We start from the raw sequence: 54,830 nt of genomic DNA on the forward strand, positions 1-54,830 counted from the left end.
AGGGGATATTGTAACTGGCCGCGAGCTGGTAGAACTCCATGTGGTTGGAGACGATGGCCGGAATCTCCACCGGCAGCAGCCCGCTGCGGTAGCGGAACAGCAGGTCGTTCAGGCAGTGGCCGATCTTCGACACCATGATCAGCACGCGCGGCTTGCGCGCGGCGTCGTGCAGCTGGCCCGAGGCGTTCAAATGCACGCACAGGGCGTCGAAGCCGGCGCGCAGGGTGGCATCCGAGACGTCCGGCTCCTCCAGCGCGAAGTGGATGCGCATGAAAAACAGCTTCGATTCCGGATCGCCGAACTGGTCGGAATCGATGATATTGCAGCCATGCTCGGCCAGGAAGCCGGACACGCGCAGGACGATGCCGCGCTGGTCCAGGCAGGACAGGGTCAGGATGTATTCTGGGTGCGTCATGAGGGCGTTTCGATGATGGTTGGATGAGATGGCTTCTGGCATTGTCGCATGCGCTTGCAAAATAAGCAGGCACGCAACCAAGCCGTCGTTCCCGCGTAGGCGGGAACCCAAGTTTGCCAGCGTTCCGGTAACTCAAGCAGAACTTGGATCCCCGCCTTCGCGGGGACGACGTGCATAGCTTTCCGATATAGTTAGCAAGTCCACATCTCACACAGGGAACCCCATGTCCACCTCCACCCAGACCAACCAGCAACTCCGCCTCGCCTCCCGCCCGGTCGGCCTGCCGACGCAGGCCAACTGGCAGCTCGCCGAAGAACCCCTGCCGCCGCTGGAAGACGGCCAGGTCCGCGTCAAGGTGCTGTACCTGTCGCTCGACCCGGCGATGCGCGGCTGGATGAACGAAGGGAAATCGTATATCCGCCCGGTGGCGATCGGCGAGGTGATGCGCGCCGGCGCGGTGGGCGTGGTGGTGGAATCGCGTTCGCCGCGCTTCGCCGTGGGCGAGCACGTCAGCGGCACCTTCGGCGTGCAGCGTTTCTGGACCGGCCCGGCCGAGGACAAGGGCAGCCCGCTGGTGAAGATCGACCCCGCGCTGGCGCCCCTGCCCGCCTGGCTGAACGTGCTGGGCATGCCGGGCATGACGGCGTACTTCGGCCTGACCGAGATCGGCCAGCCCAAGGCCGGCGAGACGGTGGTGGTGTCGGCGGCGGCAGGCGCGGTCGGGATGACGGTCGGCCAGATCGCCAAACACCTGGGCTGCCGCGTAGTGGGCATCGCCGGCGGCGCGGACAAATGCCGTTTCGTGGTCGAGCAGCTCGGCTTCGACGCCTGCATCGACTACAAGGAAGGCCAGCTCGCCCAGGGCCTCAGGCAGCACTGCCCGGACGGCGTGGACGTCTACTTCGACAACGTCGGCGGCGAAATCCTGGACACCGTCCTCACACGGATTAACATGAAAGCACGGATCGTGATCTGCGGCGCGATCTCGCAGTACAACAACACCACGCCGGTCCGCGGCCCGGCCAACTACCTGTCGCTGCTGGTGAACCGCGCGCGCATGGAGGGCATGGTGGTGTTCGACTACGCGCCGCGCTATCCGGAAGCCGTGGCCCGCCTCGGGCAGTGGCTGCGCGAGGGGAGCTTCAGGAGCCGCGAGCACGTGGTCGAGGGCTTCGAGAATTTCGTGCCCGCCCTGCTGATGCTGTTCGAGGGGAAGAACTTCGGCAAACTGGTGCTGAAGATCGCCGACGCCTGAGCCGAGGACCGGTCTCGCGCTGTCGGCAACACTTCGGCAGGAACTATTGCCTCCTTCGCCTCTCTAATCGCACGAGCGCATCCATGGACGCTCTCGGGTTTGATTCTTCACCGACAGGCACAAGGAGATCGATATGGCGACAAGCAAGGAAGGCGGCAAGAGCGCGAGCTCGGGCGGCAACGAGCAGAAAAGCCAGCCTGCCAAGCGCGGTTTCGCTGCGATGGACCAGAATCAGCAGCGTCAAATCGCCAGCAAGGGCGGCCAGGCCGCCCACCAGAAAGGAACGGCGCACGAATTCGATTCGGAGGAAGCGCGCCGTGCAGGCCAGAAAGGCGGGGAAGTGGTCAGCCGCAACCGCGCCCACATGGCCGACATCGGCCGCAAAGGCGGGGAAAGCCGGCAATCGGCCAACCGCGCCGCGGCAGCCGCCAAGGGGGGCAACCGCCAGGGCGGCAAGACGGAGTAAGATAAGGAAAGCGGCATCGCCAGGCTCCTTACCTGACCAGGGATGATTCCATCGGCCGCGCCGCCATGACCGGGTGCGGCCAATCCCTTTACCGGCTGCGTTGCGCCGGATCCCTCACCTTTGCGCACTCTACCGGGCTGCATCCTGTGCTAGAGTGCGCATCCCATGTCCGACCCGAACCACCTCAAATACCTCAGCGCCTATCCGGCCCACCTGCTCGACCAGGTGCGCCGCCTGATCGACGGCGGCAAGCTGGCCGACCACCTGCGCAGCCGCTACCCGCAGGCCCACGCGGTCCGCACCGACAAGGCCCTGTACGGCTATGTGCAGGATCTGAAGGATGCCTACCTGCGCAACGCCGAACCGGTCGCCAAGGTCGCCTTCGACAGCAAGATCGGCATCGTCCAGCAGGCCCTCGGCCTGCACACCGCCATCTCGCGGGTCCAGGGCGGCAAGCTGAAAGCCAAGCACGAGATCCGCATCGGCACCGTGTTCCGCGACGCCCCGCCCGAATTCCTGCGGATGATCGTCGTGCACGAACTGGCCCACTTGAAGGAAAAGCAGCACGACAAGGCCTTCTACAAGCTGTGCTGCTGGATGGAGCCGGACTACCACCAGTTCGAGTTCGACCTGCGGCTCTACCTCACCCAGCTGGAGCTGGGCGGCGAGCGGCTGTGGGGCGCATGACGAACCGTCAAGGCGCCCGCGCAACAGATTTCACAGATCTATCCACACGGAAATAGTTTCCATGCGGCACGCATGGTAGGATGAACTCATCGGTCGCCCCCGCCCCCGGCACCGAGCCTCGACCCGGCCTTTACCCCGCCGTTTGTCCATCTGGATGACTGGAGTGGCCATGCACCATCCGAACCCTGCTTCCGAACACACCCGACTTGCCGCACTCGCTTCGCTGGACGTCCTCGACACGCCCGCGGAACACCGCTTCGACCGCTTCACGCGTCTGGCCGCGATGACCTTCGGGGTCCCGGTCGCGCTGGTGTCGCTGGTCGACGAACACCGCCAGTGGTTCAAGTCGCGCTGCGGCCTGGACGTCACCGAAACGCCGCGCTCGATCGCCTTCTGCAGCCATACGGTGGCGCAGGACGGGATGCTGGTGGTCGAGGATGCCACCCTGGATCCGCGCTTCGCCGCGAATCCGCTGGTGGCCCGTGCGCCCCACGTCCGCTTTTATGCCGGCCAGCCGCTGCACAGCGACGGCCAGCCGGTCGGCACCCTGTGCATCGTCGACTACGCGCCGCGCACCTTCTCCGATCAGCAGCGCCAGGCCCTGCGCGACCTGGCCGACCTGGTCGAGGCGGAGCTGAACCACGTGAAGGTCGCCACCGCCCGCCTGATGGCCGAGCAGGCCCTGAAGGCCCTGAACACGGAACTCGAGCAGCGCGTCGCCGAGCGCACCGCCGAACTCGAGCGCAAGGTCGGCGAGCTGTCGCACGAGATCGCGCGCCGCAAGGAAGTCGAAGTCACGCTGCAGCACAGCGTGGACTGGAACCGCACCATCGTCGCCTCGTCCTGGAGCGGCTTCATCGGCGCCGATGCCGGCGGCCGCATCGTCGAATGGAATGCCTCGGCCGAGCGCATCTTCGGCTGGCCGCGCGCGCAGGCGCTCGGACGCAGCCTGTCCGAACTGATCGTGCCGCCCGCCTACCGCGCGCTGCACGAGGCGGGCATGCGGCGCTGCATCGAGACCGGCGACGGCCCGGTGCTGGACCGCAAGATCGAACTGCCGGCGCTGACCGCGAGCGGCCGCCAGATCATGGTCGAAATGACCATCAGCAGCTACGAATGGCAGGGCAAGCGCTGCTTCGGCGCTTTCATGAACGACATCTCGGAGCGCATCCGCACCCGCCAGCAGCTCGAAGAAAAGCAGGAGCTGCTGGACGCCGTGCTCGAGTCGGTCGACGTCGGCGTGATCGCCTGCGACGCGGTCGGCAACCTGTCGCTGTTCAACCGCGCGGCCCGCACCATCGTCGGGCGCGAGATGAAAACCATCGTGCCGGCCGAGTGGTCGCAGTACTACGCGATGTACCACGTCGACGGCCGCACGCCGCTGGCGATGGACGAGGTCCCGCTGGTGCGCGCGCTGAAGGGCGAAACCATCCGCGACGAGGCGATCGTCATCGAGCAGGCCAGCGGCGCGGCGCACACCCTGCTGGTCAGCGGCCGGCCCCTGCGCAGCGCTTCCGGCCGTCCGCTCGGCGCGGTGGTGGCGATGAAGGACATCACCGAGATCAACGCCTCGCGCGCCGAGCTGGAAGTCAACGAACGGCGCCTGCGCGCCATCACCGAGAACCTGCCGGCGCTGATCGGCAAGGTGAACGCGGCCGGCAGGTACGTCTACCTCAACGGCCATGCGCTGCGGGTGTTCGACCGCAGCGCCGACCAGCTGCTCGGGCACGAATTGGCTTGCGCCTACCGTCCCGAGGATTATGCGGTCCTCAGCCCCTGGTTCGCGCAGGCGCTGGCGGGCGAGACCGCGGTCTTCGAATACGTCTCGCGCTCGAGCGGGAAGGAGCTGCATTACCAGTGCTGCTTCGTCCCGCAGCGCACCGCGGGCGGCCAGCCGGACGGCTTCTATGCGATGGCCTTCGACATTACCGAACGCAAGGTGAGCGAGCTGCGCCTGGCCGAGAGCGAGGAACGGCTGCGCACCATCACCGACAACGTGCCGGTGCTGATCGCCCACCTCGACAGCGAGCGCCGCTACGTGTTCGCCAACGCCGTCCACCAGTCCTGGCTGGGCAAGCCGGCCGGGCAGATCATCGGCAAGACCATGGAAGAAGCCTTCGGCGCCGACTACCTCGCGCCGCAGGCGGCGGCGCTGGAACAGGCATGGAGCGGCCAGGCCTCGCAATGCGAGCACGAGATCGTGCGCAAGAAGCACACCCGCATCGCGCACACGACCTTCCTGCCGCAGCTGCGCGACGGCGTTGTCGCCGGCGTCTACGTGCTGACCACCGACGCCACCGTCTCGCGCATGCACGAGCGCAGCCTGCACGCGCTGGCGCACACCGACACCCTGACCGGGCTGCCGAACCGGCGCCACTTCGAGGCCGCCCTGCAGGGCGCCGTCCGCGCAGGGCATGCCGGGCGCGGCTCCGCCCTGCTGTACCTGGACGTCGACCACTTCAAGCGGATCAACGACCGCTACGGGCATGCGGTCGGCGACGCCGTGCTGGTCGAGTTCGCACGCCGCCTGCGCGGCGCGGTGCGCGACTCCGACCTGGTCTCGCGCCTGGCCGGCGACGAATTCACGGTGCTGCTGCACGACGTCGCCGGCGAGGCCGACGTCGAGGCGGTGGCGCACAAGATCCTCGCCGCGATGCGCACGCCGTTCGAGCTCGATGCGCTGGTCCTGCAGGTCGGCACCTCGATCGGCGCCGCGCTGGCCGACCAGCCGGACCCGCCGCCGGCGCGCCTGCTGGACGCCGCCGACCGCGCCCTGTACGCCGCCAAGCAGGCCGGGCGCAACACCTTCGCCATGCTGCGCCTGGGCCGTGGCCACATGCACGGCCTGGCGATGGCGCACGGCTGACGCGGCTCAGGACAACTCAGGCCGTCACAGGTCCCACTTCAGCTCCGCCACCCAGGTACGCTGGGGGTAAGGGTGGAAGTTCCAGTAGCGGTAGTTGTTCAGGTTGTCGATCCCGACCGCCGCCGACCACTGCCGGTCGATCCGGAACACGACCCGCAGGTCGGCCGTGAAGTAGCGGCTCGCGCCCTGGTAGGCGAAGCCGTTCGTATCCGCGTTGTCCAGGGTCGAGTACTGGCGGCCGCTGTAGCGCGCCGCCAGCGTGGCCGACAGCCGGTCGTCGACGCGCCAGCTTGCCTGCCCGGTCGCGCGCCACCGCGGAATGCGCGGCTGCCATTTGCCGACGCTGGCCGGGAATCTGTCGTTGCGCACGATCGTCGAATCGGTCCAGGTCAGGCTGGCGTTCAGGTCCAGTCCGCGCAGCGCCACGTCGCTGGCGGCGTAGGCGAGTTCGAGTCCCCTGGTATCGATGCGGTCGACGTTCTGGACGTTCGTCACGTTCGGCAGCACCAGCACATTGGTCTGCGAATACAGGGCATCGCGGGTACGCTCGCCGAACGCCGTCAGGCGCAGCAGGCCGCGCATCGGGTCGCCCTCCAGCTTGCGCTCGGCCGTCAGTTCGCCGGTCCAGGACTTTTCCGGCCTGAGGTCCGGGTCGTTGTTGACCAGGGTGCCGGCCGCATTGATGCCGCCCTGGTACAGCTCGGACACGGTCGGCATCCGCACCGCGCGTCCCAGCGAGGCCTTGAACAGCCAGTCCTCGTTCGCCTGGAAGGCCAGCGCGGCTTTCGGGGAAAGATAATGCTCGCTGCGGCTGCCGTGGTTGACGGTGACGGCCGCGTTCGAGGTCCTTCCCTCGCGGGCTTCCCAGCGCTCGCCGCGCAGGCCGAGCACCGTCTTCCAGCGCGGCGCGAATCTCCAGCTGTCCTGCACGTACAGGGCGTCGATGCCGGTGCGGCCGCCGAAGGCCTGGTTGCGCGCGCCGGGTGCGCCGGCCAGCCAGTCGGTGGTCGCGTTCTCGATGCTGCGCAGTTTGTACGCTTCGCGCTGCCAGCCGAATTCCGCGACATGCGCGCCCGCCGCTCCCGCCGGCCGCCACACGCCCCTGGCCGCGAAGGTGCGCCAGCCGGTGCCGCCCTGGTCGACGATGCGCCCCGCCCCGCCGCCGCCTGCCGCCGGCAGTGCGGTGGTCGGCGCGCGCAGCAGGTCCTGGTCGTAGTCGTACAGGCTGGCCGCCAGCTGCCAGTCGAAGCTGCCGCGGGTGCTGCTCTTGAGCGTCAGTCCGTGCATGAAGTGGCGCAGGCTCTCGTTCGACTGGCTGAAGTCGGACGGCGTGAGCGCATAGGCGCGGCCGCCGATGTTCACCGTACCGCTGTAGACCGGCTGGCCGGCGCCATCGCGCAGGTAGCTTTGCGGCCTGCCCTGCGCATCGTTGTCCCACAGGCCGAACACGTACGTGGCGCGCAGTCCCGGCGAGAAATCGTAGGCCAGCTTGGCCTTCAGGTGCGCCTGCTGCGTGCGGTACTGGGTGGCGGCGCCGAGGATCAGCCAGTCGCGCCCGCTGCGGTCGCGGGCGGCAACGGCGCCGCTGACGGGCGTTCCCGCCGTCGAGGCGGCCGCCGCCGGATAGCGGGTCGGGAACGTCAGCGGCTGGCCGTCGCTCTCCAGCCGGGCGAGGTCCAGGTACCAGGACCAGGCGCCGGCCCGGTTGCCGAGCGAGAAGCTGCCCTGGCGGCCGCGGTAGTGGTCGTCGGTGCCGTACAGGGTGAACGGCTGGTACGAGGCCGACAGTTTCGCGTGCGCCTCGAAGCGCGAGGGCATGCGGGTGACGTAGTCGACCACGGCGCCGACCGAGTTGCCGCCGTAGGCCGCCGAGAACGGGCCGTACAGCACGTCGACGCGCTCGATTTCCTCCGGGCTGACCATGCCCCAGCGCGGCGCGAAAGCGGCGCCGTTGCCGAGGTAGTTGGACAGCAGGATGCCGTCGGCGTACACCGCCGAGCGGGCGCTGTTGCCGGTGCCGGAGGCGCGGGTCGACAGCACCGCGTGGTTGTAGTCGCCGTTGTAGCGCTTGCGCACCAGCAGGCTGGGCAGGTATTTCAGGGCGTCCTCGGCATCGCTGGCGTTGATGGCGCGTGCGATCTCTTCACCGGTGACGGTCTCGATCGTGGTCGGGATCCCGGTCGGCAGCGAGGTCGGGTGCTTGCCGGTGACGATGACGGTGCCGAGCTGGCGGGTCTGTGCGCCGGCTTCTTCCTGGCCGGACATGGTCTGCGCGGGTGCGGTCTGGGCGAACGCCGTCGAGAGGGCGGCAGCCAGCGCCGTCAGCGTACCGACGTGCGCCAGCGATGTGCTTGCATTCTTCATTCTTGTTCCTGTGATGTCCATGGACTCGGCGCGCGCCGGCGCAGGGCCTGGCGTGCGGACCGATGCTGGCGGCGTGACGCCGCGTGCTCAGGACAGGCGCGGCGGCGCGCGCGGCTGCGCCAGCGCCCACGCGAACAGCGGACGCGAAGAACGGTAGTAGAGCGGTGGCCAGGCATCCCGGCCGGCGGCCGGAACGAAGGCGACGCCCATCGGCGGCGGCACGCCGTGGGCGGTGGCGTGGAAGACGCAATAGCCGCAGTGGTTCAGGTTCTTCTGCGGCTTGCCGGAAGAGCCATCGTCGGCGGACAGGACCACCGGAACCATCTCCATGCCCATCGCCGTGCAGACCTCCATCTGCATCACGGCGGGCGCGGGTCCGGCCGCTTCCATCGCATGCGACACCAGCGGCGCGAGCGCATTGAACAGGATGGCCAGGCAGGCGATCCAGGCAATCCGTGCGCGCATGCGCCAATGCCGTGTCGGGGTAAGCATGCTTGCATTATAGTCCACGGTCCGACGCGCGCCGCCCGCGGCGTCACGTTGCCACTGCACAACGAAAGTAAGTATTCCTGAAAGCATTAGAAGTTAGCTATCGACTTTCACTACCCCTCCGTATAAAGTCAATCTCGCGCTTCCTGCGCCCTGTCTCGCCCTCTCTTCCGAATGCAAGTGATGCTGCAACACACCCCCGGCCGCCTCCTGTCTGTTCCCCTGTTCGCGTTCAGCCTGCTGATCGGCGGCGCTGCCTGCGCGCAGGACGGCAAAGAGCCGGGCTGGACCCTGTCCGGCTTCGGCACCATCGGCGCCGTGCACTCCAGCGAACGCAATGCCGACTACACAGCCAGCGTGCTGAAGGCCGACGGGGCCGGCGCCACGCACCGCTGGAGCGCCAACGTCGACAGCCGGCTCGGCGCCCAGCTCGACTACCGCCTCGACCGGCGCTGGTCGGCGGTGCTGCAGGTGGTGAGCGAACAGGGACTCGACAACAGCTACCGCCCGCGCATCGAGTGGGCCAACGTGACATTCCAGGCCACGCCCGAACTGGCGCTGCGCTTCGGCCGCATTGCGCTGCCGATGTTCCTGACCGCCGACTACCGCAAGGTCGGCTATGCCTATCCGTGGGTGCGCCCGCCGGTCGAAGGCTACGGCACCCTGCCGTTCACCAGCAGCGACGGCGTCGACGCCACCCTGCGCTGGAGCGCGGGCCGGGTGCGCAACGCTTCGCAGCTGTTCTATGGCCGCGACCACGTCGCGCTGGCCGCGCCGCTGCAGGCCTACGCGCGCGGCGTCGTCGGCATCTCGAATACCAGCGACTGGGGCGCGCTCAGCCTGCGCGCCAACGTCATCAGCGGCGAGGTGACGGCCGACGTCGGCTCGGCGCTGTTCGACGCCTTCGAAGCCGCGGGTCCGGCCGGCGCCGCCATCGCGCGGCGCTACGCGATCGACCACAAGCGGGCGCGCATCGCCAGCATCGGCATGAACTACGACCCTGGCGAATGGTTCCTGATGCTCGAAGCGAGCCGCAGCCGCACCGCGTCGCTGCTCGGCGCAACCCATAGCGCCTACGCCAGCGCCGGCGTGCGCCTGCGCGCCTTCACGCCTTACCTGGTCGTGTCGCGCGTGCGCGCCAGCGGCGCGACCCGCGACGACGGCCTGCCGACCGCCGGCCTGGCGCCGGCCGATGCGGCCCGGCTCGCCCAACTGAACGGCGGCCTGAACCTGCTGCTGGCCACCATCCCGCAGCAGGCCACGCAGGCCGCCGGCGTGCGCTGGGACCTGGCCGCGAACGCCGCCCTCAAGCTGCAATACGACCGCGTCACGCCGCACCACGGCTCGCGCGGCTCGATGATCAACCTGGCGCCCGCCTTCCGTTCCGGCCGGACGGCCCACGTGGCCAGCGTCGCCCTCGATTTCGTGTACTGATGCGGACCGGACCTTTCCGGCGCCTGTTCGCAGCCGCCCTCCTCGTCCTCGCCGGCATCGCGGCCGGCCCGGCCGGCGCGGCCGAGCTGGTGGTGATCGTCTCGGCCAGAAATCCGGTGAACGCGCTGCGCGCGGACCAGGTGGCCGCGATCTTCCTCGGCCAGAGCGTGCGCTTCCCCGACGGCGTCGAGGCGGTGCCGCTCGACCAGCCGCTCGGCTCGCAGCTGCGCGACGAATTCTACGAGCGCGTGGCCGGCAAGACCCCGGCCCTGCTGAAGGCGCACTGGTCGAAGATGGTGTTCACCGGCCGTGGCCAGCCGCCGCGCGAGGCCTCCGACAGCGCCGCGGTGCGGCGCCGGGTTGCCGGGAATCCCGAGCTGATCGGCTATATCGAACGCGGCGCGCTGGATGGCAGCGTACGCCCGGTGCTGGTGGTGCAATGATGGAACACGCCAAGCCCACCGCGAAGGCCGCAAAGCCGCAGCCAGCGCCGCGCCAGCAGGGCGTGAGCCGCCGGCTGGGGCGCGCGCTCGAAACCCATATCGCGCTGCCGCTGTTCGCGCTGCTGCCGCTGGTCGCGATCTGGATCGCCACCTTCCACTTCGTCGCCGCCGAGCGCGACGCCGCCATCGCGCAAGCGCGCGACGCCACCCGCGAGCAGGTCGACACCTACGAAGCGCAGATGGCGCGCAACCTGAACGCGATCGACCAGACCCTGAAGGTGATCAAGTACGCGGCCGAGCAGCACGGCCCGGAGACCGCGCTCGACAAGCTGCGCCGCCAGGGCCTGCTGCCGCCGTCGCTGGTGTTCACGGTCAGCATCGCCGACCGCGACGGCCGCATCGTGGCCAGCAACCCGGGCATGCCGCCGCTGGACGTCGGCCGCGAAGCCTACTTCACGGTACACCGCGAGGACGAGACCGGCACGGCCTTCGTCAGCCAGACCCAGCGCGATTCCGCCAGGCACGAACCGCACCTGCATTTCACGCGCCGCATCGACGACGACGCCGGCCGCTTCGCCGGAATCGCCATCGTCGAAGTCGATCCGGCCTACTTCACCAGCGCCTACGAGCGTTCGCGCGAGGGCGAGCTGGGGCTGATCGGCCTGATCGGCACCGACGGCGTGGCGCGCGCGCTGCGCATCGGCGACAAGGTCTCCTGGGGCCAGCAGATCGCGCTCGGCGGCCTGGCCGACGACGCCCTCGAACCGCACGCCATGCCGCCCGACGGCGTGGCGCGCTACGCCAGCGCGCGCCGCCTGCACGGCTTCCCGCTGTCGGCCGTGATCGGCCTGGCCGAGAGCGAACAGATGGCGCAGTACGAGCAGCACCGCGGCAACTACCTGGTGGCGGCCTTCGCCGCCAGCTTCCTGCTGCTGTCGGTGGTCGGCATGATCAGCGCCTGGTCGTGGCAGCTGGCCAAGGCGCGCGGGCGTGAACGGCGCGCCCAGGAAACCTACGCGGCGGCCTCGGAAGCCAGCCTGGACGCCTTCTTCGTGCTGCGCAGCGTGCACGACGACGACGGCCGCGTGATCGACTTCCTGGTCGAGGAAACCAATTCGCGCGCCGAGCAGGTCAGCGGCATCCCCAAGGAACAGCTGCGCGGCCGCCTGATGGGCGAGCTGATGCCCTTCTACCGGGTGAACGGCATGTTCGACGAACTGCTGCGCGTGGTCGGCACCGGCGAGCCGCTCGAGACCGAATGGCAGGCCGCGACCTCGCCGGCGGTCGGCCGCTGGCTGCAGCGCCAGATCGTGCCGGTCGAAGGCGGCGCGGTCGCCACCGTGCGCGACATCACCGAACGCAAGCTGGCCGAGGAGCGGATCCGCCACCTGGCCCACCACGACGAGCTGACCGGCCTGCCGAACCGCAGCCTGATCCGCGACCGCCTCGAACAGGCGGTGCTGAACGCCCAGCGCAACGGCAAGCACCTGGCGCTGGCCTTCGTCGACCTGGACGGTTTCAAGCTGGTCAACGACGGCCTCGGCCACAATGCCGGCGACGAGCTGCTGAAGGTGGTCGGCCGCCGCATGCAGGGTTGCCTGCGCCGCAACGACACCCTGGGCCGGCTGGGCGGCGACGAATTCGTGATCCTGCTGCCGGACGTCGCCGAAGACGCGCTGGCGCTGACGCCGGTGCTGGAAAAGATCCGCCAGGCGGTGACCGAGCCGGTGGCGATCGGCAACCAGGCGGTGCAGGTGAGCTGCAGCATGGGCGTGGTGATGTATCCGCGCGACGGCGAGGACCCGAAGACGCTGATGATGAACGCGGACGCGGCGATGTACCGCGCCAAGGACCTGGGCAGCAACAACTTCCAGTTCTATACCCGCGAGATGAACGCCAGCGTCGAGGAAAAGCTGATGCTGCTGGAAGGCCTGCGCAAGGCCTTCGACACGACCCAGGCCGGGGCCCCGGCCTCGGGCGCCGCGCCGGCCGGCCATTTCAGCCTGCTGTACCAGCCAAAGGTCGACCTGCGCACCGGCCGCATCTTCGGCGTCGAAGCCCTGATCCGCTGGCGCCATCCGGAGCATGGGATGGTGCCGCCGCCGCGCTTCATCGGCCTGGCCGAGGAATCCGGCATGATCGTCGCGATCGGCGAATGGGTGCTGCGCACCGCCTGCCGCCAGGCCCAGCTCTGGCGCAACGCCGGCCTCGACCCGGTGACGGTGTCGGTCAACGTGTCGGCCCGCCAGTTCGAGGAAAAGCACCTGGTCGAACGCATCGCGACGGCCCTGCGCGACGCCGGCCTGCCGCCCTCCGGCCTGGAACTGGAAGTGACCGAGAGCCTCCTGATGCGTGACCTGAACCAGGCGGTCGAGCGCATGCGCGCGCTGAAGGACATGGGCATCTCGCTGTCGATCGACGACTTCGGCACCGGCTACTCCAGCCTGTCGGCGCTGAAGTCCTTCCCGATCAGCACCCTGAAGATCGACAAGTCCTTCGTGCGCGACCTGGCCACCAGCGAGGACGACCAGGCCATCGCGCTGGCCGTGATCTCGCTCGGCCACCGCCTGCAGCTGCGGGTGATCGCCGAAGGCGTCGAGACCGCGGAGCAGCGCGACTTCCTGCTTGCTAACGAGTGCGACGAGATGCAGGGCTACCTGTTCTCGCCGCCGGTGCCGGCCGAGCGCATCGCCGAGATGCTGCTGGCGCAGGCGCGATCGGGAGGCCAGGCATGAAGCCGTCCGACCTGTCCCGCCTGCTGTTCGGCGCCGACCCCAAGCTGCGCCGGATGCTGGTCTACTGGGCCGCCACCGCGGCGCTGTATTCGATCTTCTTCATCCTGATCGTGCTGATCGCGACGCCGCACCTGATCGACCGCGGCGCGGCGCTCGACCTGGCGGCATATGCCATCGGCGGCAACGCCTCGGCCTACCTGCTGGTGCGTTTCGGCGGTCGCTTCGGACTGGCCCCGACCGCGCTGGCGACGCTGCAGGGCCTGTTCGCCATCAGCTGCAATATGTGGCTGTATGCGATCGCGGGGCCGCTGCGCAGCGCGACCCTGATGGCGCTGATCGTGGTGGTGGTGTTCTGCACCTTCGCGCTGCGCCCGCGCCAGACCCTGGCGCTGACCGGGGTCGGCCTGGTGGGCATGGGGGCGACCATGTGGTGGCTGCAGGCGCACGACCCGCTGCGCTATCCGCCCCAGGTGGAGGCGGTGACCTTCGCGATCATGGCGGCCTGCTCGCTGGCCGTGACCTTCCTGACCGGCGAGATGTCGAAGCTGCGCGCACGCCTGAAGGCGCAGAAGGAAGAGCTGGTCAAGGCGGTGGACACGATCCGCACCCTGGCCACGGTCGACGAGCTGACTGCGCTGGCCAACCGCCGCCACATGAACGAGGTGCTGGCGCTGGAGGAGCGGCGCCGCGGTCCGGCCGCCGGCGCGTCGGCCGCTGCGCCGCCGGACCGCAGCACGTGCATCGCGCTGCTCGACATCGACTTCTTCAAGCAGATCAACGACCGCCACGGCCATGCCGCGGGCGACGAGGTGCTGCGCCAGTTCGCGGTCGCCGCGCGCGCCGAACTGCGCGCGGGCGACGTGCTGGCGCGCTGGGGCGGCGAGGAATTCCTGCTGATGCTGCCCGATACCGGGGAGCCGGAAGCGCTGCTGGTGGTCGAGCGCATCCGCGCACGGATGGGCGGGCTGCGCATCGCAGGGGCGGACGGCAGCGACCTGCTGGACCGGCGCCGCGTCAGCTTCTCGGCCGGCCTGACGGCGCGGCGCGGCGACGAAGCGCTGGCCGACACCGTCAACCGCGCCGACAAGGCGCTCTACCAGGCCAAGTCTTCCGGCCGCGACCGCGTCGTGTCAGCCTGACCGGCGCGGCCCGGGGATCAGACCAGCGGCTCGGCGCGTGATGGCGAGGCCGCCTGCAGGCGCGCCACCAGCGCGTCCGGGTCGGCCTCGATCATCAGCAGGTCCGCATGCGCCGGGCGCACGAAGCCCTGCCCGACCATATGGCCGACGAAAGCGGACAAGCCGTTCCAGAAGCCGTTCGCGTTGAGGAGGCCGATCGGCTTGGCGTGGATGCCCAGCTGGGCCCAGGTCACCATTTCGAACAGCTCTTCCAGCGTGCCCATCCCGCCCGGCATCGCGATGAAACCGTCGGCCAGGTCGGACATCATGGCCTTCCGTTCGTGCATGTCCTTGACCACGAACTGGCGCGTCAGACCGGTGTGGCCGACTTCGCGCTCGAGCAGCGCGCGCGGGATCACGCCGGTGGCTTCGCCGCCGAGGCGCAGCACTTCGTCCGCGATCACGCCCATCATGCCGACCTTGCCGCCGCCGTAGACCAGGCCGATGTTGCGTTCGACCAGCACGCGCGCCAGGCCGCGCGCGGCGTCGGCATAGCAGGGATCGGCGCCCGGCGAGGCGCCACAGTAGACGGCGATGGCTTTCATGCTTGTCCTTCCGGCGGCAATTGTTTCAGGTAGTCTTCCGAGAGGCGCTGGAACAGCTCGCTGGTCTGGCCGCGCAGGTAGGGGCCGACCATCGACAGCACCTGGTAGCAGCCGCGCGCGAGGGCGTCGGCGATCGCCTGCTGCTCGCTGTATTTGCGCGGATTGCGCACGTATTCGTAGGACAGCCAGTAGGTCGCCACCACCACCATGTTCGTCGCCATCGCGCCGATCTGGCTGTCGCCGGCTTCCAGCGATCCCTCGCTGCGCAGGTCTTCGCACAGCTGGCGCGCGACCTTGATCTTGTGCGCCAGGATGGCCTTGAACTGCAGCTCCAGCTTGCGGTTGCGCGACAGCAGGTCGTTCAGGTCGCGGTAGAAGAAGCGGTAGCGCCAGATCAGCTCGAACATCATGCGCAGGTAGAGCCAGACGTCCTCGAGATTCGAGCGGCGCCCGGCCGGCACCGTCAGCATGCGCCCGATCTCGGCCTCGAACTGGGCGAAGATCGAGTTGACGATGTCGTCCTTGTTGCGGAAGTGGTAATACAGGTTCCCCGGAGAGATGTTCATCTCTTCGGCGATCACGGTGGTCGTGATGTTCGGCTCGCCGAATTCGTTGAACAGCCTGAGCGACAATTCGAGAATCCGTTCGCGGGTCCGGCGGGGAGCTTTCTGTTGCATGGAAGACGGCGTGGTTGAACTCACCCGCAAGGATAACACCGACCGCCGGCCGCGGCCATATTCGGCCGGGGTCCGGCTCCCCTGCTCAATTCCGTTCGCAGCGCAGTAAAAAGGCGGCCCGCAGTTCCTCGCGCAGCGCGCCCGCGGCCCAGGGCTTGTGCAGGTGGCGGTCGACCAGGCCGGCCGCGCAGGCGCGCTCGATCGGCTCCAGTTCCGACACGCCGGACAGGATCAGGCGCACGGTGTGCGGATGCGTGCGGCTGACGCGGGCCATCAGCTCGGTGCCCTGCATGCCGGGCATGCACTGGTCGGACAGGATCACGTCGACCGGTTCGCGCTCGAGCAGCGCCAGCGCCTCCGCCGCCGAGCCGGCGCTGAGGATGCGCCACGGCTCCCTTTCGAGGGCGTCGACCAGCACCTCGCGCATGAAGGCGTCGTCGTCGACCACCAGCAGGGTCGGCAGCGCCGGTGCGGCGCCGGCATTCGCCGGCAGCGGCAGGAAAGCCTCGACCTCGGCGACGAAGCTGGCCGCTTCGATCGGTTTGCAGACGTAGCCGTCGAAGCCGGCCGCCAGCACCCGTTCGCGGTCGCCGGCCTGCGCCAGCGCGCTCACGGCCAGCAGCGGAATGTGCGCGCAGCCGCGCTCGGCCCGCAGGGCGCGCGCCACCGCATGGCCGTCCATCGAAGGCAGGCGCAGGTCGCACAGCACCAGGTCCGGGCGCTGTGCAAGGGCGATCCGCAGGCCGGCCGCGCCGTCGTCGGCGCCGGTCACGGCATGTCCCGCTTCGCGCAGCAGCCAGGCCATCAGCTCGCGGGTAGCGGGGTCGTCTTCGACGATCAGGATGCGCGAAGGCATGGCCATCTCCAGGGCATAATTTGCACCGACTCTATCACCCCGGCGGCGAGGATGGCAACGCCGCAAGCTCCTGCATCACCGCTTTCAGGACGCGCGGATTGCTGCCGAGGGCGACGTGGCCGACGCCGCCGAATTCGAGGTTGCGCGCGCCCTCCAGGCGGCTCGATTCCTGCGGCGCGACGATGTTGTCGTGGTGGGTGTAAAGCGAGGTGACGAGGGCCCGCGCGGCGCCGTCCTCGCCGGCGGCCAGCGCGCGCAGCCAGGCGCTGCCGGGCCGCATCTGCACGGCGTTCAGGCCCGGGCCGAAGCGCGCCAGCGCGGTGCCGTGGTGCGGCGTGCCGAGCGTGATCACGCGCGCCACCCTGCCCGTGCCGTGGGCGCGCATCCAGGCGCGCGCCACCAGTCCGCCCATGCTGTGGGCGACGATCGCCACCTTGTCCGCGCCGGTCGCCGCGAGCAGGTCCCGCACCGCGCGCTCGACCAGCGGCACATAGCCGTCGATGTCGCCGGCCACCGGTTCCAGGTCCACGGTCGCGTGGCTGATTTTCGCCGCGTCCAGCAGGGGCGTCAGGTGGACCCAGTAGCCGCTGTTGCAGCCGTAGCCGTGCAGCAGCAGCACCGGGACCCGTCCGCTGTCCGGATGGATGCGTGTGGCGGCGCTGGCGCGCGGGATCAGCCAGGACGTCACCAGCATGCTGGCCAGGTACTCTTCGGCCAGCAGGCGCAGGCGCGCCGCGCCGTCCAGCCGGAAGGCTTCCGGCGTGGCGCTGGCGAAGTGCGAGGCCATCGCGAAGTTGTTCATGTTGATGAGCAGGCGGACCAGCACCACGCTGCCGACGCCGAGCAGCGCCGCCTGCCACGCCGCGATGCCGTAGTGCGCGCTCGCGACCCAGCCGATCAGGACGGCGGCCCCCAGCTGCACCAGCAGCAGTGCGCGCGACAGGCGGCGGGCGCTTTTCACGCTGCCCTCATGCGGCCGCCGTGGCGGCGCCCCGGGCGTCGTGCGGCGCCGGGCGCGCGGCCGGACGGCCCGTGAGCGACTGCGCCAGCTGGCTGGCCAGGCGCGCGGTGATGCCGTAGATCGACAGCTGCGGATTGGCGCCGATCGAGGTCGGGAACAGCGAGCCGTCGTGCACCGACAGGTTGGACAGGCCGTGGTAGCGCCCATCCGGCCCCGTCACGCCGGCGCGCGGATCGCCCGCCATCATGCATCCGCCCATCACGTGGGCCGAGGCCACCTTCGTCAAATGCGGACGGTAAGGCAGCGCCGCGATGCCCTCCTTCGCCTCGCGCCAGGAGGTGTAGCGCGGCGCGGTCTCGTGCGCCACCTGCACGGCGCCGGCGCCGGCCGCGAACTGGATCTCCGCCATCGTCAGCAGGCCGCGACGCGCGCCGTCCCACAGCGGATCGCCGAGCGGGTAGTCGAGCACCGGCGCGCCGCCGACGCCCAGCGACACCGTGCCGCCGCGCGACTCCGGATGGAAGCCGTCGCGCAGCAGCGCCAGCATGCCCTGCAGGTGCGGGAACTGGCGCATCATGTCGGCGTGCTGGAGGCCGAAGCCGGCCATGGTGGTCGACAGCAGCACCGGATGCAGCGGCGGCGCTTCCAGCTTGTAGCCGATCGGGCCGTCGATCGGCTGGGTGTGCAGGAAGTGGTCCGAGTACACGGTCTGCGGCGCGCCCGCATAACCTTCGACGCGCTGCGCGAACACCGCGGCCGAGATCAGGGTCGGGTGCAGGAAGGTGCGCTTGCCCAGCAGCCGGTTCGGATCGGGCGCGTTCGAGCGCATCAGCAGCGCCGGCGAGTTGATCGCGCCGCCCGCCAGCACATAGTGTTTCGCGCGCAGGCGCAGCTGGCGCAGCTGGCGGCCGTTCCGGCGGATGCCGTCCTCGCCCAGCAGCGTGCACTCGAGCGCCTCGATACGCTCGCCCTGGATCAGGAAGCGCTCGGCGCGCGCGTGCGTGACCAGGGTCGCGCCGTGGTCGAGCGCGGACGGAATCGTCGTCACCAGCATCGACTGCTTGGCGTTGGTCGGACAGCCCATGCCGCAATAGCCGAGGTTCCAGCAGCCGTTGACGTTGCGGCGGATGAAGCCGGTCGGGATGCCGAGCTTTTCCGCGCCGCGCCGCAGCAGGTCGTTGTTCTCGTTCGGCGCGGCCGGCCAGTCGGCGATGTGCAGGCGCGCTTCCATCAGCTCGAACCAGGGCGCGAGCTGCTCCTGGCTGTAGCCGGTCAAGCCGTAGCGCCGCTGCCAGAACGCGAGGGTGTCGGGCGGGGTGCGGAAGCTCGAGGTCCAGTTGACCGTGGTCGAGCCGCCCACCGTGCGCCCCTGCAGGATGTTGATCGCCTTGTCCTTCGTCTTGCGCGCGGCCGATTCCTGGTACAGCGTGGGATAGGCGTCGGCTTCGCGCATCCTGAAGTCGCGCGAAGACTTCAGCGCGCCCTCCTCGACGATGATGACGGACAGCCCGCTGAGCGCGAGGATCTCGGCGGTGACGCCGCCGCCGGCGCCGCTGCCGACGATCACGACGTCGGCGTCCATGGCGCCATCGCTGCCGGCGCGGGCGCCGTCGACGACCTTCCAGCCGCGCGCCAGGCCGGCTTCGAGCGGGTCGGGGATGATGGTGGAGTTGCTCATGCCAGTTCCCTGATCGGTCCCGGATAGCCGATCGCCGCCCAGTTGGCGGGATCGCTGTACCAGCTGCCCAGCACCAGGTCGTGCAGCGCCTGGTAGGCGGTGCGCAGCAGGCCCAGCCGGTGGGTGCGCCAGTCCTGCAGCCAGTGATTGATATCTGTGTCCGTGGCTTCGGCCCAGCCATGCGGGATGCCGGTGAGGAGGCGCCGCGCCGGCCCCAGTGCGAGCAGGCCGAACAGGTCCTGCACTTCCTGCTGGGCGGCCAGTGGCAGGCCGAGGATGGCCTGGTTCACGCGCTCGGTGCTCGCCTGGATCGCCCGGGCGCGCGCGGCCGCGTCGGTGGGCAGCACGCCGGCCAGGATCGCCGGCACGACCGCATGCAGGGCGCCGCGCGCCTCGCCGTCGATCACGAACCCCTTCGACGCCGGCGGATGGGTGTAACGGTAGATACCGCCGCCGGCGGCGAGCACGAGCGCGGCCAGGGCGCCGGCCTTGAGGAAGGATCTGCGGCTTGTCTCCATGCTGGACCTTTATCTTGCTTTTTTGCCTAGTGTAAGCGAAAGATGTGCATGGGAACGGCGGAAAACTAGAGCGCCACGTCTAGCTTTCCGTCGAGCTTTTTCCAAAAACCGGGGTCAGACTCCGGATTTTGGAAACAGCCAGTTGGCAAAATCGGGGCAGACTTCGATTTTGGGAAATTTCCAAAAACGGGAGTCTGACCCCGGTTTGAGGCAAGTCAGTCTTGCCGGTGCTTCACCATCTGGCGGGCGATGCCGCGCAGGATGTTGACTTCTTCCGTTTCGAGCTGGGTGCGGGAGAACAGGCGCTTCAGGCGGGGCATCAGTTTTTTCGGGTTGTCGGCGTTCAGGAAGCCGATCGCCACCAGCGCTTCTTCCAGATGGGCGTACATGCCTTCGATCTGGGCCATGCTGGCGGCCTCGCCCTGGAAGCCGATGCCGCCCTGGGTGCCGCTTTTGCCAGATTTTTCCCCTTCGGTGGCGATCCGGCATTCGTAGGCCAGCACCTGGGCCGCCTGCGACAGGTTCAGCGAGGAATACGATGGGTTCGCAGGGATGTTGATCAGCACGTTGCAGCCCTCGACGATGTCGTTCGGCAGGCCGAAGCGTTCGTTGCCGAAGATCAGGGCCGGGCGCAGGTCCGGCATCGAAGCCACGTGCGCGGAAAAAGCCCGCGGCGTCCACACCGGCGGCGAGAATTCGCGCAGCCGGGCCGATACCGCGGCGGCGAAATTGCAACCCTCCAGGGCCTCGGCCACGCTGCCGACGATGCGCGCGCCTTCCAGCACGTCGAGCGCGCCGCTGGCGAAGGCGACCGCCTCGGCGTCGTGCAGGGGATCGTCGCAGCGCGGCGTCACCAGTACCAGGTCGGAAAAGCCCATGGTCTTCATCGCCCGCGCCACCGAGCCGACATTGCCTGCGCGGCTGGTTTCCACTAGCACAAAGCGTAGGCGTTTGAAAAGAGATGTGTCAGTTTCGGTCGGGTTCATTGTAAAATAGCGCCATCGCGCGGTGACGAGCAGTCGAAATCCAGGTCCGGGTCCAGCAACCTGGCGGGATTTTAACGGTTTCGGCACCGCTTTGCTCTTTGTCATTCTCATTCATTCTCGATCGTTCACGGCGCCTTTGCGCGGTGGGCGTCAGCATTCATCAGGAAGCTATTCATGCACCCAATGCTCAATACGGCCATCAAGGCCGCCCGCCGCGCCGCCACGGTCATCAACCGCGCGTCTTTCGATCTCGACCGCATCACCATCAGCGAAAAAAGCCATAACAACTTCGTCACCGACGTCGACCAGGCGGCGGAACAGGCGATCGTCGAGACCCTGCTGAAAGCCTACCCCGACCACGCCATCCTGGGCGAAGAAAGCGGCGCGTCCGGCAACCTGAACGACGAGAGCGAATACGTCTGGATCATCGATCCGATCGACGGCACCACCAACTTCCTGCACGGCTACCCGAACTACTGCGTCTCGATCGCGCTGCAGCAGCGCGGCGTGATCACCCAGGCCGTGGTCTACGACCCGGTCCGCAACGACCTGTTCACCGCCACCAAGGGCGCCGGCGCCTACCTGAACGAAAAGCGCATCCGCGTGCGCAACCCGGAACGCATCAACAAGGCCCTGATCGGCTCCGGCCACGGCGCCGACCCGCGCGCGCTGGCCGAATACCTGCGCATGTACGAAGTGGTGGCCCAGCGCTGCCACGGCGTGCGTTCGAGCGGTTCGGCTGCGCTGGAACTGGCCAACGTGGCCGCCGGCCGCGTCGACGGCTTCTTCGAGAAGGGCCTGAAGATCTGGGACATCGCCGCAGGCTCCCTGCTGGTGACCGAAGCGGGCGGCATCGTCGGCGAATTCAGCGGCGAATCCGAATACCTGAACAAGGGCGACGTGATCGCCGCCGGTCCGAAAGTCTTCGCCGGCATGGTCGCAATCCTGAAACCGTTTGCCTGAATACGTCGCCTTCTTCTTTCGCGTACAATAGCAGGCTGTGATTCTGGTGCTCCATCGACTGTGCTCAGGCATGCGATGGGGCTGCAGGCCTGCTGACCCGCTTCCGGCGCCCCACCCCGGCGCCGCGCCTCCGCTTCACCGCTAAAATTTCCCTAGCGAAACATTTTTAAAATATAATTCGTGCAGTCGTTAACGTTCTTGTTGATGACTGCGTCACGGCGTCCCGGCACCAGTACCGGTCGCCCTGCCTTGTGTAATCCGATCGGCTGGACTGGCGCCCCAAACCATGGCGACGGGCCGATCCATACAGAAAATCTATGTCCTTCACTACTCTCGGTCTGACCGACGCCATCGTACGTGCCGTTACCGAAGCGGGCTATACCGCTCCGACTCCGATCCAGGCCCAGGCCATCCCGGCCGTACTGGGCGGTGGCGACCTGCTGGCCGGCGCCCAGACCGGCACCGGCAAGACCGCCGGCTTCACCCTGCCCGTGCTGCACCGCCTGTCGACCGACAGGAACGGCGCCGCGCTGACGAACAAAACCTCGAAGCGCCCGATCCGCGCCCTGGTGCTGGCCCCGACCCGCGAACTCGCGGCCCAGGTCGAGGAAAACATCCGCACCTACGCCAAGTACACCAACCTGAACTCCGCCGTGATCTTCGGCGGCGTCGGCATCCACCCGCAGATCAAGCTGCTGGCCAATGGCGTCGACATCCTGGTCGCCACCCCGGGCCGCCTGCTCGACCACGTCGGCCAGGGCACCATCAAGCTCGACAAGATCGAGATCCTGGTGCTGGACGAAGCCGACCGCATGCTCGACATGGGCTTCATCCACGACATCAAGAAAGTGCTGGCAGTGCTGCCGCCGAAGCGCCAGAACCTGCTGTTCTCGGCCACCTTCTCGGACGAGATCAAGGCCCTGGCCGACAAGCTGCTGAACAACCCGGCGTCGATCGAAGTCGCGCGCCGCAACTCGACCGTCGAGGTGATCGCCCAGACCATCCACCCGGTCGACCGCGACAAGAAGCACCCGATGCTGGCCCACCTGATCAAGTCCAACAACTGGAAGCAGGTGCTGGTGTTCACCCGCACCAAGCACGGCGCCAACAAGCTGGTCGAACAGCTCGGCAAGGACGGGATCGGCGCGATGGCGATCCACGGCAACAAGAGCCAGTCGGCGCGCACCAAGGCGCTGGCCGAGTTCAAGGACGGCAGCCTGACCGCGCTGGTCGCGACCGACATCGCCGCGCGCGGCATCGACATCGACCAGCTGCCGCACGTGGTCAACTACGACCTGCCGAACGTGCCGGAAGACTATGTGCACCGGATCGGCCGCACCGGCCGCGCCGGCGCCACCGGCGAAGCCGTGTCCCTGGTCTGCGTCGACGAACACCAGATGCTCAAGGACATCGAGAAGCTCATCAAGCAGACCCTGCCGCGCCAGGTGATCCCGGGCTTCGAACCGGATCCGAACGCCAAGCCGCAGCCGATCCAGCTGCGCAGCGGCGCGCCGGGCCATGGCAACCGCGGCGGCCGCCCGGGCGGCGGTCGTCCGGGTAACGCACCGCGCAGTGGCGCTCCGGCGGCGGGCCGCGGCCCTGCCCCGTCCGGCCAGCGCAGCGGTCCGGCAGGTGGCGCACCGCGCAGCGGCGCCAACGCCGGCGGCGGTCGTGGCAATGGCGGCGGCAACGGCGGACGCAGTGGCCAGAACCGCGGCCCGCGCCCGGCCTCGGCACGCAGCGGCGGCGGCGATCGCTGATCGATAGCCGTTCCAGCACCTGAGAACCGGCCGGGGCCGCGCAGCGTCGATTGCTTGCGCGGCCCCGGTTTTTTTGCGCCTTCCTCATATATTTGAGCACTCAAGTACTTGCCAACAGTCGTAATCGTCCATATACTTGATTACTCAAGTATATTTCAATCAAACGAGGCCCTTCATGAGCGACGCCCACACCGACACCCTGACCACCGAATTCTGCCTGCGCATGGGACGCGCCTGGGCCGCCCTTTCGCGCCGCCTGGACAGCGCCCTCGGCGGACACCACGGCATCAGCTTCGCCGACTACCAGTTGCTGCTGCACCTGCAGCGCGCCCCCGGCGGCCGCCTGCGCCGGGTCGACCTGGCCGAGAAGCTGGGCCTGACCGCGTCCGGCGTTACCCGCTCGCTGCTGCCGCTGGAAAAGATCGGCCTGGTCGACCGCCAGAGCGATCCGCGCGACGCCCGCGTCGGCTACGCCATCATCACGGCCGCCGGCAGCGAACTGGTCACGAACGCCACCACCGTGGTCGACAACGTCAGCCGCGCCATGCTGGGCGCACCGTCGCGGACGCAGATCGAGGCGAGCTCGCAGCTGCTGGCCCAGCTGGCCGGAACCGGCCAATAAGCAGGCCTGATCCAGATAATCCGGGCCAGGCCCGGCGGCGCCGACAGATCGACGAGCCGGGGTCCGACAAGCGGCCGCGCCGTGGCTCCCGACGGCGCATTGCCATTTCGGCTACAATTTTGTCCATGCCAAAATTTGCCGCCAACCTGAGCCTGATGTTCAACGAGCTCGGCTTCCTCGAGCGCTTCGCCGCGGCCCGCGCGGCCGGCTTCGACGCGGTCGAATTTTTATTCCCCTACGCCTTCGAGCCGGAACAGATCGTCGGCCGCCTGCAGCGCTACGGGCTGCAGCTGGTGCTGCACAATTTCCCGGCCGGCGACTGGGCCGCGGGCGAGCGCGGCTTTGCCTGTGATCCGCGCCGCGCCGGCGAGTTCCAGGACAGCGTCGAGCTGGCACTCGACTATGCGGTCGAGCTCGGCGTGCCGCGCCTGCACTGCCTGGCCGGCAAGCTGCCGCCGAACGTCGCCCCCGAGCGCGCCCACGCCACCTTCGTCGCCAACCTGCGCTTCGCCGCCGAGGCCTGCGCCCGCCACGGCATTGAGGTCCTGATCGAGCCGATCAACGACCGCGACATCCCCGGCTACTTCCTGACCCACAGCGCCCAGGCCGCCGGCATCATCGCCGAATGCGGCGCGCCGAACCTGTTCCTGCAGTACGACATCTACCACATGCAGCGCATGGAAGGCGACCTCGCCAATACCCTGCGCGAGCGCCTGCCCCTGATCCGCCACATCCAGCTGGCCGACGTGCCCGGCCGGCACGAACCCGGCACCGGCGAGATCAATTTCCCCTTCCTGTTCAAGCTGTTGGACGAGCTCGGCTACGATGGCTGGATCGGCTGCGAGTACGTGCCGCAAGGCGACACGGTGGCCGGACTGGGCTGGCGCGATGGCTGGATCTGAACCTGGCTATCCGCGTTTGACTTGATTGGAGGCAAGGTAGCCGTTGGGCAACCTTGAAAGAATGGGACTTTTCGAGCACGGCTTTCCGCCGACTGGAAAGGAGCCATGGACATTCGCCCGTACTGGCATCGCGCCCTGCTTATCCTGCTTGCCGCCCTGCTGCTGGGCGGCTGCGCCACCACCGGCCAGGTCAGCCTCGCGGAAGTGAGGCAATTCGCCGACGCCTCGGCCCGCCTCGGCGGCTATGCCGAGCTGTCGAAGCGCTACCGCGACACCTACGAACGCGAGCAGCCCTACCTGTCGCCGGCCGCCGACCGCATCGCGAAGGAAAACGACGCGCGCCGCAAGGCCGTCTACGACGACTTCATCAGCATCCAGAAAAGCCTGGTGCTCTACATGCAGACCCTGAGCGTGCTGGCCGGCGACGCCCGCTACGACCTGTCGACCCAGCTCGACGACCTCGGCAACGGCCTCAAGGCCAACGCCGAGTCCGGCCTGCAGCAGCGCCACGTCGCCGCCTACACCGGCCTGACCCGCCTGCTGACGCGGGTGATCGCTTCCGGCTACCAGAACCGCAGCGTCGAGACCATGGTGCGCGACGGCGACGCCGACCTGCAGGTGCTGCTGGAGGCGATGATCGCCCTGACCCGCTTGTACGCCAAGACCAACGAGAACGAGAAGAAGACCATCCTCGGCATCTTCGACGTGGAGATCCCGTTTTCGACCAGGAACTCGGACCGCATGCTGGTGACCCTGGCCAAGGTCCACTATCTGAGCAAGTCGACCGAATACAAGCTGATCGACAAGCGCTACGAACTGGCCCTGCAGGGCCTGACCAAGGTCGCGCTCGGGCACCAGAAGATGCGCGAGAACCTGCACAAGCTGTCCGGCGAGGAAATGCGCAAGCTCCTCGGCAACTATGCGCGCGAGCTGGTGACCCTGCGCGACGCGCTGTCCAATTGAACCCGAGGAGGGAAGATGGCAAGCGATACCCCCACCCCGCAGCCGGCGCCCGGCCAACCGCCGGCCCAGACTCCGGCCGAAGCGCTGTCCACCGCGATGCAGGTCGAGGAGCTGGCCGACCGCCTGTCCGCCTGCGCCGACAGCATCCACGAGCGGGTGATGCGCGATATCCACCACAGCCAGGAACAGCACCACGGCGAGGTGCCGGAGGCGGACCAGGCGGTCGCCCGCGCCCTGCTCGACGCCGAGATCGAGCTGCGCCAGCGCGCAAACCGCCTGTATGCCGAGGCCGCCGCTTGCATCGTCGGCCCGCTCGGCCAGTCGCAGCAGCACCTGGTCGCCCTCACGCATGATGCCGCCGAGAAGATCAAGCGCATCACCCGCATCGGCGACGGCATCACCCTGGTCGCCCGCCTGCTGGGCCTGGCAGCGGCGGCCGCCACCGGGCAGGCCATGCCGGTCCTGAGCGCGATCGACCAGCTGAAGACCCAGCTCGATACGATCGCCCTGCACGAGACGCCGCCCGCCAAGAGCGTCTAGCGGGGATTGTCCTAGGCGCTCCGAGTTTGCGCTACACTGGTCTTCCGCGAGCCAGCATCCAATCGGAGGGCCTTTCCATGACCGTCAATCCAACCGTCCAGCCAGGCGGCGCGGACCAGGACCGGCTCGCACTGCTGAAATCGATGCTGGAACAGCGCCTGCGCGCGCTGGAAAATGTGGAGGCGCCGCCAGCCCCCGACGAGGCCTTGCCGGTCGCGGAAGTCGAAAGCTCGCCGCTCGACCGCGCCACCGTGCGCCTGCTGAACGACCTCGAGCGCGAAGCCGCCGGGCACCATGCGGCCGAGGTGCAGGTATTGCGCCACGCGCTGGCCAAATTCGAGGATGGCAGCTATGGCCTGTGCGAAGTGTGCGGCCAGCCGATCGGCGAATCGCGCCTGCTGGCGCGGCCGGAAGCGCGCCTGTGCATTGCCTGCCAGACGCGGGCCGAAAAGGGACGCTAATTTAATACATGTGCTGGCCGCCGTTGATGGCCAGGTTGGCGCCCGTCATGAACGCCGCGTCCTCGGAGACAAGATAGGCCACCAGCCCCGCCACCTCGTCCGGCTCGCCCAGGCGGCCCATGGGGATCTGCGGCAGGATCCTGTCGTTCAGGACGTCCTGCGGCACCGCCTCCACCATCTTCGTGCGCAGGTAGCCCGGCGAGACCGTGTTGACGGTGATGCCGTGGCGCGCCATCTCCAGCGCCAGCGCCTTGGTGAAGCCGTGCATGCCGGCCTTGGCGGCGGCGTAGTTGACCTGGCCGAAGGCGCCCTGCTGGCCGTTGACCGACGAGATGTTCACGATGCGGCCCCAGCGCCGCGCCATCATCGGCTCGATCGCCTGCCTGCTCATGTTGAAGACGCTGTCGAGGTCGGCGCGCAGCACGGCCTGCCAGTCGGCCACGCCCATCTTGCGCAGGCTGCGGTCGCGCGTGATGCCGGCATTGTTGACGAGGACGTCCAGCCGGCCCATCTCGGCCAGCAGCTTCTGCATCATCCACTCGCAGTCGCCGTAATCGGTGACGTCGACCTTGTAGGCCTTGAAGCGGTAGTCGTCGTCGCGCTGGGCCGACAGCCAGGCTTCCGGCATGGGATTGCCCGGCGAATGCGTGGTCGCCACCCGGAAGCCTTCGTCGTGCAGGCGCCGGCAGATTGCCGTCCCCAGTCCACCCATTCCGCCCGTCACCAGGGCTACCTTCGGAGTTGCTTTGTCAACATGCATGGCTGTCGTCCTGTCGTCGGTAAGGCCGCGCGGTCTGCGCGGCGGGAAGTACCGAGTCTAGGAGCGCCATCAAGCCCAGCCTTGACAAAGCGCAATGGTGTAAAGGTTCAGCGCGCTTGAGGGTTCAGCGCAGGATGTCGGGGGCACTGCCCGGGTCGAAGTCGGCCCAGTCGCCGTCGACGATATTGCCGCGGGCGCGTTCGATCTGGGTCGCGCCGAGGCCGCGCAGCACATCGACCGCGCGCGCCTCCATGCCGGGGTCGTCGAAGGCGACCGCGACCAGCATGCCGGCATGGCGGTTCTCGAGCGGCGCGCGGCCGCCCTCCTCTTTCTCTCCGGCTTCCTTCATCTTGGAGAAGCTGAACAAGGAGCCGACGTGGGCGCCGACCAGGCCGCCGACCACCGGCCCGAGCGGCCCCGTCAGCGGCGAAGTCACCGCGCCCGCCACCACGCCGACCGCGGCGCCGGCGCCGGCGCCCTTGGCCACGCCCTCTGGCGTCTCCCTGGCGCCCGGCGACTGGATGTGGTCGCCGCCGATCGGGGTCTGGTCGTGCTGGCCCGGCTGGCTCAGGTAGAAGGCGCTGATGCGTTCGCCCGCGAAACCGGCGTCGAGCAGCGCACGGCGCGCCCGCGCGATCTCGTCCTGAAGCTGGAAGTGCCCTGCAATGATCATAGACATGGGAAATCCTCCTGGATTCGTCAGTACTGCAGAGCATGCGCGCCCGGCGCCCGCTTCTCTGTACGCAAACGCACGCAGTTTGCCGCCAGTCGCAGAGCCTGCCCCGCAGGCTCTACTGCCACTGGCCGTAGACCATCCCGTGCGGCTCCGGTTCCTCCCACTGCGGCTGCGGGAACCACGCGCGCGGATCGACGTGGAAGTAGCGCTGGAATTCGGCGTACAGCTCCGGATGGCGCGCCGCCAGCGCGTACGGCTGCTCGAAGAAGCTTTCGGTGGCGACCGCGAAGAACTCGGCCGGGCTGCTGGCGCCGTAGGGATCGAGCACGTCGCGGTGGCCCCAGTAGGTATCGCGGCGCAGCAGTTCGAAATCGCGCGACAGGGTCGCCGACCAGCGCCGGTAGCTGTCGGCGCTGCCGAGGATGGGCGCGCCGTTGGTGCTGCCCGATTCGCTGTCGAGCTGGTGCGCGAACTCGTGCAGCACCACGTTCTGCGCCCCTTCCGGCACATGGCCGGCGCGCTTGACGTGGTCCCAGGACAGGATCACGCGGCCGTCGCCCCAGGATTCGCCGAGCAGGTCCTGGCGCGTCTCCGTCACCACGCCCCCTGGATCGACCTGCTTGCGCGGCACCAGGAAGGCGCCGGGGTACACCAGCACCGCGTGCAGTCCGGGATAGACGGAGGTAGCGCGGTTCAGCAGCAGCAGGCAGGCCTGGGCCGCGATCGTCACCCGCATCTCCTCGGTGACGTCGAGGCCGGCGCAGCCGACGAAGGTCTTTTCGTGCAGGAAACGCTTGACCAGGTCCTGCAGCTGTTCGCGCAGCGGCCCCGGCATGGCGCGGTACTGGACCACGTTGCGCTCGATGATGGCCAGCTGGGCCGGCACGAGCGGGCGCGCGAGCGCGCGGCGCAGGCGCCAGCGCGGCAGGCCCCAGGCCAGCAGCAGCCCGCCCACGATCGCGGCGCAGGCGAATGCGGCGCCGGTGTCCATCACGCGGCCGCCGGCGGGACCGGGCCGCCGCTCGCCGGGGCGCCGGCCGAGCCGAAGTGCGCCTCGACGGCATCCGCGCCGCCGATCCGCGTGCCGCCCACGAACACCTGCGGCCAGGTCATCTCGCCCGAGACGGCGCGCAGCACGCTGGTCGTGATCTTCTGGTCCTGCGGGATGTCGGTGAAGGCGATGCCGCGCGCCTTCAGCACGGCCTTGGCGCGCGCGCAGAACGGGCAGCCGGGCTTGGAGAACATCACCACCGGCTCGCTGGGCTCCGCTTCGGGATTGATGTGATGCAGCATGGTGTCGGCATCCGACACCTCGAAGGGGTCGCCCTCCTTGTCCGGCTCGATGAAGATCTTGTCGATGATGCCGTCCTTCACCAGCATCGAATAGCGCCAGGAACGCTTGCCGAAGCCGAGCTCGCGCTTGTCGACCAGCAGGCCCATGCCTTCGCTGAAGTCGCCATTCCCGTCCGGAATCATGGTGATGTTGTCCGCTTCCTGGCTGCGCTGCCATTCGTTGACGACGAAGGGATCGTTGACGGTGATGCAGACGATGTCGTCGACCCCGTTCTCGCGCAGCACCGGCGCCAGCTCGTTGTAGCGCGGCAGGTGGGCGGACGAGCAGGTCGGCGTGTAGGCGCCAGGCAGGGCGAACACGACCACGGTCTTGCCCCTGAACAGCTCGTCGGTCGTGATGTCGCGCCACTGGTCGTCGGGCCGCGCCTTGAACGTGACCTGGGGAACGGGCTTTCCTTCCAGCGAATCGGCACTCGGTAACATGGGATCTCCTGAGGTTGGCGCGGCGGCAGTGCGCCGCTTCCCGCCAGATATGGGAGCTGTTATCGGAGTTTCAATCGGAAAGTGAGCCGTAAAAAAAGCCACCGCCGGGAAGGCGGTGGCGTGCATCGTGCCGTTTTCCCCGCGCCACAGCCGCCATCGCGGCTGGAGTCGGGTTCAGGGCAGATTCGTGGCGTGCCGGACGCGGCCTTACTTCGCGACCTGGCTCGGGGCCGGGCCGAACAGGGCGGCGACCAGCGGATCGCGGGTGACCGGGCTGCGGTTCACGCGGATCGCGTAGTGGGTGTCGTCGGCCAGGATGTGGAAGTGGCGGCCGGTGCCGGCCATGCTCTGCTCGCGCAGGCCCGGACGCTCCTTGCGCGGGGCAGCGCCTTCGCGCTTCGGCTGGCAGATCGCGGCCAGGAAGGCCTTGACGCGCTCGGGATCCGGCGAGATGCGGTACACGGCCTTGCCCAGGTAGGTGGCGGTGCCCTCGATGTAGCGGGCCAGTTCGATCACGCCGGCTTCGCGCAGGTCGCGGATGTACTTGCGGGCGCCCGACGGCGAGAACTTCAGGAACCAGGCGATTTCGTCGGCCAGCATTTCATGTGTCTGCAGCTCGCCAATCAGCTTCTGCATGTTCTCGATGCGGCGCTGGGTGGCCGAGGTCGACCGCACACGCTCGATCGGCGCCAGCGAAATCGGGGCGCGCTCGGTCGGCTGCGGGGGGACGCGTTCGATCAGTGCAGAGTTGCTGGAAGTGTGCACTGCGCCGATGTCGCCTTGCACCGCGTTGTGGTGAGTCGCTGCATGCATGTTGGTTTACTCCATGTAATAAGACTGTGTTCTGTGTGGCCCGGACCAGCGTCTTACCTCTATGACCTTTGGACAACACGCCGGTTCCGCTTAACTGGATACAAGATTGCCTGCGTCAGACCCGGAGTTCTGTGCGCCAGCCAACATTGCCGAAAATTTCTCAAAGTTATTTAGTTGCCCCGCGTATTGACGCGGCGCAGCCGTTCAATTGCAAAAAGTGGAAAAAGGCGACGGTGTTTGTGGAAGGCACGACAACAAAATGCCTCGGGTGACGCTGGATGTCCGGAAGTAACGATAAAAGATCGTGTCATCACGACCCTAAAGTATTACAAATTGAAACAATCAAATCGACAACTTTCCACCTAGAATCTTGTAATTTGGCAATATATCGGCGACATTGCTCGAAGATGAACGCATCTTAATGCATTGACTATGGATGAGCAGGAAAAATCAGGAACTGTCGCGTTGCGAAATTGTCACAATCACGGATTCCTAGGTGCGGTACCGCACGGACCATAGGAAAGACCGGCTTGTATTCTTGACCACAACATCACTGTCTAGGCATGCGATGTCAGCACTTTTACAACCTATAGGAGTTACCTGTGAATAATATGAAGAAGATCGCTCTGGCTGCCGCCCTGCTCTGCTCGGCTGGTTCGACGCTGGCTCAAGAAGTCATCAATCCGTCCTGGTACGTGGCGCCGACCGTCGTCCGCATCAAGCCCGATCATGACTTCGGCGTCGGAGGAAGTGACTGGGGCGGCGGGTTGAAGTTCGGCAAAGCGGTAACCCCGATGTGGGACATCCAGCTCGGCGCCACCCATTCCCGCGCCGACAACAGCCTGACCAACTACCACCAGACCGTGGTGGGCGCCGACGCGCTGCTGATGCTGTCGCGCAAGGCCTTCCGTCCCTTCCTGCTGGTCGGCGTCGGCGGCGAACGCGACAAGATCAGCCGTCCGGGCAACAACACCTCCGCCTGGTCGCCGTACATCACCGCCGGCCTGGGCTTCCAGGCCAGCCTGAACGACCGCTGGTCGATGCAGCTCGACGCCCGCGCGCTCAAGAGCAACCTGCGCCACGACGACGACTTCGGCTTCTCGAAAGCGCTCACCAAGTACGTCAGCCTGAGCCTGATCTACGCCTTCAATCCGCCGCCGGCACCGTATGTCGCCCCGGCCCCGGCGCCGGAACCGGCCCCGGTCGCGCAAGCCCCGGCTCCGGCTCCGGAACCGGTCGCTCCGCCGCCGCCGCCGGCCCGCTTCGAGAAGGTGACCCTGTCGGCGACCGAGCTGTTCGCCTTCGACAGCGCCACCCTGTCGATGCCGCAGCCCAAGCTGGACGACATCGCCGCCGCCCTGCAGGCCGATCCGTCGATCACCGACGTCGACATCGTCGGCTACACCGACCGCCTGGGCTCGACCAAGTACAACCAGAAGCTGTCGCAGCGCCGCGCCGACGCCGTGCGCGAGTACCTGGTCGGCAAGGGCATCGACGCCAAGCGCCTGCAGGCGCATGGCAAGGGCGAGGCCAACCCGGTCGTCACCGACTGCCACCAGAAGAAGAAGTCGGAGCTGATCGAGTGCCTGGCACCGAACCGCCGCGTCGAGGTGGAGCAGATCACCGTCGAACGCCGCGTGCAGTAACACGGTTTGCGGGAGCGTCCGCGCTCCCGCAGAGAGCGCCGGTCCTTGCCGGCCTGTCGGCGCGCCTTCGGGCGCGTTTCTGTTTGGAGGAAGCGATATGGATGTAAAAAACTGGATGCCGTTTTCGCGCAAGGTCGTCCACGTGATGCGCTGTGCCGTGACGGAATGGATGGAACACCGCGCGGCCAGCAAGGGCGCGGCCCTGGCCTTCTATTCCCTGTTCTCGCTCGCTCCCATCCTGGTGCTGGTGATCGCCGTCGCCGGCTTCTTCTACGGCGCCGAAGCGGCCCAGGGCCAGCTGATCGGCGAACTGCGCGGCCTGGTCGGCCCGAAGGGTGCACAAACCATCGAGGCCATCCTGGCCGGCGCCCAGAACAAGGACAGCGGCCTGTTCGCCACCATCGTCGCCACCGTGCTGCTGGTGATCGGCGCCACCACCGCCTTCGCCGAACTGAAGGACAGCCTGGACGAGATCTGGGGCGTACCGCCGCCCAAGGACGCCTCCTGGTGGGACACGGTGCGCACCCGCCTGCTGTCCTTCGGCCTGATCCTGACCCTGGCCCTGCTGCTGATGACCTCGCTGGTGGTCTCGGCCGCGCTGACCGTGGCCGAGAAATTCATCGGCGGCTACTGGCATAACGCCACCGTCATCTTCGGCTGGGTCGCCTGGGCGTTCAGCTTCCTGGTGATCGCCACCCTGTTCGGCGTGATCTACAAGCTGCTGCCGCGCATCAAGCTGTCCTGGCACGACGTGACCATCGGCGCGCTCGGCACCGCGATCATGTTCACGCTGGGAAAATACGCGATCGGCCTGTACATCGGTAACAGCGGTACCACCAACAGCTTCGGCGCGGCCGGCTCCCTGATCGCCTTGCTGCTGTGGGTATATTACTCAGCGCAGATCTTCTTCCTTGGCGCCGAGTTCGCGCGCCAGTACGCGATCCAGATGGGTTCCCTGAAGAAGCCGGAAGGCAAGGAAGTCTCGCCGCTGGGCGACCTGCCCGACGGCCGGCCGGAACGCCGCATCCGCGAGCGCCGCACCTCGGGTTCGCGCGACCGCCGCACGGCCGGGGCGCCGGACCGGCGGCTGGGGGTGGCGGTCAACCAGACGGCCTGAAAATTGTTATGTCGTCCCCGCGCAGGCGGGGACCCAAGCTCTGCGCAAGCCGTCGATACGCTTGCAAACTTGGATTCCCGCCTGCGCGGGAACGACGAGTGAGCTGCGGGAACGACAACTATTCCCCCAGCAACTCCGCCACCACCTCCATGTCCTCCACCCGCTCGGCCACCACCTTGATCACTACCACCACCGGCACGCCGAGCAGCAGGCCCCACATGCCCCACAGCCAGCCCCAGAACAGCAGGCTGACGAACACGGCGGCCGGGTTCATCTTGGCGATCTTGCCGGTCATCCAGGTGGTGACGACCATGCCCACCAGGGTCGCGATCGCCAGCGAGGCGCCGGCCACCAGGATCACCATGCGCAGCGATTCGAACTGCAGGAAGGCGACCAGGCCGGTCGCAGAGGTGATCAGCAGCGGCCCGAAATACGGCATGATGTGCGCCACGCCGGCGAAGATGGCCCAGGCGCCGGCGTTTTCCAGGCCGATCATGCGCAGCACGCCCCACATCAGCAGGGCCAGCAGCGTGTTCGTGACGAGCAGCATGAACATATAGTTCTGGATCGAGGTATTGATGTCCTCGAGAATGTGCACGGTGACCTTCTTGCGCGTCAGCGAAGGGCCGGTCAGCTTGACCAGCTTGCGCTTGAACGTGTCGCCGGCCAGCAGCAGGAAGAACACCAGGAACACGACCATCGTGGCCTGCGACACGAAACTCGCCAGGCCCATCGAACCGGCCAGCAGCCAGTCCATCACGCGGAAATTGCTGGCCCCCGGGCTGCTTGCCGGCGTCGGGTGGGCCTTCTGCAGTGCGCGCCGCGCGTCCGAGCCGGCATTCGCGGCCGCCTGTTCGATCTCGGCCGCGGCCGCCTGCACCTGCTGGATGGTCGAGGGCTGGCCGTCGGACGCCTGGGTGATCAGCCTGGTGACCTTGTGGGTCAGCGAGGGCAGCCCGTCGATGATGTTGAAGAACTCGCCCTGCAGGCGCTGGATCGTGAGTCCCATGCCGGCCAGGATCAGGGCCGTGACCAGGGTCGCGCCGATCGCGCGCTTGACATGCCAGCGTTCCAGCCAGCGCACCACGGGACTGAGGGTGTAAGCGATGAAGATGCCGAGCAGCAGCGGCACGAAGAAATTCTTGGCCCATTGCAGGGCGAACACGAAGGCGACGGTGGCCAGGATGCCCAGCGACATCCCGCGCGCGTTCACATGCACGGGCAGGCGCAGGCCACCGTGCAGGGCGCCCAGCTCTTCGCCGGTGGGCGCGCCCTCGCCGCTCAGCAAGCCGGCTTCGTGGGCCGCCTCCTCGGGCGAACGCACGGCTGCGGGCGGCGGCGGCGCGGCGGGGGACTCGGATGGCTCGGCGGTTTTGTCGCCAGTGGGAGCGAGCTGCATATCGTTACCTGCAAAAAGAAAAGGCCAACCCCTGGGCTGGCCGATATGTTCCTGTCCAGCCGACGCGCCAGGGCGAATCACCCAAGGTATCGCCCGCGGCGGCCGGACATCGTCATCCGGCGTCAGCTCATTCTACGCGGATCGCTCCACGAGTCTTACTTGACGCGGATGTCGTTCTTCACCGAGGTCACGCCCTTCACGCCGCGTGCGATGTCGGCGGCGCGCTGCGCATCCGCCGGCTGGGCCACGAAGCCCGACAGCTGGACGGTGCCCTGGTAGGTCTCGACGTTGATTTCGGTGGCCTTCACGTTCGGATCGGCGGCGAAGGCGGCCTTCACCTTGGCGGTGATGCCGGCGTCGTCGAGGTACTGGCCGGTGCTTTCGTGGGTCGAGGTCTGTGCGCAGCCGACCATGCCGAAGGCGACGGTGGCGGTAAAGATAGCGGTGGCGATACGTTTGGTCATGGTCATGATGAGCTCCTTTGTTGTCAATGAATCACAGGGGTGATGCGGGTTTGCCGGAACGGCAGGTACAAAACTTATTTGCCGAACTGGGTCCTGGCGTTCGACATGCATTGGTCGCGGGCGGCGCCGGCAAAGGCGTCGCAGCGCTCCTTCGCCACTTTCCAGGCCGCGTCCAGCTTGTCGTCGCGCGCTTCATTGCGCGCTTCGATGGTCTTCTGGTCGGCCTTCGCGTCGGCGCGCGCGGCGACCAGCGCTGCCTTGGCCTGGGCCTGGCAGACGTCCTTGTCGTTGCCCGTCATGCCGGCGCATTTCGTCCTGTCGCGGTCGTACTCGGCGTCGGCGATGCGCATGCGGGCGCGGGTATAGGCTTTCAGCGTGTCTTCGTATTTCGCGCGCGCTTCTTCCTCGGCGCGCACGCGCGCGGCCTTGGCTTCGGCCACGCACACATCCTTCGGGTTGCCGGTCACGGCGTCGCACCGGGCGCGTGCATTCTTGTAGTCGGCGGCCGCCAGTTCGCGCGCCTGCTCGTAGGCCAGCTTGGCCTGCGGCGTGGCGGTCCGCACCAGCTGGCCGGCGGCGCGCGCATGGCCGGCGCCCCACAGCAGCGCTGCGCCCAGCAACAGAATCACATGAGGTGTCCGCATTTTTTCTTCTCCTTTTTTCAACACTCAGATGACGTTTTACTCTGCCGTAACGAAGAGTTCTGTTCGGTGCCGAACACAGTCAAATAGTTGTGCGAAATACATGGATGAGTTACAAGGGCACAGGGTGCGTCATCGCACAGACCTCAGGCATGGCACTGCTTAAGCTGGAGCTACATCATTGCCAGGAGAACAAGTCATGAAAACTATTCGTACTCTCGCCGCCCTGGTCGCGGCCGGCGCCATCCTCGGCGGTTGCGCCAGCAGCAGCCCGGACCCCTACTACGGCACCAGCGGCTACGCCAATAACGGCTACAACGGCAGCTACAACGGCAGCTACAACGGCGGCTACCGCGACGGCTACCGCGACAACGTGGCGGCCGGCTACGGCACCATCGAATCGATCCAGGTGACGACTGCCGATGGCCGCACCAGCGGCGCCGGCGCCATCGTCGGCGGCCTGGTCGGTGCGCTGGCCGGCAACCAGGTCGGCAGCGGCGGCGGCCGTACCGCGGCCACCGTGGCAGGCGGCGTGGCGGGCGCGGCGATCGGCAACAACGTCGAACGGAACCGCAATGCGGATGGGCAGCAGATGTATGCGGTGAATATCCGCCTCGACAACGGCGAATACCGTACCGTCATGCAGGACAACGTCAACGACCTGCGCGTGGGCAACCGCGTGCGCATCGTCGACGGCCGCGTCTACCGCTATTAACATCGATGCGTTGAATCGCAACACACGCCGGCGCCTGTGCGCCGGCTTTCGCTCGTCAAGAGCTTGGAGAAACGGATGAGACAGCCACAACGATCCTGGCCCGCCATCGCGCTGGCCACCTTGCTGGCGGCCGCGGGCGCCCATGCCCGCGACCAGGCCCAGACCAACGACGACAGCACGGTCGGCAAGGCCGTGGCGGCCAGGCAGGCCAGCGAGATCAGGAGCGGCGATCCGGCACGCTGGCACCGCGAAGATCCGTCGCGCCAGGCGCGCCTGCGCATCCTGCAGAAGGAAATCGGCGCAGCCTGGCAGGAGGCGAAGAATGCCTGCCGCGAGGGCGCGGCGGCCGAGCGCAGCGCGTGCCTGAAGGAAGCGCGCGCGACCTACGAGCAGGACATGAAGAATGCGCCGTCCCAGCTCGACGAGGCGCCGAAAGGCACGGTCGAGACCTCGGTCCAGACCGTCACCACAGCCCCGCCGCCGTCCCGCTGACGACAGCCGGCAAAAAGACGGCGTCCAATCCGAGGATTGCGACGCCGCTCAAGCCCCACCATATTCTTTCATCCGGGCCGGCCAGGTCATTGGTCCTGCCGGCCGCGAATGCGCTCTCAGTATGCCATTTGCTGCGCGCGTTTGCGCTGCACGTACCAAGCGGCAACACCTGCCAGAGCCGCGATGCCCAGCGCCGGCTTCCCGAGCTTGCGCTTTCGGATGAAGCCTAGCACGGTTAGGGCATAGGGGGCCAGCACCGATACGCTTGTACCGGTAGGTTTCAGCAGTGCATCGGCACGCGTGCGCAGGGCCCAGGTCGCGTGATCGATGACCGTATGGAACATTACTTCGGGACGCGCCGCATGCTTGATCTGGGCGCGCGAATGCGCCAGGCCGGCGCGATAGAACTCGCCGTCGCGCAGCAGTGCGCGCTTCTTTTCCTCGTGGCTGCGATGGTCGTGCTTGTCCATGTTTCCTCCTTTATCCTTGGGCCTGCATGCTCACATCAGCATGTCGCGGTCGTTGCGCAATTCCTTCATCGTCTCCGGGAAAGCGAGCTTGCCCTGCTTCAGCATGGAGAGGCCCTTGGCCACCAGGATGCCGGTGATGATGAGGAAGAGGAAGAACATGACGAGCAGGATCTTCCAGCCCATTTCGTCCCAGGCCAGCGCGACGATGGTCGCCGTGCCGTAAGCGAGGGCGAACCAGGTGGCGAGCACGGCCATCGCGAAGATGGCGACGAGTTCGATCAGATGGTTGCGCACCTCGGTCATTTCGAGCGCGGCGAGCTCCACGCGCGACACCACCAGGCCGAACAGGTTTTTCGCCAGGCCCGTGATCCCACCCATGAGGCCGGGGCCATGCACGACGGTTTCTTCTTTTTCCATGGCTGCCCCCGGCTCGTATTATTTGCGGCCCAGCAGGACACCGATCAGCAGGCCGGCGCCGGCCGCCACGGCCACGGTGCGCCACGGGTTGTCCTTGACGTAGACATCGGCCGTGTGCGCCAGTTCCTTGCCCTTGACCATGGCTTGATCCTGGTACTTGCGGCCCTGGCCCAGGGCGGCATCCAGCATCCGCATGCCGCGCGCGCGCAGCTCTTCGGCCTTGGTGCCGGTCAGGGAGGCGGCCGCGGTCAGCAGCGACTGGGCATCCTTGACCAGGGTCTGCATGTCGGAGCCGGCGTCGTCCAGCTTGTCGTTCATGGAGGCCGACTGGGCCTTGGCGCGCATGGCGCCGGTGTTGGCACGGATGGAATCGAGCATGTTGTACTCCTTGTTCTTGGTGGGTTGGGAAAGCGTTGTTATGCCAGCAGGTCGCGCATGTCGTCGGCGTGTTCCTCTTCGGTCGCCAGGATCTCGACCAGCATGTTCCTGGTGGTCGGGTCCTTGTCGCCGATCGCCTGGATCATCTGGCGGTAGGACTCGATCGCCACGCGCTCGGCGATCAGGTCGGCGCGGATCATGGCCTGCACGTCTTCCGAGTCGTCGTACTCGGCATGGCTGCGCTGGGTCAGCGTGGCCGGGTTGAAGTTCGGCGAACCGTTCAGCTGCACGATGCGCTCGGCGATGCGGTCGGCGTGGTCCTGCTCCTGCTGGGCGTGTTCGAGGAACTCGGCCTTGATGTGGCCGGTGTTCGGGCCGCTGACGGTGTAGTAGTGGCGCTTGTAGCGCAGCACGCACAGCAGCTCGGTGGCGAGCGCGGCGTTCAGCATGCCGATCACGGCCTCGCGGTCGGCGGCATAGCCTTCGGTGACGGCGCCGTCCTCGAGGTTGGCGGCCGCGCGGCGGATCTCTTCGATGTCGAAGCCGTGGGCCAGCTTGGAGTTCGTCTCGTTCATGTGGATCTATCCTTGTGTCAAAAAACTAAAAACAAAATCAACGCATCGGCGCGCGCGGCGGAATCGGTGCGTTCTCGTTCGACAGCACGATCTCGACACGGCGGTTCAGCTGGCGGTTCGAAGAGGTGTCGTTCGACGCCACCGGATACATCTCGCCGTAGCCGCGGGTCGCCACGCGCTCGCGCGGCACGCCGAGGCTGGTCAGGGCCTGGGCCACGGATTGCGCGCGGCGCTCCGACAGGTCGCGGTTATGCGCGGAACTGCCGGTGCTGTCGGTAAATCCTTCGACCAGCACGGTGCGGTCGGGGTTCTGCATCATCACCTCGGCCAGTTTGCGCACGGTCGCCATGCCGTTCGCGTTCAGCTCGGCGCGGTCGGTGGCGAACAGCACGTCGCCGATCGTCACGACCATGCCGCGCTCGGTCTTCTGCGCATGCAGCTCGACCAGGATCGCTTCCAGGCGCGCGGCGCGCTCGGCCAGCTGGGCATTCTGCTGCTGGGCCGCGGCGGCCTGGGCCTGGGCATCCTGGGCCTGCTGCTGGGCGCTCTGGGCCTGCTGCTGGGCGGCGGCGGCCTGGGCGTTGGCGGCGGCGGCTTCACGCCTGGCGCGCTCGGCCTCGGCGGTGCGGGCCTCGAGCTGCACGCGGTCGCGCTGGCGGCTGGCGTCGGCGATCTCGGCCTCGGCCGACTTCGCCTTCGCCACTTCCTGGGCGGTGGCGATGCGCTGCTTGGCCACGTAGGCCAGGCGGTCGATCGTGTCCAGGCTCTCGCGCTTGGCGGCGGCCTGGTTGGCGCGGTCCAGGGCTTCGCTGGCCTGGCGGAATTCCAGCGGCGCGTAGCTCGCGACCTGCGGGTTGTTGCTGGCAGCCACGTAATCGGCACGCGCCTCGTCGAGCGTCGCGGTGGTGGTCGGAACGGTGCTGCAGGCGGCCAGCAGCACGGTGCCGGCGAAGATCGCCGACTTCAGGAAATGCACTTTCATCGCGGGTCCTTTCTTCTTCTGTGCGCCTGGCGGCGCGTCGTTGGATCAGTGCTGGTCGGAATTGGCGCGGTCGACTTCCTGGCGCAGCACGCGCAGGTCTTCGTTGAGCGCGTTCGAGGCGGCGGTGGCCTTGGCCGAATTCGCCTTGGCCTGGGCCAGCTTGGCGTCGGCCTGGGCCTGCACCGCCAGCTCGCGCGCCAGCTTGTAGTCCTTGGCGGCGAGCGCCTGGTTGGCGCGCATCATCTTGTCGCGCGCCGACGAGATCTCCTGCGGCGCCAGCTCGGGCGCACCGGCCGACACCGCGTTATCGACGGCGTTGTGCGACACCGCGACGGCAGCCGTGGCCGGGGTCTTTTCCGGGCTGGCGCAGGCGGCCAGGCCCAGGACCGCGGCGGCTGCGCCAAGCTGCAGCAGCAGGTTCATCGATTTCGTGTGCATCGTCTTCTCCCATTCAACGATTTGTGTTGGTAACGTTATAAGCCTCTTGCTTGAAGAGATCGGTTCGCTGCCGCACATAGGGCGGTGTTGGCGCCGGGGTCATCCCGGTAGGGTGCGGCACCGCACATTGATTGGCAAACCTTTACGTTAATCTGGCTTCAACAGACTTCCACAAGAAGGATTGCCATGACAACCCAACAGCACGAGGAGAACAAGCCGGCGGACCAGGACAACCACGGCACCGCCAAGCAGCACCGGGTCCACGCCAAGCGCGCCGTCTCGCGCCCGCTGAAGATCGCGTTGTGGATCCTCGGCATCCTGGTCGCGCTTCCCGTCATCGCCATCATCATCCTGCTCACCTTCGACTGGAACCGCGCCAAGCCCTGGCTGAACGCGAAGGTCAGCGACGCCATCGAGCGCCCGTTCGCGATCGTCGGCGACCTGTCGGTGCACTGGGAGCGCCCGTCCGAGAGCATCGTCCCGGGCCAGCGCACCTGGCGCGACCACATCCCCTGGCCGCACCTGGTCGCGAACGACGTCCACGTCGGCAATCCGGCCAACATGCCGAAGGGAGACACCGCCAATGTACGCCAGTTCTCGTTCTCGCTGAATCCTTTTGCCCTGCTCAGCCACACCATCCATATCCCGGTGCTGCGCTTCGACGGCCCGCGCGTCGAACTGCTGCGCACCGACGCAACGCATTACAACTGGGTCTACCAGCACGAGCAGAAACAATCGAAGTGGAAGCTCGACCTCGAGCGCCTGGTGCTGTCGAAGGGCGTGATCCACATAAAGGATGCGGTCACCGACGCCGACATCACGGCCGACGTCGACACCCTCCCCGGCGACCCGGTCTACGGCATCGGCTTCAAGGTGCACGGCACCTACAAGGATGCGCCGGTGACGGGCGGCGGCAAGACCGGCGGCGTGCTGACCCTGAAGGACCAGGACGCGCCCTTCCCGGTCCAGGCCGACGTGCATTCCGGCCCGTATGCGCTGGCCGTCGAAGGCACGGTCACGCGGCCGGCCAGGCTGGCCGGGCTCGACCTGCGCCTGAAGCTGGCCGGCCCCAGCATGGCGCGCCTGTACGCCTTCACCGGCGTGGTGCTGCCGGAGACGCCGGCCTTCTCGACCGAGGGCCACCTGGTCGGCTCGCTCGGCGCGGAAGGCAGCCGCTGGACCTACGACAAGTTCAAGGGCCGGGTCGGCGAATCCGACATCGCCGGCAGCCTGAGCTTCCAGAACCGCAAGCCGCGCAACAAGCTGACCGCGACCGTGCATTCGAACCAGCTGCGCTTCGCCGACCTGGGCCCGCTGATCGGCGCCGACTCGAACGCCAGCAAGCGCGCCCGCGGCGTGAGCGCGGTGCAGCCGGCGGGCAAGGCGCTACCGGTCGAGAAGTTCCACACCGAAAAATGGAAGATGCTGGACGCCGACGTGCGCTTCACGGCCGACCGCATCGTCAAGACCGCGCAGCTGCCGCTCAACAAGCTGAAGACCCACCTGACCATGGAGAACGGCGTGCTGCGCCTGCAGCCGCTGGACTTCGGCATGGCCGGCGGCAGCGTGAACTCGAACGTCACCCTGGACGGCAGCGGCGGCGCCGGCAAGGACGCGATCAAGGCCACGCTCGACGCCACCGCGCGCAACATCGAAGTCAAGCAGCTGTTCCCGCAGATCCAGAAGATCCAGCAGGCGACGGCCGGCGACATCTTTGCCCAGGCCAAGCTGACCGCCACCGGCGACTCGGTCGGCGAGATGCTGGCGAAATCCAACGGCGAGGTGAAGGGCCTGGTCAGCCAGGGCGTCGTCAGTAAGCTGCTGCTCGAGGAGGCCGGCCTGAACGTCGGCAACGTCATCATCACCAAGCTGTTCGGCGACAGGCAGGTGAAGCTGAATTGCCTGGCCTCGGACTTCGACGTCACCAACGGCGTCGCCAAGACCAACACCTTCGTGCTCGACACCGAGGAAGCGATCGTCGACATCAACGGCTGGGTCAACCTGAGCAGCGAGCAGATCGACCTGCGCGTCAAGCCGGAGACCAAGGCGCTGCGCCTGTTCACCCTGCGCACGCCGTTCTACGTGCGCGGCACCTTCAAGAAGCCCGACCTGCAGCTCGACAAGAAGGTGCTGGCGATGAAGGGTGGCGCCGCCGTCGCGCTGGCCGTGGTGGCCGCGCCGGCCGCCGCCCTGCTCCCGCTGATCAACACCGGCCCGGGCAAGGACAGCCCCTGCGCGGCCCTGCTGGCGGAAGCCGGCGCCAAGCCGCAGGCGCCGCCGCCGGGCAAGCAGAAACGCTGAGAACGGTAGTGTGAGATGTCGTACAGACCCTCCTATCGTGCGCACCTAATCTGGAGGCAAGCAACACAAAACGTAGCAAGGAGCAAGATGAAGCAATTCGGATGTACCGTGACGCTGCTGGCCGCCTTGGTGCTGGGCACGGTGACCGTCTCGGGATGCGCCGCCACCGGCGAAGCCGCCGGCCAGGCCATCGACGACGCCACCATCACGACCGGAGTCAAGGCAGCCATCAACGGGGATCCGAACCTGAAGGTTTCCGATCTGTCCGTGGAAACCGAACAGGGAGTCGTCCAGCTGGGCGGATTCGTCAGCTCGGCGGACGATGTGGCGGCAGCAGCAGCGGCTGCCCGCACCGTGAAGGGCGTGAAATCGGTCAAAAACGACTTGCGCCTCAAATAACAACCCACCGTAAGGAGATCATCATGAAAACCATCAAGCAAATCGTCGTGACCGCTTCCCTGGCAACCGCAGCCCTGGCCCTGACCGGCTGCGCCGACATGTCGCGCCAGGACCGTAACACCGCCGTCGGCGCGGGCGTCGGCGCCGTGGCCGGCTCGGTCCTGACCGGCGGCAGCGCTGTCGGCACCGTGGGCGGCGCAGCCGTCGGCGGCGTGATCGGCAACCAGACCAGCAAGACCCACTAAGCAGGCAGGCCGGCGCAAGCCGGTCGCGCAGGCGAAAGCGAAAACGCCCCGTTTCGACGGGGCGTTCTGCTTTTCGGTGAAGGTTTTTTTGAAGGAAGCGGGTCAGGCGAACAGCGGCGCGGCGGCCGTGGCCCCCGCGCCGGCGCCCGCTTCGCGCACGATCTCGTAGCAGGTGCAGGCGGCCTGCGCCAGGCCTTCGGGATCGAGGATCTCGATGTTGCCGCGGCTGTAGTTGATCAGCCCCTGCTGCTGCAGGGCGCTGGCGGCCTTGGTGACGCCGACCCGGCGCACGCCCAGCGCATGCGCGAGGAACTCGTGGGTCAGGTGGAAGCGGTCGGACTGCAGGCGGTCGCGCGTGACCAGCAGCGAACGCGCCAGGCGCGCCTCCAGCACGTGGTAGCGGCTGCAGACGGCGATCTGGATCGCCTGGGCCAGCAGGGCATCGGTGTAGCGGTACAGGACGCGCTGCAGGGCCGGGCTGCGCGCGAACTCGGCGCGGAACAGGTCGGCGTCGATGCGGCTGGCGCTGCCGGCGCGCTGCACCACCGCGCGCACCTGGGTGGTGTCGTGGCCGAGGGCGACGGTGGCGCCCAGCATGCCTTCGCGGCCGACCAGGCCCACTTCGAGCGTCATGCGCACTTCGGCCACGGCCATCATCGAGACCAGGCAATCGTGCGGGAAGTAGATGTGGCGGATCGGGTCGCCCGGTTCGCACAGCACCGCGCCGAGCTCCACCTGGACCTGGTCGAGCGCCGGCAGCATGCGTGCCAGGTCTTCCGGCGGAAGCGCGGCCAGCAGCAGGTTGGCGTTATGCTCGGCGACCATCGGTGCAGCAGGAGAATTCATCGGGCCCTCGCGGTAGGACGCCGGCGGGAACCAGCCCGGCGTCGCGGTATCATTTGCTAACAACTTCTGGTCAGCGTACCGGTGCGGTCGGGGGAAGTATGTACGGTGACGCACGGAACCGGGTGTTGTTGGCAGGGACAATGACCAGACCGAAGCAAATAAGAAAAGGACCCGCCATGAACACCCATCCGACACCTCCGGCGCGCCGCGGCCAGCATCCCCTGCTGCTGCTGGCGGCACTCGCCGTGATCCTGTTTTGCGCAGTCGGCACCGCCGCCATCATGGGCTGGCTGCCGTCCTCGAAAGGCCGCACCGCGACCAACGAACTGAGTGCCGCCGACCGCGCCGCCCTCTCCGCCAGCCTGCAGCAGCCGGGCATGGCGCCGGTGCCCGCCGCGCCGCCCGCCATGGCGCCGGCCGCGCCGGCCTATCCGGCCCAGGCACTGGCCGGCGGCTATGCGCCGGCGCCGGCCGCTCCCCTGCCCGCCGCTCCCGCCGGCGCCTACGCCGAACCGGGCTACGCCGCCCAGGGCACCAGCGCCTACGGCAGCAGCGCCCAGGGCACGACCGCTTCCGGCTACGCCGAACCGGCGCCGGTGCGCGAGAGCCATGCGAAAGCGAAGGCCACGACCCGCGTGGCGCAGGAAGACTCGTCCAGCCGCTGGTGCGGCACCTGCGGCAACGTCGAATCGATCCGGACCATCACGACCCGCGCGCAAGGCAGCGGCGTCGGCGCGGCCGGCGGTGCGATCCTCGGCGGCCTGCTCGGCAACCAGGTCGGCAGCGGCCATGGACGCCAGCTGGCGACGGTGGCCGGCGCGGTCGGCGGCGCGGTGGTCGGCAACCAGGTCGAAGGCAATATGAAGGCCAGCCGCAGCTACGAGATCCGGGTCCGCCTGGACGACGGCACCCTGCGCACTTTCCACCAGCAGAGCGCGCCGCAATGGCGTACCGGCGACCGCGTGCGCATCGTCAAGGGATCGCTGCGCGCGGCCTGATTTCATGCACGCGGGATGGACCTGGACGGGGCTTCGACCCCGTTTTTGTTTTCTTTTTCGCAATGTGCGCTAGCGCACGGAACTCAGCCGTATGGCGGTCAAGAATCAGGAACAATCACGCGAAAGGGGATTCCAATGAACAGCATCGCATGGGTAGGAATCATTCTCTGGGGCCTGCTGATCACCGGCTTCGGCCTCGTCAGCGCCGGCCCGGCGCCGCAGCCCGGCAGCGTCGACATCGCCGCGCACGACGTGTTCTTCCTGATCACGGGCGGCCTGATGATCTGCATGATCGGTTTCGTCGGCCTGATGGGTTTCATGGGATGGATCCCGGGATTGCGAAAAGAACAAAAATCCGCCGCTTAATGTACGTCAGCGTACGGAGCACAGCCGCGGATCCCGGGATACTGAACCTACGGCAAAGACATCGCCGGTTCAAACGGAGAGGACATCATCATGCTCTACACTATCGCAGTAGTACTCATCATTCTGTGGCTGCTTGGTCTGGTCACTTCCTATACCGTCGGCGGCTTCATCCACATCCTGTTGGTCGTTGCCGTCATCATGATCCTGGTACGCCTGATCAGTGGACGCGGGATATAACATCCGCCACGCAGCACCCCGCAGTACCGTCCGATCCGTTTCGCGGTCGTACCCCTGATTGGTGGGGCGCGACTGCGAAACGGATATTTTTTTTTGAAGGAGAACGCCATGCATACTGCTTTTATCCGGTCCACCCTGTGCGCGACCGTCCTTGCCGTAGCCGCCAGCGGCTGCGCTGACATGAACGCCACCCAGCGCGGCACCGCCACCGGCGCCGGCGTCGGTGCCGGCCTGGGCGCCATCATCGGCGCCAGCACGGGCGGCGGCGGCAGCGGCCGCGCTGCGCGGGGCGCAGTGCTGGGCGGCCTGGCCGGCGCAGTGGCCGGCAACGTCTGGTCCAAGCGCATGGAGCAGCAGCGCCAGACGATGGAACAGGCCACCCGCGGCACCGGCGTACAGGTCTCGCAGACCGCCGACAACCGCCTCAAGCTCGAGATCCCGAGCGACATCTCGTTCGACACCAACCGCGCCGACATCAAGCCGAACTTCCGGCCCATCCTCGACCGCTTCGCGACCACCCTGAACGAGAACCCGGGCACCTACGTGACCATCATCGGCCACACCGACAGCACCGGCGGCGACCAGATCAACCAGCCGCTGTCGCTCGACCGCGCCACCCATGCGCGCGACTACCTGGCGTCGCGCGGCATCGACCCGAACCGCATCACGGTCGAAGGCCGCGCCGCGCGCGAGCCGATCGCCTCGAACGACGACCCGGCCGGCCGCGCCCGCAACCGCCGCGTCGAAATCTACGTGAACGAGCCGGGACGCGCCGGCTGATTCCTGCCGGGCGCCGTCCCCGTCGAGGCGGCGCCCGGTGACTTTCGGTGAGTTTTCAAACACTTGCCACAGTGCGGCGCAGGATCCGGCAGCGCATGGACTCCTGCGCACGCAGCAAAACAAAATCCATGGTATTTACATAGCTTTCTCCTATGAGAGCGTGCGCCCATGCATAAGGTATTCTTATGCATACGTTCCAAGACAAGCTTCTCTGCATGGCCTTATTACCGGTATTTATACCCGTTGTAATATGCACACAAAATCACGCATCCAATTTGACTGTTTAGTATTGGAAATGGTCTGATCCTCCCCCTTGGCCGGCCCCGACCTGCCGAGGTTGAAAAGAGAAGCCCCGGCTTCGAGATTAAGTATTGGAGAGATTTTGACTAAGCAACTCGCAGTAAAGCACAGCGTCCTCGCTGTGGCCCTCACCCTGGCAGCACCCGGTTTCGTGTTTGCACAGGCCGACCAGGCCCCGATGCAAAAAGTCTACGTGACCGGTTCGAACATCAAGCGCGCCGACAAGGAAGACTCGTCGCCGATCACCGTGATGACCGCCAAGGAAATCACCGCGACGGGCGCCAACACGGTCGCCGAACTGCTGCACAACATCCCGGCCTTCGGCTCGGGCACTTCGAACGACATCCTGAACGACAACGGCTTCTCGAAGGGCGCCTCGACCGCCTCGCTGCGCGGCCTGGGCTCGTCCTCGACCCTGGTCCTGCTGAACGGCCGCCGCATCGCCGCCGCCGCCTACGCCGACCCGAACAACGGCAAGTCGACCGTGTATGACCTGAACAGCATTCCGGTGTCGGCCATCGCCCGCGTCGAAGTGTTCAAGGATGGCGCTTCGGCCGTGTACGGCTCGGACGCGATCGCCGGCGTGATCAACTTCATCACCAAGGACGACTACCAGGGCGCCGAAATCTCGGCCTCGACCTCGGCCAACGACGACGGCCAGTTCAACCGCAACAACGTCAACGGCGTGTTCGGCTTCGGCGACCTGGAAAAGGACCGCTTCAACGCCCTGCTCAGCTTCGACGTCTCGAAGCGCGGCCACACCGGCATCAAGGACGTCAAGGACATCGAGCAGGACCAGTACTCGGCGATCAACTACCGCCTGAACGAGTACGGCAGCTACGCCTCGAACAACCCCTTCATCTTCCGCGAACTGACCGCCGGCAAGGGCAACTTCTCGACCAGCGCCGCCAACGGCCAGTACGTCAAGAACAGCACCGCCGGTTGCGCGGGCAAGGTCATCACCGGCGGCGCCCAGCACGGCATCGCCCCGACCTCGATGCTGTACGGCCGCGAGTTCTGCAGCTTCGACGTCGCCGACTACTACGAAGCGCAATCGAAAGGCACGGACGTCAACCTGCTGTCGAAGTTCACCGTCAAGCTGGGCGCGAACCTGACCTCGTTCACCGAAGTCGGCTTCTCGCGCGTCGAGCGTGAATACGTCGGCCTGCCGAAGACCATCTCGTCGACCGCGCCGACCACCGTGTTCCGCGTCAACGGCCTGCCGACCAGCTACCAGCTGCTGCTGCCGTCCGGCCACCCGGACAACCCGTTCACCGGCTACCGCGCAGCGGCCGTGTTCCGCTTCGCCGGCACCGACGCCGGCGCCGAGAACGTCAACAAGACCTACCGCTTCCTGACCGGCCTGAAAGGCACCGCCGGCGCCTTCGACTGGGAAACCGGCCTGCTGTACAACCGCGCCGAGCGCAGCGACCTGGGCCACGGCTACCTGTACCGTCCGGTCATCGACCGCATCGTGACCGAGAACCGCACCATCGCCGCCACCATCGCCGATCCGAACGCGGTCCGCGACGTCAACAACAGCGGCTACTCGCAAGTCACCCAGTTCGACGCCAAGGCCTCGACCTCCTTCGGCAAGCTGGCCGGCGGCGAGATCGGCCTGGCCTTCGGCGGCGAAATCCGCCAGGAAAAACTGGGCCTGACCTCCGATCCGGAACTGGCCAGCGGTAACATCATCGGCCTGTCGAACTCGGTGCTGGCCGGCCAGCGCGTGGTCAAGTCGGGCTTCGTCGAACTGCGCACCCCGTTCACCAAGACCTTCGAGATGGACTTCGCCGGCCGCTACGACAAGTACCCGAACGCGAAGAGCTTCGTGCCGAAGGTCGGCGCCAAGTGGGAAGCGACCGACAAGGTCACCTTCCGCGGCAGCTTCGCCAAGGGCTTCCGCGCTCCGGCGCTGTCGCAGGTGGCGCCGGGCGGCGTGCAGTCGTTCAACAACAACTTCGTCGACCCGATCCGCTGCCCGGATGGCAAGCACCCGGTGGCGGGCGCCGACCAGCTGGATTGCGCACGCAGCATCTCGTCGGTGTCGACCCCGAACCCGAACCTGAAGAACGAAACCTCGAAGAGCTACTCGTTCGGCGCGATCATCAACCCGACCAAGAACGTCGACCTGCTGATCGACTACTACCGCATCCGCAAGGAAAACGAGACCGCGCTGCTGTCGTCGACCTTCGTGGCCGAGCACCCGGCCCTGTACCCGGGCCTGGCCGTCCGTGACGCCAACAACCTGGTCGATGCGAACGGCAACGTGATCCCGAATTCGGGCCAGCTGCTGGCGATCAACCGCACCTTCGTGAACCAGGGCAGCACCGACACTTCGGGCATCGACTTCGAAGCCGCGCACCGCCTGAACCTGGGCGAGATGGGCCGCATCACGACCCGCCTGAACTACACCTACGCGCTGACCTTCAAGCGCGCAGAGCGTCCGGGCGAAGTCGCGCACAACCTGGTCGGCACCGCCGGCGGCTATGCGGACTGGGCGACCTCGGTCGGCGACATCCCGCGTCACCGCCTGAACATCGCCTCGACCTGGACCCGCGGCGACCACTCGGCGACCCTGTCGGCCGACTACGTGTCGTCGGTCTCGCTGATGCGCGTCTGGGACAACGACGTGACCTACCCGGTGCCGTACTGCCACTACGGCGCCGGCCAGCCGGCGGGCGCCTACTCGCTGGGCGGCCTGGCCAACTACGGTTACTCGAACCCGGACTGCAACGTCGACGAATGGCTGACCTTCGGCGCCGCCTATTCGTACACCGGCTTCAAGAACTGGACCCTGTCGGCGAACATCAAGAACCTGTTCGACACCAAGGCCCCGTACGATCCGCGTTATCCGAACGAAGGCTTCGACAGCCAGCTGCACAACGGCATGGGCCGCTACTTCCGCCTGACCGCGTCGTACAAGTTCAAGTAATCGCTGCTTGAACGCTCAGCATGAGCGAAAGCCGCCCCGCGCAAGCCGGGCGGCTTTTTTCATGGCCGCGGTGTATGCTCGGCTGACATCTTGATCAGGAGACGCCATGGCTGAAGACAGGATCCGCATCGTCGGCGAGGAGATCCTCTCGGACGACTATTACCCGCTGAAGAAAGTCACCTACGAACAACGCCGCGGCGACGGCAGCTGGCAGGAGCAGCAGCGTGAAATCTACGACGCCGCCAGCGGCGCCGCCGTGCTGCTGTACAACCGCGAACGCCGCACGGTGGTGCTGACCCGCCAGTTCCGGCTCGGCGCGCGCCTGAACGGCAGCGACGGCTTCCTGCTGGAAGCCACCGCCGGGGTGCTGGACGGCGCCCCGCCCGAACAGCGCGTGATGACGGAGGCGCGCGAGGAAACCGGCTACGAGATCGCGCACCTGACCCCGGTGATGCAGCTGTATCCCAGCCCCGGGGCACTGACCGAACGCATCCACCTGTTCGTGGCCGAATATGACCCGGCGCGGCGCTGCGGTCCCGGCGGCGGCAAGGCCGAGGAAGGCGAAGACATCGAGGTGGTCGAACTCGACTTCGACGACGCCCTGGCGCTGGTCGACACCGGCGGCATCGTCGACACCAAGACCGTACTGCTCCTGCTGCACCTGGAACGCAAGGTACTGGGCCGGCACGAAGCCTCCTGATTCTTTATCCTAAATCAAACCGGGGTCAGACTCCGGATTTTGGAAAGAGCCTTCAGGCAGTTTCCAAAAACGGGAGTCTGACCCCGGTTTGGGGCAACGCAAACTCAGGTGGTTTCGGTGAACGCCATGTACAGGTCGCGCGCCTGCTTTGCCACCGGGCCGGCCGGCAGTTCGCGCGATTCGTAGCGGATGCAGGGCGTGACCTTGCCGTAGTTGCCAGTGCTGAAGATTTCGCGCGCGGTGTCCAGTTCTTCCGGCTTGACGATGCGCTCCTCGACCGTGATGCCGGCGTCCTTCAGCAGCGCGATCACGCGGGCGCGGGTGATGCCGGCCAGGAAGGTGCCGTTCAGGGCCGGGGTGACCACGGCGCCGTCGTGCGTGACCAGGAACAGGTTCGAGGACGCGAACTCGGCCACGTTGCCGGCCATGTCGAGCAGCACCGCGTTGTCGAAGCCGCGCGTGCGGGCGTCGCGCAGGGCGCGCGCGGTGTTGGCGTACAGGGCCGAGGCCTTGGCGTCGGTCGGGGCCATGGTCGGCTGCGGGCGGTGCAGCTCGGACAGGCAGGCCGAGAAGCCGGCGAACGGCGGCAGCGGCGCGTCGAACAGGGTCAGGGCGAAGCCGGCCTTTTCCGGCACCGGGATCAGGAAACCTTCGGAGGCGAACACCAGCGGGCGGATGTACAGCTCGGCGTTCGGCGGGAACTTCGCCACGCCTTCGCGCACCAGCGCTTCCATCTGGTCCCCCGACAGCGGACAGGTCAGGCCCAGCTTCTCGGCCGAATCGATCACGCGCTGCAGGTGCGGGCGCAGGTCCGGCAGGTGGCCCTGCAGGGCGCGCGCGCCGTCGAAGACCGAAGAACCCAGCCACACGCTGTGGTCCATCGCGCCGAACAGCGGCGTATTCCCTTCGGCCCATTCGCCGTTGTAATAAGTCAGGTATATGGCTTTTCCCTAGGTGTATGAATGCGATGACATAGCCCAACAAGTGTACCGCAGCGGCAGGGCCGGCGCAGCGGCCGGGGCCGCTCGGTACGGTGGCGTACACAGCCCCGGCATGTCCGCGAGTACACTACGGTTTCCGGGCAGTCCCATCGCCCAGCACTGTAAGTATCCATGCTCGCCATCCTCGAACGTCTCGATCCGGACAGCGACCAGATCGACCTGCTGGTCGACCTGGTCGACAAGCTGCGCCCGCGCCGCGCGCAGGACGCCGCCTATGCGCGCGCCCAGGTCCGCACGCTAACCCGGCTGCTGAAAGGCGCTCCCGAACACGCCTGGGCGCTGCGCCGCTACATCACGACCCTGCTCGAGACGCGCCGCCACACCAGCCTGTACTCGGACGTCGGCATCCTGTCGAACGACGGCTTCTTCACCGAACTCAAGAAGCGCATCGCCTACCGCGTCCTGCCGCCCGCGCTCGACGAGCACTACCTCTCGGACACCCTCGACCGGCTGCTGTGCCGCGAGGACGACTACCAGTGGATCGCCGCGGTGCCGAACGCCGACTGGCTCGAACTGTTCGACACCGTCTCGAACGCCCCGCCGCCGGCGGATGCGACGCCGGACCGCGCGCGCCACGTCACCGTGCTGGGCCTGCTGGACGCGATCCGCACCCTGTCCTGCCGCGTCTGCGCGCTGGGCCTGGAGCCGCGCCTGATCCACGCCCACATGGAGATCGAGGAAGTCGATTCGCCCTTCCTGATGCAGAACATCGAGGCGAATCACTACCTCGACCAGTACGGCCGCCTGATGGCCGGCGAGATCGACCAGATGGAAGATGCGCGCCACCTGCTGGTGATGCTCGACCAGTGCGAGGAAGTGGTGCTGAAGGTCCGGCGGCGCGCGCTGGCGGCCGGCACCAGCGTGTCGCTCACTTACCTGCTGCTGGCGATCACGCAGAGCATCGACCGCCTGCGCAAGCTGCTGTTCCTGGTCGACGTCAGCGGCGGCTTGCCGAGTGCGCCGACGATCGACCTGGAGGCGCTGGCCGAGGAAGCGAGCGCGCCGTCCGAGCCGCCGACCACGCTGCGCCGCGCGGCCGCGATCTCGCTGGCCCAGGAGCTGGCCGAAGCCCACAACACCAAGTACCAGGTGCGCGGCCTGGTGCGCGACAACATCGACCTGCTGGCGCGCAACGTGACCGAAAACGCCAGCCGCACCGGCGAACACTACATCGCCGAGCGCCGCACCGACCTGCGCCAGATGTTCAATGCCGCGGCCGGGGCCGGGATCATCATCAGCTTCATGGCGATGATCAAGATCCTGCTGTCCTACCTGCACCGCGCGCCCCTGATCGAGGCCGCCCTGTACAGCATGAACTACTCGCTCGGCTTCATGCTCGTGCACGTGCTGCACTTCACCATCGCCACCAAGCAACCGGCGATGACGGCCGCGCGCATCGCCGCCACGCTGCACGAGAGCGACCAGAAAGGCCGCGGCCACCGCCAGGCCGACGTCGACAGCATGGCGGCGCTGGTCAACAAGGTATTCCGCACCCAGGTGGTGGCGGTGCTGGGCAACCTGGCCACCGTGATCCCGTTCTCCTTCCTGATCGCGCTCGGCTACTGGTACCTGAGCGGCCACCACCTGGTCAGCCCGGACAAGGCGCGCCACCTGATCCACGACAGCCACCCGTGGGAATCGCTGGCCCTGCTGCACGCGGCGATCGCCGGGGTCTGGCTGTTCGTGTCGGGCCTGGTGTCCGGCTACTACGACAACAAGGCTTTATATACCCGCATGGGCCGGCGCGTGCAGCAGCTGCATGGCCTGCGGCGCCTGCTGGGGAAAGAAAGACTGGAGCGCTTCGGCGCCTACATCGAGGACAACCTCGGCGGCCTGATGGGCAATGCGGTATTCGGCATCCTGATGGGGGTGACGGCCACCATCGGCTTCCTGCTCGGCCTGCCGCTCGACATCCGCCACGTGACCTTCTCGTCGGCCAACTTCGCGATCGGCTTCGTCGGCCTCGATTACCAGGTCGGCTGGGAGACGATCGGCATCACCGCGCTGGGCATCGCCCTGATCGGCATGGTCAACCTGCTGGTCAGCTTCGGGCTGGCGCTGTGGGTGGCGCTGCGCGCCCGCAAGATTCGCTTCTACCACGGCTTCCGGCTGCTGCGCGCGCTGGGCCGGCGCCTGCGCGCGGCGCCGCTGGACTTCTTTATCGGACCCAAGGAATACGGGGACATGAGCGAGCAAATGAGAGGATACGAATGAGCTTCCCGCGCCTGCAATCCTGGCTGGTCGGCCTGAGCCTGGGCCTGGTCCTGATCTCCTGCAAATCCCTGCCGGAGGTCGATCCGGTCGCCTCCGCGAAGGCCAATCCCACCGTCGCCGGCACAAAGGGCACGCTGGCGCCGAAGCAGGCCTCGGCCCTGGTGTCGAAGCGCTGGGCCAACGCCACCGCCGACCTGAAATCCCTGGCCGTGCTGGAAGAACAGGCGACCGGCGTGCCGCTCATCGCCGGCAACCGCGTGATGCTGCTGTTCGACGGCCCGGCCACCATGCGCGAAATGATGGCCGCGGCGCGCGCCGCCACCAGTTCGATCAACCTCGAGACCTATATCTTCGACCAGGACAAGGTCGGCATCGAGTTCGCCGACCTGCTGATCGAGAAGCAGCGCCAGGGCGTGCAGGTCAACATCATGGTCGACGCGGTCGGCGCGATCGCCACCCCGGCCGACTTCTTCGAGCGCATGCGCGCGGCCGGGATCCGGGTCCTGATCTTCAACCCGGTCAACCCGGCCAAGGCCAAGGGCAACTGGGACCTGAACAACCGCAACCACCGCAAGCTGATGGTGGTCGACGGCAAGGTCGCCTTCACCGGGGGCATCAACATCAGCTCCACCTACGCCAACAGTTCGCTGTTCCGCTCGCGCTACCGGGCCGACAACGTCGACGGCTCGAAAGTCGGCTGGCGCGACACCCACGTCAAGATCGAGGGCCCGGCGGTCGCCCCGCTGCAATGGACCTTCGTGAACCTGTGGGTGCAGCAGGAAGGCGGCGAACTGCCGAAGGCCGATTACTTCCCCACCCTGTCGCCCGCCGGCGACAAGCTGATCCGCGTCCTGGCCGGCAATCCGGAAGGCGACTCCGACATCTACAAGGCGCTGGTGGTGGCGATCACGGAAGCGAAGAAGAGCATCCACATCACCTCGGCCTATTTCGTGCCCGACCAGCAGATCGTCGACGCCCTCGCCGC

At 67.3% G+C, this 54,830-nt stretch carries 56 protein-coding genes (2 of these 56 only partly in view); 30 read left to right on the top strand and 26 right to left on the bottom strand.

All coding sequences use genetic code 11. The annotated features are described in order from the left end of the window. Window positions 1-415: the 5' end (the start) of a formyltetrahydrofolate deformylase gene (gene purU, locus AC3A6M_RS10790; protein ID WP_487852723.1), read on the bottom strand. 455 nt of this gene lie to the left of the window's left edge; only the first 415 of its 870 coding nucleotides appear in the window; it begins with the start codon at window positions 413-415; its stop codon lies off the left edge, out of view. Between the two features lie 223 nt (window positions 416-638). On the opposite strand from purU, the gene AC3A6M_RS10795 reads away from it, so the two are divergent. The 4 genes from AC3A6M_RS10795 (at window position 639) to AC3A6M_RS10810 (ending at window position 5,689) form a co-directional block, all read left to right on the top strand. Further along, window positions 639-1,670, top strand: a complete 1,032-nt coding sequence (locus tag AC3A6M_RS10795) for an NADP-dependent oxidoreductase (protein WP_487852724.1) — start codon at window positions 639-641, stop codon at window positions 1,668-1,670. Between the two features lie 133 nt (window positions 1,671-1,803). Beyond that, the gene (locus tag AC3A6M_RS10800) at window positions 1,804-2,136 is read left to right on the top strand and encodes a KGG domain-containing protein (RefSeq protein WP_435570584.1); all 333 of its coding nucleotides are present in this window, start codon (window positions 1,804-1,806) and stop codon (window positions 2,134-2,136) included. 165 nt (window positions 2,137-2,301) lie between these two features. Next, complete coding sequence (locus AC3A6M_RS10805) at window positions 2,302-2,823, top strand: M48 metallopeptidase family protein (RefSeq protein WP_487852725.1); 522 nt, start codon at window positions 2,302-2,304, stop codon at window positions 2,821-2,823. A 169-nt stretch (window positions 2,824-2,992) separates the two neighbouring features. Then, window positions 2,993-5,689, top strand: a complete 2,697-nt coding sequence (locus AC3A6M_RS10810) for a sensor domain-containing diguanylate cyclase (RefSeq protein ID WP_487852726.1) — start codon at window positions 2,993-2,995, stop codon at window positions 5,687-5,689. A 24-nt stretch (window positions 5,690-5,713) separates the two neighbouring features. Here the strand turns inward: AC3A6M_RS10810 and AC3A6M_RS10815 are convergent, their stop codons facing one another. Further along, complete coding sequence (locus tag AC3A6M_RS10815) at window positions 5,714-8,053, bottom strand: TonB-dependent receptor (protein ID WP_487852727.1); 2,340 nt, start codon at window positions 8,051-8,053, stop codon at window positions 5,714-5,716. 87 nt (window positions 8,054-8,140) lie between these two features. Next, window positions 8,141-8,518, bottom strand: a complete 378-nt coding sequence (locus tag AC3A6M_RS10820) for a DUF2946 domain-containing protein (RefSeq protein ID WP_487852728.1) — start codon at window positions 8,516-8,518, stop codon at window positions 8,141-8,143. Window positions 8,519-8,725: 207 nt separating this feature from the next. On the opposite strand from AC3A6M_RS10820, the gene AC3A6M_RS10825 reads away from it, so the two are divergent. The 4 genes from AC3A6M_RS10825 to AC3A6M_RS10840 are packed head-to-tail and all read left to right on the top strand — an operon-like array spanning window position 8,726 to window position 14,293. Next, a complete protein-coding gene (locus AC3A6M_RS10825) occupies window positions 8,726-9,976 on the top strand; it encodes a hypothetical protein (RefSeq protein ID WP_487852729.1) in 1,251 nt (416 codons plus the stop codon). Beyond that, complete coding sequence (locus tag AC3A6M_RS10830) at window positions 9,976-10,419, top strand: type 2 periplasmic-binding domain-containing protein (RefSeq protein WP_487852730.1); 444 nt, start codon at window positions 9,976-9,978, stop codon at window positions 10,417-10,419. The genes AC3A6M_RS10825 and AC3A6M_RS10830 overlap by 1 nt, the downstream gene beginning before the upstream one ends. After that, entirely contained in the window at window positions 10,416-13,154 is a 2,739-nt protein-coding gene (locus AC3A6M_RS10835) for a bifunctional diguanylate cyclase/phosphodiesterase (RefSeq protein ID WP_487852731.1), read from the top strand. The genes AC3A6M_RS10830 and AC3A6M_RS10835 overlap by 4 nt, the downstream gene beginning before the upstream one ends. Next, a complete protein-coding gene (locus tag AC3A6M_RS10840; protein ID WP_487852732.1) occupies window positions 13,151-14,293 on the top strand; it encodes a diguanylate cyclase in 1,143 nt (380 codons plus the stop codon). Before AC3A6M_RS10835 ends, AC3A6M_RS10840 begins: the two co-directional genes overlap by 4 nt. 17 nt (window positions 14,294-14,310) lie before the next feature. Here AC3A6M_RS10840 and AC3A6M_RS10845 read toward each other — a convergent pair whose 3' ends face one another. From AC3A6M_RS10845 to AC3A6M_RS10875, 7 genes are all read right to left on the bottom strand, one after another. Continuing rightward, complete coding sequence (locus tag AC3A6M_RS10845) at window positions 14,311-14,877, bottom strand: LOG family protein (RefSeq protein WP_487852733.1); 567 nt, start codon at window positions 14,875-14,877, stop codon at window positions 14,311-14,313. Beyond that, a complete protein-coding gene (locus AC3A6M_RS10850; RefSeq protein WP_487852734.1) occupies window positions 14,874-15,554 on the bottom strand; it encodes a TetR/AcrR family transcriptional regulator in 681 nt (226 codons plus the stop codon). The genes AC3A6M_RS10845 and AC3A6M_RS10850 overlap by 4 nt, the downstream gene beginning before the upstream one ends. 85 nt (window positions 15,555-15,639) lie before the next feature. Further along, entirely contained in the window at window positions 15,640-16,410 is a 771-nt protein-coding gene (locus tag AC3A6M_RS10855) for a response regulator (RefSeq protein ID WP_487852735.1), read from the bottom strand. 34 nt (window positions 16,411-16,444) lie between these two features. Next, window positions 16,445-17,371, bottom strand: coding sequence for an esterase/lipase family protein (locus tag AC3A6M_RS10860; RefSeq protein ID WP_487852736.1), 927 nt, complete (start codon window positions 17,369-17,371; stop codon window positions 16,445-16,447). A gap of 7 nt (window positions 17,372-17,378) precedes the next feature. Next, window positions 17,379-19,049 carry a GMC family oxidoreductase gene (locus AC3A6M_RS10865; protein ID WP_487852737.1) on the bottom strand — a complete coding sequence of 557 codons (1,671 nt, stop codon included), beginning with the start codon at window positions 19,047-19,049 and terminating at the stop codon, window positions 17,379-17,381. After that, complete coding sequence (locus AC3A6M_RS10870; protein ID WP_487852738.1) at window positions 19,046-19,567, bottom strand: twin-arginine translocation signal domain-containing protein; 522 nt, start codon at window positions 19,565-19,567, stop codon at window positions 19,046-19,048. The genes AC3A6M_RS10865 and AC3A6M_RS10870 overlap by 4 nt, the downstream gene beginning before the upstream one ends. Before the next feature lie 215 nt (window positions 19,568-19,782). Further along, window positions 19,783-20,553: an RNA methyltransferase gene (locus tag AC3A6M_RS10875; RefSeq protein WP_487852739.1), complete on the bottom strand. Its 771-nt coding sequence runs from the start codon at window positions 20,551-20,553 to the stop codon at window positions 19,783-19,785. 183 nt (window positions 20,554-20,736) lie between these two features. On the opposite strand from AC3A6M_RS10875, the gene AC3A6M_RS10880 reads away from it, so the two are divergent. The 7 genes from AC3A6M_RS10880 (at window position 20,737) to AC3A6M_RS10910 (ending at window position 26,764) form a co-directional block, all read left to right on the top strand. After that, the gene (locus AC3A6M_RS10880) at window positions 20,737-21,516 is read left to right on the top strand and encodes an inositol monophosphatase family protein (protein WP_487852902.1); all 780 of its coding nucleotides are present in this window, start codon (window positions 20,737-20,739) and stop codon (window positions 21,514-21,516) included. 317 nt (window positions 21,517-21,833) lie between these two features. Next, window positions 21,834-23,276: a DEAD/DEAH box helicase gene (locus AC3A6M_RS10885; protein WP_487852740.1), complete on the top strand. Its 1,443-nt coding sequence runs from the start codon at window positions 21,834-21,836 to the stop codon at window positions 23,274-23,276. Window positions 23,277-23,451: 175 nt separating this feature from the next. Beyond that, a complete protein-coding gene (locus tag AC3A6M_RS10890) occupies window positions 23,452-23,898 on the top strand; it encodes a MarR family winged helix-turn-helix transcriptional regulator (RefSeq protein WP_487852741.1) in 447 nt (148 codons plus the stop codon). Window positions 23,899-24,023: 125 nt separating this feature from the next. Continuing rightward, entirely contained in the window at window positions 24,024-24,800 is a 777-nt protein-coding gene (gene otnI, locus AC3A6M_RS10895) for a 2-oxo-tetronate isomerase (protein WP_487852742.1), read from the top strand. 105 nt (window positions 24,801-24,905) lie between these two features. Beyond that, window positions 24,906-25,763, top strand: a complete 858-nt coding sequence (locus tag AC3A6M_RS10900; protein ID WP_487852743.1) for a hypothetical protein — start codon at window positions 24,906-24,908, stop codon at window positions 25,761-25,763. A 15-nt stretch (window positions 25,764-25,778) separates the two neighbouring features. Next, window positions 25,779-26,303: a hypothetical protein gene (locus tag AC3A6M_RS10905; RefSeq protein WP_487852744.1), complete on the top strand. Its 525-nt coding sequence runs from the start codon at window positions 25,779-25,781 to the stop codon at window positions 26,301-26,303. Between the two features lie 77 nt (window positions 26,304-26,380). Then, window positions 26,381-26,764 (top strand): TraR/DksA family transcriptional regulator, encoded by a 384-nt coding sequence (locus AC3A6M_RS10910; protein ID WP_487852745.1) that lies wholly within the window; start codon window positions 26,381-26,383, stop codon window positions 26,762-26,764. A 1-nt stretch (window position 26,765) separates the two neighbouring features. Here the strand turns inward: AC3A6M_RS10910 and phbB are convergent, their stop codons facing one another. From phbB to AC3A6M_RS10935, 5 genes are all read right to left on the bottom strand, one after another. Continuing rightward, window positions 26,766-27,524 carry an acetoacetyl-CoA reductase gene (gene phbB, locus AC3A6M_RS10915; protein WP_487852746.1) on the bottom strand — a complete coding sequence of 253 codons (759 nt, stop codon included), beginning with the start codon at window positions 27,522-27,524 and terminating at the stop codon, window positions 26,766-26,768. A 124-nt stretch (window positions 27,525-27,648) separates the two neighbouring features. Then, window positions 27,649-28,203: a hypothetical protein gene (locus AC3A6M_RS10920; RefSeq protein ID WP_487852747.1), complete on the bottom strand. Its 555-nt coding sequence runs from the start codon at window positions 28,201-28,203 to the stop codon at window positions 27,649-27,651. 112 nt (window positions 28,204-28,315) lie between these two features. Continuing rightward, a complete protein-coding gene (locus AC3A6M_RS10925) occupies window positions 28,316-29,191 on the bottom strand; it encodes a M90 family metallopeptidase (protein ID WP_487852903.1) in 876 nt (291 codons plus the stop codon). Then, window positions 29,191-29,976, bottom strand: coding sequence for a glutathione peroxidase (locus AC3A6M_RS10930; RefSeq protein WP_487852748.1), 786 nt, complete (start codon window positions 29,974-29,976; stop codon window positions 29,191-29,193). Before AC3A6M_RS10930 ends, AC3A6M_RS10925 begins: the two co-directional genes overlap by 1 nt. Before the next feature lie 207 nt (window positions 29,977-30,183). After that, window positions 30,184-30,789 carry a winged helix-turn-helix domain-containing protein gene (locus tag AC3A6M_RS10935; RefSeq protein ID WP_487852749.1) on the bottom strand — a complete coding sequence of 202 codons (606 nt, stop codon included), beginning with the start codon at window positions 30,787-30,789 and terminating at the stop codon, window positions 30,184-30,186. A 611-nt stretch (window positions 30,790-31,400) separates the two neighbouring features. Here AC3A6M_RS10935 and AC3A6M_RS10940 point away from each other — a divergent pair. Both AC3A6M_RS10940 and AC3A6M_RS10945 read left to right on the top strand, forming a co-directional pair. Then, window positions 31,401-32,435 carry an OmpA family protein gene (locus AC3A6M_RS10940; RefSeq protein WP_487852750.1) on the top strand — a complete coding sequence of 345 codons (1,035 nt, stop codon included), beginning with the start codon at window positions 31,401-31,403 and terminating at the stop codon, window positions 32,433-32,435. A 97-nt stretch (window positions 32,436-32,532) separates the two neighbouring features. Next, on the top strand, window positions 32,533-33,552 hold the full coding sequence (locus AC3A6M_RS10945; RefSeq protein WP_487852751.1) for a YihY/virulence factor BrkB family protein: 1,020 nt from the start codon (window positions 32,533-32,535) through the stop codon (window positions 33,550-33,552). A 118-nt stretch (window positions 33,553-33,670) separates the two neighbouring features. Here the strand turns inward: AC3A6M_RS10945 and AC3A6M_RS10950 are convergent, their stop codons facing one another. The 3 genes from AC3A6M_RS10950 to AC3A6M_RS10960 form a co-directional block, all read right to left on the bottom strand. Then, the gene (locus AC3A6M_RS10950) at window positions 33,671-34,951 is read right to left on the bottom strand and encodes an AI-2E family transporter (protein ID WP_487852752.1); all 1,281 of its coding nucleotides are present in this window, start codon (window positions 34,949-34,951) and stop codon (window positions 33,671-33,673) included. Between the two features lie 155 nt (window positions 34,952-35,106). After that, complete coding sequence (locus AC3A6M_RS10955) at window positions 35,107-35,421, bottom strand: BON domain-containing protein (protein ID WP_487852753.1); 315 nt, start codon at window positions 35,419-35,421, stop codon at window positions 35,107-35,109. 68 nt (window positions 35,422-35,489) lie between these two features. Beyond that, entirely contained in the window at window positions 35,490-36,059 is a 570-nt protein-coding gene (locus AC3A6M_RS10960) for a hypothetical protein (protein WP_487852754.1), read from the bottom strand. Between the two features lie 196 nt (window positions 36,060-36,255). On the opposite strand from AC3A6M_RS10960, the gene AC3A6M_RS10965 reads away from it, so the two are divergent. After that, window positions 36,256-36,771 (top strand): outer membrane lipoprotein, encoded by a 516-nt coding sequence (locus tag AC3A6M_RS10965; RefSeq protein WP_487852755.1) that lies wholly within the window; start codon window positions 36,256-36,258, stop codon window positions 36,769-36,771. 75 nt (window positions 36,772-36,846) lie between these two features. Beyond that, complete coding sequence (locus AC3A6M_RS10970; protein WP_487852756.1) at window positions 36,847-37,263, top strand: hypothetical protein; 417 nt, start codon at window positions 36,847-36,849, stop codon at window positions 37,261-37,263. A gap of 116 nt (window positions 37,264-37,379) precedes the next feature. Here AC3A6M_RS10970 and AC3A6M_RS10975 read toward each other — a convergent pair whose 3' ends face one another. The 6 genes from AC3A6M_RS10975 to AC3A6M_RS11000 are packed head-to-tail and all read right to left on the bottom strand — an operon-like array spanning window position 37,380 to window position 40,523. Then, window positions 37,380-37,733 carry a hypothetical protein gene (locus tag AC3A6M_RS10975; protein WP_487852757.1) on the bottom strand — a complete coding sequence of 118 codons (354 nt, stop codon included), beginning with the start codon at window positions 37,731-37,733 and terminating at the stop codon, window positions 37,380-37,382. 30 nt (window positions 37,734-37,763) lie between these two features. Beyond that, on the bottom strand, window positions 37,764-38,150 hold the full coding sequence (locus AC3A6M_RS10980) for a phage holin family protein (RefSeq protein WP_487852758.1): 387 nt from the start codon (window positions 38,148-38,150) through the stop codon (window positions 37,764-37,766). An 18-nt stretch (window positions 38,151-38,168) separates the two neighbouring features. Next, a complete protein-coding gene (locus AC3A6M_RS10985; RefSeq protein WP_487852759.1) occupies window positions 38,169-38,528 on the bottom strand; it encodes an ElaB/YgaM/YqjD family protein in 360 nt (119 codons plus the stop codon). Between the two features lie 38 nt (window positions 38,529-38,566). Continuing rightward, window positions 38,567-39,103 carry a ferritin-like domain-containing protein gene (locus AC3A6M_RS10990; protein ID WP_487852760.1) on the bottom strand — a complete coding sequence of 179 codons (537 nt, stop codon included), beginning with the start codon at window positions 39,101-39,103 and terminating at the stop codon, window positions 38,567-38,569. A 37-nt stretch (window positions 39,104-39,140) separates the two neighbouring features. Continuing rightward, complete coding sequence (locus tag AC3A6M_RS10995) at window positions 39,141-40,085, bottom strand: OmpA family protein (RefSeq protein WP_487852761.1); 945 nt, start codon at window positions 40,083-40,085, stop codon at window positions 39,141-39,143. A 45-nt stretch (window positions 40,086-40,130) separates the two neighbouring features. Next, the gene (locus AC3A6M_RS11000) at window positions 40,131-40,523 is read right to left on the bottom strand and encodes a DUF4398 domain-containing protein (RefSeq protein ID WP_487852762.1); all 393 of its coding nucleotides are present in this window, start codon (window positions 40,521-40,523) and stop codon (window positions 40,131-40,133) included. A 186-nt stretch (window positions 40,524-40,709) separates the two neighbouring features. Here AC3A6M_RS11000 and AC3A6M_RS11005 point away from each other — a divergent pair, with 186 nt between their 5' ends. The 3 genes from AC3A6M_RS11005 to AC3A6M_RS11015 all read left to right on the top strand — a co-directional run bounded on the left by AC3A6M_RS11005 (window position 40,710) and on the right by AC3A6M_RS11015 (window position 43,468). Further along, on the top strand, window positions 40,710-42,824 hold the full coding sequence (locus AC3A6M_RS11005) for an AsmA family protein (RefSeq protein WP_487852763.1): 2,115 nt from the start codon (window positions 40,710-40,712) through the stop codon (window positions 42,822-42,824). Window positions 42,825-42,911: 87 nt separating this feature from the next. Then, window positions 42,912-43,223, top strand: coding sequence for a BON domain-containing protein (locus tag AC3A6M_RS11010; RefSeq protein ID WP_487852764.1), 312 nt, complete (start codon window positions 42,912-42,914; stop codon window positions 43,221-43,223). A 23-nt stretch (window positions 43,224-43,246) separates the two neighbouring features. Beyond that, complete coding sequence (locus AC3A6M_RS11015; protein ID WP_487852765.1) at window positions 43,247-43,468, top strand: YMGG-like glycine zipper-containing protein; 222 nt, start codon at window positions 43,247-43,249, stop codon at window positions 43,466-43,468. 102 nt (window positions 43,469-43,570) lie between these two features. On the opposite strand, the gene AC3A6M_RS11020 is transcribed toward AC3A6M_RS11015, so the two are convergent. After that, window positions 43,571-44,314, bottom strand: coding sequence for a Crp/Fnr family transcriptional regulator (locus AC3A6M_RS11020; RefSeq protein ID WP_487852904.1), 744 nt, complete (start codon window positions 44,312-44,314; stop codon window positions 43,571-43,573). Between the two features lie 176 nt (window positions 44,315-44,490). Here AC3A6M_RS11020 and AC3A6M_RS11025 point away from each other — a divergent pair, with 176 nt between their 5' ends. The 6 genes from AC3A6M_RS11025 to AC3A6M_RS11050 all read left to right on the top strand — a co-directional run bounded on the left by AC3A6M_RS11025 (window position 44,491) and on the right by AC3A6M_RS11050 (window position 50,630). Next, window positions 44,491-45,312 (top strand): glycine zipper 2TM domain-containing protein, encoded by an 822-nt coding sequence (locus tag AC3A6M_RS11025; RefSeq protein WP_487852766.1) that lies wholly within the window; start codon window positions 44,491-44,493, stop codon window positions 45,310-45,312. Between the two features lie 135 nt (window positions 45,313-45,447). After that, a complete protein-coding gene (locus AC3A6M_RS11030; RefSeq protein WP_487852767.1) occupies window positions 45,448-45,678 on the top strand; it encodes a hypothetical protein in 231 nt (76 codons plus the stop codon). Window positions 45,679-45,768: 90 nt separating this feature from the next. Continuing rightward, window positions 45,769-45,915, top strand: a complete 147-nt coding sequence (locus tag AC3A6M_RS11035; protein WP_230029538.1) for a lmo0937 family membrane protein — start codon at window positions 45,769-45,771, stop codon at window positions 45,913-45,915. 108 nt (window positions 45,916-46,023) lie between these two features. Continuing rightward, window positions 46,024-46,695: a YiaD family glycine zipper/OmpA-like lipoprotein gene (locus AC3A6M_RS11040; protein ID WP_487852768.1), complete on the top strand. Its 672-nt coding sequence runs from the start codon at window positions 46,024-46,026 to the stop codon at window positions 46,693-46,695. Window positions 46,696-47,077: 382 nt separating this feature from the next. Continuing rightward, entirely contained in the window at window positions 47,078-49,930 is a 2,853-nt protein-coding gene (locus tag AC3A6M_RS11045; RefSeq protein ID WP_487852769.1) for a TonB-dependent receptor domain-containing protein, read from the top strand. Window positions 49,931-50,036: 106 nt separating this feature from the next. Continuing rightward, window positions 50,037-50,630 (top strand): GDP-mannose pyrophosphatase, encoded by a 594-nt coding sequence (locus tag AC3A6M_RS11050; protein WP_487852770.1) that lies wholly within the window; start codon window positions 50,037-50,039, stop codon window positions 50,628-50,630. A gap of 104 nt (window positions 50,631-50,734) precedes the next feature. On the opposite strand, the gene AC3A6M_RS11055 is transcribed toward AC3A6M_RS11050, so the two are convergent. Continuing rightward, window positions 50,735-51,571 carry a branched-chain amino acid aminotransferase gene (locus AC3A6M_RS11055; protein ID WP_487852905.1) on the bottom strand — a complete coding sequence of 279 codons (837 nt, stop codon included), beginning with the start codon at window positions 51,569-51,571 and terminating at the stop codon, window positions 50,735-50,737. Between the two features lie 171 nt (window positions 51,572-51,742). Between AC3A6M_RS11055 and AC3A6M_RS11060 the strand changes: the two genes are divergently transcribed. After that, complete coding sequence (locus AC3A6M_RS11060; RefSeq protein WP_487852771.1) at window positions 51,743-53,845, top strand: site-specific recombinase; 2,103 nt, start codon at window positions 51,743-51,745, stop codon at window positions 53,843-53,845. Then, a protein-coding gene (cls, locus tag AC3A6M_RS11065) for a cardiolipin synthase (protein WP_487852772.1) crosses the window boundary here: on the top strand, window positions 53,842-54,830 show its 5' portion. It continues 394 nt past the right edge of the window; the window shows 989 of its 1,383 coding nt (coding positions 1-989); the start codon lies at window positions 53,842-53,844; its stop codon lies off the right edge, out of view. The genes AC3A6M_RS11060 and cls overlap by 4 nt, the downstream gene beginning before the upstream one ends.

The organism is Telluria sp. Soil_C_11 (assembly GCF_057657395.1).

Excerpts from the sequence above, each read along its gene's own strand:
- AC3A6M_RS10850 (WP_487852734.1), bottom strand. The coding sequence starts at position 15,554 with ATGCAACAGAAAGCTCCCCGCCGGACCCGCGAACGGATTCTCGAATTG.
- AC3A6M_RS11025 (WP_487852766.1), top strand. The coding sequence starts at position 44,491 with ATGAACACCCATCCGACACCTCCGGCGCGCCGCGGCCAGCATCCCCTG.
- AC3A6M_RS10890 (WP_487852741.1), top strand. The coding sequence starts at position 23,452 with ATGAGCGACGCCCACACCGACACCCTGACCACCGAATTCTGCCTGCGC.
- AC3A6M_RS10970 (WP_487852756.1), top strand. The coding sequence starts at position 36,847 with ATGAGACAGCCACAACGATCCTGGCCCGCCATCGCGCTGGCCACCTTG.
- AC3A6M_RS10880 (WP_487852902.1), top strand. The coding sequence starts at position 20,737 with ATGCTCAATACGGCCATCAAGGCCGCCCGCCGCGCCGCCACGGTCATC.
- AC3A6M_RS10935 (WP_487852749.1), bottom strand. The coding sequence starts at position 30,789 with ATGCATGCAGCGACTCACCACAACGCGGTGCAAGGCGACATCGGCGCA.
- AC3A6M_RS10815 (WP_487852727.1), bottom strand. The coding sequence starts at position 8,053 with ATGAAGAATGCAAGCACATCGCTGGCGCACGTCGGTACGCTGACGGCG.
- AC3A6M_RS10805 (WP_487852725.1), top strand. The coding sequence starts at position 2,302 with ATGTCCGACCCGAACCACCTCAAATACCTCAGCGCCTATCCGGCCCAC.
- AC3A6M_RS10800 (WP_435570584.1), top strand. The coding sequence starts at position 1,804 with ATGGCGACAAGCAAGGAAGGCGGCAAGAGCGCGAGCTCGGGCGGCAAC.
- AC3A6M_RS10830 (WP_487852730.1), top strand. The coding sequence starts at position 9,976 with ATGCGGACCGGACCTTTCCGGCGCCTGTTCGCAGCCGCCCTCCTCGTC.
- AC3A6M_RS10870 (WP_487852738.1), bottom strand. The coding sequence starts at position 19,567 with ATGGAGACAAGCCGCAGATCCTTCCTCAAGGCCGGCGCCCTGGCCGCG.
- AC3A6M_RS11000 (WP_487852762.1), bottom strand. The coding sequence starts at position 40,523 with ATGCACACGAAATCGATGAACCTGCTGCTGCAGCTTGGCGCAGCCGCC.
- AC3A6M_RS10905 (WP_487852744.1), top strand. The coding sequence starts at position 25,779 with ATGGCAAGCGATACCCCCACCCCGCAGCCGGCGCCCGGCCAACCGCCG.
- AC3A6M_RS10965 (WP_487852755.1), top strand. The coding sequence starts at position 36,256 with ATGAAAACTATTCGTACTCTCGCCGCCCTGGTCGCGGCCGGCGCCATC.
- AC3A6M_RS10950 (WP_487852752.1), bottom strand. The coding sequence starts at position 34,951 with ATGCAGCTCGCTCCCACTGGCGACAAAACCGCCGAGCCATCCGAGTCC.
- phbB (WP_487852746.1), bottom strand. The coding sequence starts at position 27,524 with ATGCATGTTGACAAAGCAACTCCGAAGGTAGCCCTGGTGACGGGCGGA.
- AC3A6M_RS10855 (WP_487852735.1), bottom strand. The coding sequence starts at position 16,410 with ATGCCTTCGCGCATCCTGATCGTCGAAGACGACCCCGCTACCCGCGAG.
- AC3A6M_RS10995 (WP_487852761.1), bottom strand. The coding sequence starts at position 40,085 with ATGAAAGTGCATTTCCTGAAGTCGGCGATCTTCGCCGGCACCGTGCTG.
- AC3A6M_RS10990 (WP_487852760.1), bottom strand. The coding sequence starts at position 39,103 with ATGAACGAGACGAACTCCAAGCTGGCCCACGGCTTCGACATCGAAGAG.
- AC3A6M_RS10910 (WP_487852745.1), top strand. The coding sequence starts at position 26,381 with ATGACCGTCAATCCAACCGTCCAGCCAGGCGGCGCGGACCAGGACCGG.
- AC3A6M_RS10980 (WP_487852758.1), bottom strand. The coding sequence starts at position 38,150 with ATGGAAAAAGAAGAAACCGTCGTGCATGGCCCCGGCCTCATGGGTGGG.
- AC3A6M_RS11005 (WP_487852763.1), top strand. The coding sequence starts at position 40,710 with ATGACAACCCAACAGCACGAGGAGAACAAGCCGGCGGACCAGGACAAC.
- AC3A6M_RS11035 (WP_230029538.1), top strand. The coding sequence starts at position 45,769 with ATGCTCTACACTATCGCAGTAGTACTCATCATTCTGTGGCTGCTTGGT.
- AC3A6M_RS10810 (WP_487852726.1), top strand. The coding sequence starts at position 2,993 with ATGCACCATCCGAACCCTGCTTCCGAACACACCCGACTTGCCGCACTC.
- AC3A6M_RS10960 (WP_487852754.1), bottom strand. The coding sequence starts at position 36,059 with ATGCGGACACCTCATGTGATTCTGTTGCTGGGCGCAGCGCTGCTGTGG.
- AC3A6M_RS10940 (WP_487852750.1), top strand. The coding sequence starts at position 31,401 with ATGAAGAAGATCGCTCTGGCTGCCGCCCTGCTCTGCTCGGCTGGTTCG.
- AC3A6M_RS10885 (WP_487852740.1), top strand. The coding sequence starts at position 21,834 with ATGTCCTTCACTACTCTCGGTCTGACCGACGCCATCGTACGTGCCGTT.
- AC3A6M_RS10920 (WP_487852747.1), bottom strand. The coding sequence starts at position 28,203 with ATGTCTATGATCATTGCAGGGCACTTCCAGCTTCAGGACGAGATCGCG.
- AC3A6M_RS10820 (WP_487852728.1), bottom strand. The coding sequence starts at position 8,518 with ATGCGCGCACGGATTGCCTGGATCGCCTGCCTGGCCATCCTGTTCAAT.
- AC3A6M_RS10825 (WP_487852729.1), top strand. The coding sequence starts at position 8,726 with ATGCTGCAACACACCCCCGGCCGCCTCCTGTCTGTTCCCCTGTTCGCG.
- AC3A6M_RS10875 (WP_487852739.1), bottom strand. The coding sequence starts at position 20,553 with ATGAACCCGACCGAAACTGACACATCTCTTTTCAAACGCCTACGCTTT.
- AC3A6M_RS11040 (WP_487852768.1), top strand. The coding sequence starts at position 46,024 with ATGCATACTGCTTTTATCCGGTCCACCCTGTGCGCGACCGTCCTTGCC.
- AC3A6M_RS10845 (WP_487852733.1), bottom strand. The coding sequence starts at position 14,877 with ATGAAAGCCATCGCCGTCTACTGTGGCGCCTCGCCGGGCGCCGATCCC.
- AC3A6M_RS10985 (WP_487852759.1), bottom strand. The coding sequence starts at position 38,528 with ATGCTCGATTCCATCCGTGCCAACACCGGCGCCATGCGCGCCAAGGCC.
- AC3A6M_RS11020 (WP_487852904.1), bottom strand. The coding sequence starts at position 44,314 with ATGAATTCTCCTGCTGCACCGATGGTCGCCGAGCATAACGCCAACCTG.
- AC3A6M_RS11030 (WP_487852767.1), top strand. The coding sequence starts at position 45,448 with ATGAACAGCATCGCATGGGTAGGAATCATTCTCTGGGGCCTGCTGATC.
- AC3A6M_RS10840 (WP_487852732.1), top strand. The coding sequence starts at position 13,151 with ATGAAGCCGTCCGACCTGTCCCGCCTGCTGTTCGGCGCCGACCCCAAG.
- AC3A6M_RS10930 (WP_487852748.1), bottom strand. The coding sequence starts at position 29,976 with ATGTTACCGAGTGCCGATTCGCTGGAAGGAAAGCCCGTTCCCCAGGTC.
- AC3A6M_RS11015 (WP_487852765.1), top strand. The coding sequence starts at position 43,247 with ATGAAAACCATCAAGCAAATCGTCGTGACCGCTTCCCTGGCAACCGCA.
- AC3A6M_RS10975 (WP_487852757.1), bottom strand. The coding sequence starts at position 37,733 with ATGGACAAGCACGACCATCGCAGCCACGAGGAAAAGAAGCGCGCACTG.
- otnI (WP_487852742.1), top strand. The coding sequence starts at position 24,024 with ATGCCAAAATTTGCCGCCAACCTGAGCCTGATGTTCAACGAGCTCGGC.
- AC3A6M_RS10835 (WP_487852731.1), top strand. The coding sequence starts at position 10,416 with ATGATGGAACACGCCAAGCCCACCGCGAAGGCCGCAAAGCCGCAGCCA.
- AC3A6M_RS11060 (WP_487852771.1), top strand. The coding sequence starts at position 51,743 with ATGCTCGCCATCCTCGAACGTCTCGATCCGGACAGCGACCAGATCGAC.
- AC3A6M_RS10945 (WP_487852751.1), top strand. The coding sequence starts at position 32,533 with ATGGATGTAAAAAACTGGATGCCGTTTTCGCGCAAGGTCGTCCACGTG.
- AC3A6M_RS11050 (WP_487852770.1), top strand. The coding sequence starts at position 50,037 with ATGGCTGAAGACAGGATCCGCATCGTCGGCGAGGAGATCCTCTCGGAC.
- AC3A6M_RS10925 (WP_487852903.1), bottom strand. The coding sequence starts at position 29,191 with ATGGACACCGGCGCCGCATTCGCCTGCGCCGCGATCGTGGGCGGGCTG.
- AC3A6M_RS11010 (WP_487852764.1), top strand. The coding sequence starts at position 42,912 with ATGAAGCAATTCGGATGTACCGTGACGCTGCTGGCCGCCTTGGTGCTG.
- AC3A6M_RS10865 (WP_487852737.1), bottom strand. The coding sequence starts at position 19,049 with ATGAGCAACTCCACCATCATCCCCGACCCGCTCGAAGCCGGCCTGGCG.
- AC3A6M_RS10795 (WP_487852724.1), top strand. The coding sequence starts at position 639 with ATGTCCACCTCCACCCAGACCAACCAGCAACTCCGCCTCGCCTCCCGC.
- AC3A6M_RS10955 (WP_487852753.1), bottom strand. The coding sequence starts at position 35,421 with ATGACCATGACCAAACGTATCGCCACCGCTATCTTTACCGCCACCGTC.
- AC3A6M_RS10900 (WP_487852743.1), top strand. The coding sequence starts at position 24,906 with ATGGACATTCGCCCGTACTGGCATCGCGCCCTGCTTATCCTGCTTGCC.